The organism is Ruminococcus sp. (assembly GCF_019417665.1).
Lineage (GTDB): Bacteria > Bacillota > Clostridia > Oscillospirales > Ruminococcaceae > Ruminococcus_C.
On sequence record NZ_DXUU01000016.1, the window covers coordinates 1 to 53,554 of the forward strand.

Below are 53,554 nucleotides of genomic sequence, written 5' to 3' on the forward strand. Positions count from 1 at the left end.
ACACACGATAAAGTGAACCGGGGTGACGTGAATACGCTTTTTCTTCTCTCAATTTTCCATAAAGTTCACATATTGAGATATTAGGATTTCTACGGTGATAGTCTTTTATCCACTTGATTTCTTGTTCAGTATGGCTGTTCGGATGTGGTGTATGAGGTTTATGTGATTTTGGCATCAGAGACTCTTTTGTACCGTCATATCGCTTATTCCAACGCATCAGTGAGGCTTTTGAAACATGATATTTACGACAGATGTATCTTACATCGCCTGTCTGACGGTATGTTTCGACTGCATGAATCTTCGTGCTTAGTTCATGCGGCAAATATCTCTTGCTTTTTTTGCATTCTGTGCTATACTTTCCATAAAGTGATTGAGTTCCTTTCTGTTGGGTTTAGTGTGGTAACTTTATTTTAACAGATCTCAATCGCTTTTTCTATACCCTTGAGGTCTCACTTCTATTGTAACACTACAGATATAATTGTAAATTTTTTAAAAACACGTTGACACGGTGGGCGCTTTGTGCTACAATAAGAAAGCATGCGGCGGTCATGTGCTGCCGCTGTCAATTTATTTTTTTGTAAAGGAGGAAAATTATGCCTACGTTTAATCAGTTGGTTCGGAAAGGAAGAAAGGTACAGCAGTACAAGTCTACCGCTCCGGCACTGCAGAAGGGCTATAATGCCAAGAAGAAAGTGACCACAAATCAGAGTTCTCCGCAGAAGAGAGGCGTCTGCACCGCAGTTCGTACTGCGACCCCGAAGAAGCCGAACTCCGCTATGAGAAAGATCGCCAGAGTCAAGCTGACAAACGGCTATGAGGTTACTTCGTACATTCCGGGTATCGGCCACAATCTGCAGGAACACAGCGTTGTTCTGATTCGCGGCGGCCGTGTAAAGGACCTGCCTGGTGTGCGTTATCACATCATCCGCGGTACTCTCGATGCACAGGGCGTTGCAAACAGAATGCAGGCTCGCTCGAAGTACGGCGCTAAGAAGCCGAAGGCTGGCAAGAAGTAATTTCTGAAGGCAGATACTTCGGTCAAACTATTGAAACAGGAAGCTTTATAGATCACCACGGGAACTGTGGAGATATGAATATAGATGGCGTATATATGCGCCGCGCGTATTCCTCTCCATTGGCCCTGACGGTCGGCGGCTCAGACCGCCCGAACGAGTACCTGTGAATTCATGAATTTTGTGAAGGAGGGAAGCGAAAATGCCAAGAAGAGGTAAGATCGCAAAACGTGACGTGCTGGAGGATCCGATTTATAACTCCAAACTCGTAACCCGTCTCATCAACAATGTGATGGTTGACGGTAAAAAGGGCGTTGCCCAGAAGATTGTTTACGGTGCATTTGATATTGTCGCTGAAAAGACCGGCAAGGATGCACTTGAAATGTTCCAGCAGGCAATGGAAAACGTAATGCCGGTTCTGGAAGTAAAGGCTCGCCGTATGGGCGGTGCCACATACCAGGTTCCGATGGAAGTTCGCCCGGAACGCCGCCAGACTCTCGGCCTGCGCTGGATCACTAAGTATTCCAGACTGCGCAACGAGAAGACAATGAAGGAGCGTCTTGCAGGAGAGATCCTCGACGCACTGAACAACACCGGCGGTGCCTGCAAGAAGCGTGACGATACACACAAGATGGCAGAGGCAAACAAGGCGTTTGCACACTACCGCTGGTAAGCGCACTGCGCTTCGGGAAAAGGAGGATCATCTATGGCTAGAGATTGTTCCCTGGAAAAAACCAGAAATATCGGTATCATGGCGCACATCGATGCCGGTAAGACTACTACAACAGAGCGTATTCTGTTCTACACCGGTATCAACCATAAGATCGGCGAGACCCATGAGGGTGCTGCTACGATGGACTGGATGGCACAGGAGCAGGAGCGTGGTATCACAATCACCTCTGCTGCAACCACCGCATACTGGGCAGGTCACAGAATCAACATCATTGATACCCCGGGTCACGTGGACTTTACCGTTGAGGTAGAGCGTTCCCTGCGTGTACTGGACGGCTCTGTTACCGTATTTTGCGCAAAGGGCGGCGTAGAACCCCAGTCTGAGACCGTATGGCGTCAGGCAGATAAGTATCAGGTTCCCCGCATGGCATATGTCAATAAGATGGACATCATGGGTGCTGATTTCTACTGCGTTGTAGACATGATGCACGACAGACTGAAGTGTAATGCTGTTCCGATTCAGCTTCCTATCGGTGCTGAGGACGAGTTCAAGGGCATCATTGACCTGGTTGAAATGAAGGCGTATGTATACTATGATGACCTGGGCAAGGATATCCGCGTGGAAGAAATTCCGGAGGATATGAAGGAAAAGGCTGAGGAATATCGTCAGAACCTGATGGAGCACGTTGCTGAACAGGATGATGATCTCATGGAGAAGTTCTTCGCTGACGAAGAGATCACCATCGACGAGATCAAGGCATGTATCCGTAAGTCTACGATTGCAAATACCATGGTACCGGTTGTCTGCGGTACCTCTTACCGCAACAAGGGCGTACAGAAGCTCCTGGACGCTGTTGTGGATTATATGCCGTCTCCGCTGGACGTTCCCGCAATCAAGGGCGTTGACGCTGAGACAGGCGAAGAGTGCGAGCGCCACTCGTCCGATGACGAGCCGTTCTCCGCTCTGGCATTCAAGATCGCAACTGACCCGTTCGTAGGTAAGCTGTGCTTCTTCCGTGTGTATTCCGGTAGCGTAAATGCCGGCGATACCGTTCTGAACGCTACCAAGGACAACAAGGAGCGTATGGGTCGTATCGTACAGATGCACGCAAACCACAGAAAGGATATCGAAACTGTTTACGCAGGCGATATCGCAGCCGTTGTTGGTCTGAAGAATACCACCACCGGTGATACACTCTGTGATGACAAGCACCCGGTTATTCTGGAATCCATGGAATTCCCGGAGCCGGTTATCCAGCTGGCAATTGAGCCGAAGACCAAGGCTGGTCAGGATAAGATGGGTATTGCGCTGGCAAAGCTGGCAGAAGAAGACCCGACCTTCCGTACCTGGACAGACGAGGAAACCGGTCAGACCATTATCGCCGGCATGGGCGAGCTGCACCTGGATATCATCGTAGACCGTCTGCTCCGTGAGTTCAAGGTAGAAGCAAACGTTGGTGCGCCCCAGGTATCCTACAAGGAAACCATCAAGGGCAATGCCGATGTGGACTACAAGTACAAGAAGCAGTCTGGTGGTTCCGGTCAGTACGGTCACGTTAAGATCCGTGTTGCTCCGAACGAGTCCGGTAAGGGCTATGAATTCACCAACAAGGTTGTCGGCGGTGCCATCCCGAAGGAATATATTCCGGCTGTCGATGCAGGTATCCGCGGCGCAATGCAGGCAGGTATCCTGGCAGGCTACGAGGTCGTTGACGTAAAGGTTGAGCTGTACGATGGATCCTATCACGAAGTTGACTCTTCGGAAATGGCATTCAAGATCGCTGGTTCTATTGCATTCAAGGAAGCAATGAAGCAGGCACAGCCCATCCTCATGGAACCGATCATGAAGGTTTCCGTTATCGTACCGGATGATTATACAGGTACCGTTATCGGCGACCTGAGTTCTCGCCGTGGACAGATCCAGGGTCAGGAATCTCGTACAGGTACTGTACAGGTTGACGCTCTGGTGCCGCTGTCCGAAATGTTCGGCTATACCAGCGACCTGCGTTCCAACACACAGGGCCGTGGTCAGTATGCAATGGAACCCCACAGCTATCAGGAAGTTCCGAAGAATATTGCCGAAAAAATCATGTCTTCCAGAAAGAAATAAAGATTTTTTGAAAAATCCAATGATTTTTTCAAAAAAACACTTGCAATTTCTCTTGGAATCTGCTACAATATACGTAACACTTCTCGTTAAGTGCCTTACGCTGAAATTTTTTCATTAAGGAGGATTATTCCAATGGCAAAGGCTAAATTTGAAAGAAACAAACCGCATGTAAACATTGGTACCATTGGTCACGTTGACCATGGTAAGACCACTCTGACTGCTGCGATCACAAAGACTCTGGCTCTGAAGGGTCAGGCGCAGTTTGAGGCCTACGATATGATCGATAAGGCTCCGGAGGAGAGAGAGCGTGGTATCACAATCAATACTGCTCACGTAGAGTATGAGACCGATGCACGTCACTATGCACACGTTGACTGCCCGGGTCACGCTGACTACGTTAAGAACATGATCACTGGTGCAGCTCAGATGGACGGCGCTATCCTGGTAGTTGCTGCTTCTGATGGCCCGATGGCTCAGACCAAGGAGCACATCCTGCTGGCTCGTCAGGTAGGCGTACCGGCAATCGTTGTATTCATGAACAAAGCTGACCAGGTTGACGATCCGGAACTGCTGGAATTGGTTGAGATGGATATCCGTGACACCCTGAGCGAGTATGACTTCCCGGGCGATGACACTCCGATCATCACTGGTTCTGCTCTGGCTGCTCTGGAAGCTCCGGACGATCTGAGCAATCCGGCATATCAGCCGATCATCGACTTGATGAACGCTGTTGACGAGTATATCCCGACTCCGGAACGTGACGATGCAAAGCCGTTCCTGATGCCGATCGAGGATACTATGACCATCTCTGGCCGTGGTACCGTTGTTACCGGTCGTGTAGAGCGCGGAAAGCTGAACGTAAATGAGCCGGTTGAAATCGTTGGTCTGTCTGATGAAAAGCTGAACACCGTTGTTACTGGTCTGGAAATGTTCCGTAAGTCCCTGGACTTCGCAGAAGCAGGCGATAATGTTGGCGCACTGCTCCGTGGTATTACTCGTGATCAGGTTGAGCGTGGTCAGGTTCTCTGCAAGCCGGGCTCCATTCACCCGCACACCAAGTTCAAGGGTCAGGTTTACGTTCTGAAGAAGGAAGAAGGCGGCCGTCACACACCGTTCTTCAACAACTACAGACCGCAGTTCTATTTCAGAACAACTGATGTTACCGGTATCATCACTCTGCCGGCTGATGTTGAAATGTGCACACCGGGCGATAACGTTGAGATGAACGTTGAGCTGATCGCTCCGATCGCTATCGAAGAAGGTCTGCGTTTTGCTATCCGTGAGGGCGGCAGAACTGTAGGTTCCGGCGTTGTAACTGCAATCAACGAATAATTTAATTTGCGTTTTTTGTAAATTCCATGAGGGACGGGCTTCGGCTCGTCCCTTTTGTGTTATGGAAATATTTGCTTTTGTGCAATTTATATAAAAAATGGACAATTTTTCAGACATATTTTTTTGGCAATTATGCCGTCTCATTCTTGCATTTTTGTGGGAGATACGGTATAATAATAATATAGCGGTGAAAAGTGGGTTAGATTCCCTCAAAGTGGGGTATTCTGTCCAATTCTTTGTGGAAAGGCGGCGGCGGATGTGGCTTCCCTTATGGGCACATATTACCACAATATTGATGCAAAGGGACGCCTGAATTTTCCGACGAAGCTTCGTGAAATTTTAGGTGTGTCATTCTATGTCACAAAAGGATTGGATCAGCCATGTCTGACGGTGTATTCTGAAGAGGAGTGGGAACGTCTTTCCGCTAAGGTGGCAGCCATTCCCGAAGCCAAGGGCGGTCAGATCAAACGCTGGCTTTTTTCTGGCGCCGGTATCCTTATTCCCGATAAACAGGGACGGGTGCTGATTCCTCAGGATCTGCGGATGTTTGCCGGATTGGAAAAGGATGTGGTGGTGATCGGCGCCAATAATAAGGCGGAGATCTGGGATAAAACCAAATGGGATGTCCTTAATGCCGCCTTTGATACAAAGCAGATGCTGGAAACGCTGGAGGAACTGGGATTCTAAAAGGAGGCGCCCATGGAATTTGTTCATATTCCTGTTCTGTTACAGGAAGTGTTGGATGGTCTGGCGATTCGCCCCAACGGCACATATGTGGACGGCACAGTGGGCGGCGCCGGTCATGCAGTGGAAATTGCAAAACGCCTGACAGCAGGCGGTCGTCTCATTGGATTTGATTGCGATCCGAACGCAGTTGCAGTTGCCACGGAACGTCTTGCACCACACCCGGCGACGGTGGTGCATCATAATTATGATGAAATGCAGACTGTATTGACGGAGATGGGTGCAGTACCGGTGGATGGTGTCTTGCTGGATTTGGGTGTTTCTTCCCATCAGCTGGACGAAGAATCCCGTGGATTTTCTTATCATGGCGATGCACCTCTGGATATGCGAATGAGTCAGGCTGGAATGACGGCAGAGGAATTGGTAAATACTGCCACAGAAGCAGAGTTGTCCCGGATTCTCTACACTTACGGGGAAGAATCTTTTGCCCGCAGTATTGCGAAAAATATCGTGCGTGCCAGAGCGGAAAAGCCGATTCATACCACGTCGGAACTAGCGGAGCTGATCAAAAGCAGTGTACCGCCGAAGGTGCGTCGGGTGAAAAATCCGTGCAAAAAGTCCTTTCAGGCAATTCGTATCGCTGTGAATGGAGAATTTGAACATCTGGAGGCAGGTCTCCAGGCTGCATTTTCCGTGTTGAAACCTGGCGGTCGACTTGCAGTGATCACATTTCACTCGCTGGAAGATCGTATGGTAAAACGGCAGTTTGCTGCCTGGTGTCAGGGTTGTGTCTGTCCGCCGGATTTTCCGCAGTGTGTCTGCGGCAGAGTGCCAGATGCAAAGCTGGTCACAAGAAAGCCTATAGTGCCTAGTGAAGAGGAATTGTCCCGGAACAGCCGGAGCCGGAGTGCAAAGCTGCGTGTTTTGGAAAGGAGCCGCTGATCGCTTATGTCGAAGCAGAAATCATCTGTGCCGCAGCCGGCGGAACCGGAGGAAACCAAAGCACCATCCAACGGTATTTTTGTCTTTCGGTTCGACCCCAGCAAACGGGGCGCAGCCTTGAAAGTATTTATTGCTGGTGTACTTGCACTGTCGCTGTTTAGCGTGGTAATCAACAGCTATGTACAATTAAATGAAGTCTATTCTGAGATTTCTTCTGCCAATGCGGAACTGAATATCCTGCGCAGTGAAAATGTGCGGATGCAGACCGAACTGGAAGGGAAGGCGTCCATCAGCAATATCAAGGAGTATGCAGAGCAGCATCTGGGACTCCAAAAGCTGGACAAATCTCAGATTCAATATATTGAGATCCAAACCGAAGATGAGGTTGTGCTTGAAGAGGAAGAACAAAACATTTTTGTTCAGATCAAGCATAAGTTTGAGGACATCGTGGCATACCTGCGCGGTTAAGCTGCATAGAATAAGATTGTGTGAGATGTTCTCTGGATTTTATTTTGTTATCTATCGGCACCACTGTTAAAGTGGAATTCATATAGAAAATATGCCTTTAGGATAAACATACAGAGGAAAGAGATAATATTCGGGTGTCGGATCTGGAATCGGATCCGCTGGACGCACAAAAAAGGTCATCGGACAGATGGCATTGTACGGCTGATCTGGATTCCGGCATACGTTTTGCGGCAAGGTAATCGATTGCCGCAAAATTGGAAATTCCCGTCTTATGAGGTGTAAAAGCACTGCCGCACTTCTGGCGGCGGGCAGATCTCAGAAAATGACGGTTGAAACAGGCGGGGTAATGACTATGATTCCCTGCCTGATTCTATTATAAAGCAACTTTTGAAAAAAGCATAGTTCATATGGAAACCGGAGGTGTGGCTGATGATGCACATTCGTGAAAAAGATAAGAAAAAACAAACAGAAAATAGGAAAGAAAAACCATCACGCTCGGCATCCATGCGGATGCGGCGGCGTTCAAAGGTGAGTATGGCTGTGCTCATGGCAATGTGTCTCGCTGTTGCTGGAAAATTGTTCAAAGTTTCTGTGATGGACAACGCCAAGTATGAGACGCTTGCTAACAACTATCATTTTGGCACTATGACTCTGGATGCCAGCCGCGGTGCCATTTATGATACAAACGGAACTGCTCTTGCCTGGAGTGCAACGGTATATAATGTGTACATAGATCCGAAGCTCTATCAGGAGGAAATGGATTCCATTGAAAAATCCAATGCAAAAAAACAGGCGGCTGCCAAAGAGAATGGAGAAGAAGCGGCAAATCTGGTGGATACTGACCAGCTTCAGGACTCTATCGTGACCTTTTTGTCGGAAAAGTTGGAGATCACGCCTCAGAAGGTGGAGGAATCCTTTGCAAAATCCGGAAGGTACTACGTTTTGCAGACCCAGGTAGAAAAAGATATTGCAGACGAGATCGTAGCTTATTTTGATACGCTGAATCTTGCCTTTATCGGCACAGAGGCAACCACACGCCGCTATTATCCTCAGAATGAACTTGCAGCAGCAGTCATTGGCTTCACCAACGGTGACGGCGATGGGCAGTATGGCCTGGAATATCAGTATGACGAATATCTCGCCGGCGTAGACGGCCGTGTTATTTCAGCACAGGCTGCCAACGGTGAGGAAATGCCCTATCGCTATTCCACGACTTATGAAGCGGAGGACGGCGCATCTCTTTATCTGACTCTGGATACCACCATGCAGTATTATCTGGAAAAGGCACTTTCGGAAATGGTGCAGGAATTTGAGGTGCAGGATCGTGCCACCGGTATTATTATGAATCCGAAAACCGGTGCAATTTATGCTATGGCGACCTATCCGTCCTTTGATCTGAACAATCCATCGGAAATTTACGATACCAAAACAGCAAATGCTCTGGCGGAACTGCCAGAGGAGGAATATCAGGATGCCTATCTGGAAGCCCGGGAGACCCAGTGGCGAAACAAGGCGATCAGTGAGATCAATCCTCCTGGTTCTACTTTCAAAATTGTGACCACTGCGTCGGCGCTGGAAGAAAACCTGATCGACCTGGAAAATGACAGCTTCTTCTGTCAGGGTTATTTGCAGGTGCAGGATGCAAAAATCGGCTGCTCACTGCGTTCTGGTCATGGCGCCCAGAACTTTACAAAGGCACTGACCAATTCCTGTAACCCGGCGTTTATGGAGATCGGTCTGCGGCTTGGTGTGGATAAATTCAGCTATTATTTTCATGGTTTCGGGCTGTCGGAAAAAACAGGCATCGACCTTCCCGGTGAAGTATCTGGTGCTTATGTGGAAAAGGAAGATATGTCTCAGGTAGACCTGGCATCCAGCGCATTCGGTCAGACCAACGAACTGACGGCACTGGAACTGGTCACGGCATATTCTGCTGCCATCAACGGCGGTTATGTGGTGACGCCCTATGTGGTAGATCATATTGTAGACAGCAACGGCAATACGGTGCTGCAAAACAGTACGACTGTAAAACGGCAAATCATTTCAGAGGAGACTTCTCAGACGGTACGGGAACAGCTTCAGGCAGTTGTGGACAATAATCCGTCTCATAACGCTTACATTCAGGGCTATCGCATCGGCGGCAAGTCCGGCACAGCAGAAATCCGTAATACAACAGACATTGAGGACGACTATGTGGCATCGTACTGCTGCTTTGCGCCGGCAGATGACCCGGAGATGATCCTGTTGATTCAGGCAGATTATCCGACCCCAGAAATCGGCTATTACGGTTCTAAGGTTGTGACGCCCTATGCACGGGAAGTGATGCAGGAGATCCTGCCCTACATGGGGTATTATCCAGAATACACGGACGAGGAAGCCCAGGAAATGAATGTCAATGTGCCGCTGCTCCAGGACGCATCTCTGGAAAGCGCAAAGGCATCTCTGGAACAGCTGGGGCTGACCTATGAGATTGTTGGTGAAGGCAGCACAGTCGTGTCTCAATCTCCCACCACTGGCACAAGTATTGCCAAGGGCGGAAAGGTGCTGCTCTATACAGAAAGTGATATCACGAGAGATCTTGTCACTGTACCCAATCTGAAAAATATGACGATCTCACAGGCGAATGAAACATTGTCGTATTATGGCTTGAATTATGCTGTTGTGGGTGCTTCGGCAAGCAGTGAGGGTGCATTGGTACAGTTCCAGTCGGAAGCTGAGGGCACCCAGGTACAGCGAGGCACCTCCATCACGCTGACGCTGGTTGCCGGCGAGGTGAACGATTAACGGCGTATGTGCCGTCAGAAAGGATGAGGAACATGCAATTATATGAGCTGCTGGAGAACAATGCAGTGACCACTCTGCCCGATCAGGAGATCACCGGTCTGACAGACGATTCCCGGAAGGTACAGCCAGGTATGGTTTTTGCCTGTATTCGGGGAGAGCACTTCGATGGACACAGCGCTGCGGCAGAAATGCTGGAGCATGGTGCAGCTGCGGTACTGGTGGATCATGATCTGGGACTGGGCAACCGCCAGATCCTGACGGAGGATACCCGTGCCCTGTACGGAAAGCTTTGCGCCGCATGGTTCGGGCATCCGGAACGGAAGATGCACTTTGTAGGCGTCACCGGCACGAATGGAAAGACCACCATCACAAATCTCATCAAGCATATTCTGACGAAAAACGGCCATACTGTGGGACTCATCGGGACCATCCAGAATGAGATCGGCAGTCAGGTAGTGCATACGGACAATACCACGCCTTTTGTTTATGATTTAATGGCACTCTATCGGAAAATGGCAGATGCCGGCTGCGACTATGTGGTCATGGAGGTTTCTTCCTTCGGGCTGGTGCAGCAGCGCATCGGTGATACTCACTTTGATGCGGCAGTATTTACGAATCTGACTCAGGATCACCTGGACTATCACGGCACTATGGAACAGTATTATCAGGCGAAAAAGCTTCTGTTCTCCCGCTGTGATCAGGCAGTCATTGATACAGACGACAGCTATGGCGAGCGGCTTTTCGGCGAGATCGCATGTCCCGGAATCTCCTACGGCAGCAGCAATCAGGCAGATTTCTATGCCGATGCCATTAAGCTCCGTGCCGACGGCACTAGCTTTTGGCTGTGCTGCGGTGGGAAGTCCTATCCGGTGCATCTGCACTTGACTGGTATGTTTAACGTATCCAATGCCCTGGCGGCAGTTGCGGCATGTCATGCCCTGGGAATGCCTCTGGGACGGATTCTGGCGGCATTGGAGACCTGCACGGGTGTCCGGGGCAGATGTGAGGTGATCCCAATCGACCGGGATTTCACAGTGATCTGCGACTATGCACATACGCCGGACGCTGTGGAAAATATTCTGCGGAGCGTGAAAGAATACACCAAGGACAGACTGATCTGTCTCTTTGGCTGCGGCGGTAACCGGGATGCCACAAAGCGTCCGAAAATGGCACAGGCTGCGGCGAAATATGCAGATTTCCTCATGGTCACATCGGATAATCCCAGAGATGAAGCTCCTGAGGCGATCATTGCAGATATCCTCACTGGACTGGAGGGCAGCGAAGTGCCCTATGAAGTCGTGGTTGATCGGAAGGAGGCCATTCTGCGGAGTATGCAGCTGGCACAGCCTGGCGATGTGATCGTGCTTGCCGGAAAGGGTCATGAGGACTATCAGGTGCTGCCGGATGGCGTGCACATTCATATGGACGAACGGGAAATTGTGCGTGAATGCCTGCCGCTCGTACCGAAACGCTGAAATAAAAATGCTGGGGGATTGACAGATGAAGCCTTGGATGTTGTCAGAATTAAAAGAAATATTGCAGTGCCCGATCCCATGCGAAGCGGAGATCACCTGCGTGAGCACTGATACCCGTGACCTGCCGGAGGGATGTCTCTTTGTGGCACTGCGCGGTGCACGCTTTGACGGGCACAATTTTGTGAAGCAGGCCATTGAAGCTGGTGCTGCTGCCGCTGTGACGGAGTATCCCATTGAGGGATGTCCCTGTCTGGTAGTAAAGGATACGGGCAGAGCACTGCTGCGTATTGCCGGCTTTTATCGGCATAAATTCTCCCCGATACTGGTAGGTATCACCGGCAGTGTGGGAAAGACGACCACCAAGGAAATGATCGCCTGTGTATTGGAATCCCAGTTCTGCACCTTGAAAACCCAGGGCAACCTGAACAACGAAATTGGTCTTCCCAAGACCTTACTCCAACTGGAGGATTCCCACGAGGCTGCTGTCATTGAAATGGGCATGTCTCATTTCGGTGAGATCAGCCGCCTTTCCCGGACAGCACAGCCGTCTATGGGCGTCATTACGAATATCGGTTATTCCCATATCGAAAATCTCAAGACCCAGGAAGGCATTTTGCAGGCAAAGCTGGAGATCCAGGATGGCATGGCATCCGATGCACCCCTTGTGGTGAACGGAGATGATCCGCTGTTGGCACCGTTGAAGCGGAATCTATCCCGTCCGGTTGTGACCTATGGGATGCGGTCTGCAAAGGCAGATGTCTGTGCGGTGGATATTGTGCGTAAGGCACAGTCCACGGAATTTTTTATTCTCGACCAGGACGGCGAGAAATATCCGGTCGTATTGCCCTGTGCCGGAGATCATAATGTCATGAATGCATTGGCAGCCTTCTGCGTAGGCAGACTTGCTGGCATTGCACCGGAACAGATCTGCCGTGCTCTGGGACAATACCAGACTGTGGGATTGCGGCAGAATATTTACCGTCGGGGCGCATATACCATTATTGCAGACTGTTATAATGCCAGTCCGGATTCCATGAAGGCAGCATTGACTGTGCTCCGTGATCTGCCATGTAAGGGCAGACGGGTGGCTGTGTTGGGCGATATGCTGGAACTAGGCGAAATGTCCCGTCAACTGCACACATTGGTGGGCGAAATGGCGGCGGCAAGCGAAGCGGATGCATTGTTCTGCTTCGGCAAGGAATCCTTCTACTTGGCACAGCGAGCCGCTATGCAGGAGGTCTCGGTATATCACACCGAGGATCGCCGGGAGCTTTGCCGTGTGATCCGCCAGTATCTGCGGCCGGATGATGTGATTTTGTTCAAGGCGAGCCGAGAAATGCACTTGGAGGATTGCATTGACGTGATATTTGAGCAGGAGGAGGATGCAGAAGATGCCGTTTTGGATTAATATTGCAGTGGGACTGCTGGCGTTTGTTGTGGCAGCACTGGGCGGGAAAGCCTTGATCCCGTGGCTGCATAAACTGAAATTCGGGCAGCCCATTAAGGTAGATTTCGGGCCCAAGTGGCATGCTGGAAAGCAGGGAACGCCCACCATGGGTGGTATTCTGTTCATTGTAGGCAGCGTTGTGGGCACGGCAGTGGGCTATGCCTTGTACCGGTTTTTCGGTACTATGGATGTAGCTTCCATCGGCGGTGACCGGGAGGCACTCCGGGTGCTGAGCTGTGTGCTGTTCTGCATTCTGTTCGGTGTCATCGGTTTTATTGACGACTTCGCAAAGGTGGCGAAGAAACAGAACGAGGGTCTGACGCCCATACAGAAGATTATTTTGCAAGTGGTGGCGGCAGTACTGTGGCTGGTTGCAATGTATTTCCTGGGTGACCGTAATACCGTCATTGACCTGGCGTTTGTGCAGTTCGATATCAAGTGGTTCTACTATCCCCTTATGGTATTGGTGATCCTGTATCTGACCAATGCGGTGAACCTGACAGACGGCGTAGACGGACTCTGCGGCACTGTGACACTGGTGGCAATGCTGATCTTCACACTCATTTGCAGCAAGCTCCAGATGAATACGTACACGCTGTTTACTATGGCACTTGCCGGAGGATGCCTGGGCTTTTTGGTGTGGAATCTTCATCCGGCCAAATGCTTTATGGGTGATACCGGCTCGATGTTCCTGGGTGCGGCAGTTGCCGCAGTGGGGCTTGCCACCCATCAGCATCTGGTGCTGGTGCTGGTAGCGCTGGTATACATTCTGGAAGCCCTTTCTGTTATGATCCAGGTGACCTATTTCAAATATACGAAAAAGAAATACGGTGAGGGACGCCGTATCTTCAAAATGACGCCGATCCACCATCATTTTGAAATGAGTGGGTTCAGCGAATATAAGATTGTCATTACATTTTCTCTGTTCGGTCTCATCATCGGACTGTGCGGACTGCTGCTTGTGATATTCTAAGAGCCTGTTCAGCATCTTTTCACACGCACCTTGCTTGCATCTTTTCTGGAAGATTTTGCGAAAATACTCGGAAATCCACAAAGGATTTCCTCCGTTTTTCACTTCATCTCCCAAAAAATCTGACTGCGCAATCTGCGCACGCCCAGATACTGAACAGACTCTAAGCAGATATCATTGTCCGAAACCCCAAGGAGGTTGCATATGGCGGAACAAATTGCTGCTGGAAAGCGAAAAAAAAGTCACTTCAATATTCCCTTGTGGCAGCGCAATGTACGGTACGGTGAGGTGGATCTTGCTTTTTTCCTGATTGTCATTGCACTGCTGGTAATTGGCATTATTATGATGTTCTCAGCCAGCTATGCCTGGGCCATTGCCGAAGGTGAGGATGGCACGTTCTATGCGGTAAATCAGATCAAAAATGCCATCGTGGGACTCGTGTTCATGTGTGTACTCTGTATGCTGGATTACCATGTGTTTCAGAAGCCTACGTTTGCAGTGTGCGCTTATATTGTCCCCTTGGTGCTTTTGGTTCTGGTGTTTGTGCCGGGAATCGGCGTTACAGATGGCGGCGCAACACGGTGGATCGCCATCGGCAGCTTCAACTTTCAGCCATCAGAATTGATGAAGATCGGCATTGTTATTTTCATGTCCTATGTCATTGAAAAAAATTATGACAATATGCGGTCGTTCCGTAAGGGAATGCTGCCGCTGCTGTTGATTATGGCACTTCCCGCGGCGCTGCTGATCAAGGAACCCCACCTTTCTGCCACAGTGCTCATTGTGCTCATGTGTATTATCCTGATCTTCGTGGGCGGTGCGGATCTGAAACAGTTTCTGATGATCGGCATTGTAGTAGTAGCGGCTGCGCTGGTCGTCGGTTTTCTCATGTCCGACAGTTATGAGTATATCGGAAAGCGTATCAATTCCTGGCTGGATCCCTTTTCTGACAGCCTGGGTGATACCTGGCAGACCTGCCAGTCTTTGATCGCCATCGGTTCCGGCGGATTGTTCGGACTGGGTCTGGGTGAATCCCGGCAGAAATATCTGTACCTGCCGGAAACCAAAAATGACTTTGTCTTTTCCATTGTCTGTGAAGAACTGGGCTTTGTGGGCGCAGTGACAGTGCTGCTGCTGTTCGCAATGTTGGTGATCCGTGGATTTCACATTGCCATGCACGCCAGAGATAAATTCGGGATGTTGGTGGCGATCGGGCTGACTTCTCACATTGGATTACAGGCTTTTTTCAATATTGCAGTAGTCAGCAATCTGATCCCCAATACGGGTATCAGTCTGCCTTTCTTCAGCTATGGCGGCACGGCGCTGATTTTGCAGCTGGCGGAAATGGGAATCGTCCTGAACATTTCCCGTGTGCGCTATCATGTGGACGAACGAAAACCGGCGGATACTGCGGTCATGGAACGGACACAGCCCCGGCAGGGAGGTAACCTATGAAAGTATTACTGGCAGGAGGCGGCACGGGCGGCCATATCAATCCGGCACTTGCCATTGCTTCTATCATCAAACAGCATGATCCCTCGGCGGAGTTTCTCTTTGTGGGAACACCAAACGGCATGGAGGCACGCCTTGTACCCCAGGCAGGCTATCGTATGGAGACCATGCACGTGGCAGGGTTTCAGCGGAAACTGACTTTGAAAAACATCAAGCGTAATGCAAAAGCGGTGTATTATCTCGCCACCTCCCAGCCTCGTGCCCGGAAGATCGTGAAGCAGTTTCAGCCGGATGTTGCCATCGGCACCGGTGGGTATGTGGCTGGACCGATACTCCATGCAGCAGCTCATCTGGGTGTGCCCTGCGCCATTCATGAGCAGAATGCCTTTCCCGGCGTAACCAATAAAATGCTGGCAAAAGAAGTAGATCACGTCATGCTGACGGTGGAAAAGGCATTGGAATATCTCCATCCCGACTGTGCTTATACGGTGACGGGACTTCCGGTGCGGGGCGGTATTTCCCATCCGGACAAAGCCGCTGCACGGAAAAAGCTGGGCTTTGATGACGGACTGTGCATTCTCTCTTTCGGTGGCAGTCTGGGTGCAGGATGTATCAATGAAGCCATGGCAGAGTTGATCCCGTGGCATGTGAAAAAAGGGTTGGCGATCAACCACATTCACGGCTATGGCGGTATGGGAAAGGAAACTTTTCCGGCGGCGATGCAGCAGGCAGGCATCCCTATGAAGAGTAACCGTCTGCGGATCACGGAGTATATCAATGATATGGATGTATGCTTGGCGGCGGCAGATCTGGTCATTTGCCGTTCCGGTGCGTCTACGCTGGCGGAGCTGGAGGCAGTGGGGAGAGGCTCGATTCTCATTCCATCTCCTATTGTGACAGGCAATCACCAGCTGCACAACGCCAATGTTCTGGGAGATGCCGGAGCCGCCATTGTCATTGAGCAGAAAGACGCTTCGCCTCAGCGGATCATCCAGGAAGTGGAGCGATTGTATCATGACCGTGACCGCCTGACCCAGATGGGACAGAAGGCAAAGGGACTGGAGATCCCGGATACAGAGGAACGTATCTGGAAGGTAATTGAGGGTCTGGTGCAAAAGAAATGAGGCGGCAAAGTAAAAGAACGAGATGTCTTTTTCACGTTTTGAAAAAGGCAGCCTGGCAATGAAGTTTTTTGGTCCAGCAATTTTTCAAAAATGCTGGCGAGATCCAGGGCGAGAAGCCCTGGTCGCCGCCCGCAGGCGGCGAAACACCTTGGCGCATTCTTCTGCGCCGCGGAGAGGGTGGTGAGAAAAAGCAACAGCTTTTTCGAGGAGGGGCGAACAAGACCGCCCCTCCTTGTAAAGCCATTTTCTCCTGTGAAGCCTTGCAAACATCCCGGTGGGACGTTTGCAACGAGGTGAACTTTCGATATCTCAGCACAATTCGACTTAGAATCTGTATGATTCTCACCAATTTGCTCGATTTCGCATACACTGAAAATAAAAAGAGGTGATGCGGATTGCAAAAACTGGTGATCGAGGGCGGTGCTCCGCTGGAGGGGGATATTTTCTTACATGGCGCAAAAAACAGCGCACTTCCGATTCTTGCCGGCGTACTGCTGTGTGACGGTGAGACCGTTCTGGAGAATTGTCCCCGGCTGACAGATGTCTTTGCTGCCTGCCGGATCCTGACCCATTTGGGGTGCCGCTGTATGATACAGGAACATACGGTGACTGTGCGTGTGTGTGACCTGCGGTCGGATACGATTCCGGAAGCACTCATGCAGGAAATGCGCTCGTCCATTATATTTCTGGGGGCTGTGTTGGGACGTACCGGGGCGTGTCATGTGTCCTATCCCGGCGGCTGTGAGCTTGGCCCCAGACCCATTGATATGCACTTGGACGCACTCCGTCAGATGGGTGTGCATTTTTCCATTTACGGCGGTCAGCTGGACTGTACTGCACCAGAGGGACTGCATGGTGCGAAGATTCATCTTCCTTTTCCATCGGTGGGGGCGACAGAAAATGTCATGCTGGCGGCAGTGCTGGCGCAGGGGCAGACAGTGCTGCATAATGCAGCAAGAGAACCGGAGATCTGTGACCTGGCTTCGTTTCTGCGTACCTGCGGTGCAAAAATTTCCGGCGACGGCGAGAGCACCATTGTCATTGACGGCGTGGAAAAGCTCCGGGGCGGCATTTATTCCATTTTGCCCGATCGGATCGCCGGAGTGACTTATCTGGGTGCAGCGGCAATTACCGGCGGCACGGTCTGTCTTCGTGGAATTGGTGCTCGTCCCATGGAAAATATGCTCCCGGTTCTGGAACAGACCGGCTGCCGGGTGTATCCGGAACCGGATCGGCTGCACCTTCTGGCACCCAGGCGGCTGCGTGCTGTGCCCCTGATCCGGACAATGCCCCATCCGGGCTTTCCGACAGATGCCCAAGCAATCTTTATGGCAATGCTCAGCCTTGCAGACGGCGTCAGCGTGCTGGAGGAGAATATTTTTGAAAATCGTTACCGCCATGTAGACGCTCTGGTGAAAATGGGCGCAAAGATCCATGTTTCTGGAAGGATCGCTGTTGTCACTGGGGTGCGATCCCTTAGCGGTGCAGCGGTTGCTGCCACGGATCTCCGGGGCGGTGCAGCAATGGTGCTCGCCGGATTGGCAGCACAGGGACGGACGGAGATCCGGCAGATTTCCCATATTGACCGTGGATATGAGTCCATTGAGACCGTGCTTTGCGGTGTAGGCGGCCGTGTCACACGAGTGGATGATGATAATTAAGAAAACGGACACAGAGAAATGCCCCATGGCTTCTGGGTTCCGGGCAGGGAGGATTCAACGATGCAGGATGTGGAAAAAACAGAAATCCAGCGTCATAATAATGCCCGGCGGATACGCCGCCGGAACCGGATGCGCCCTTTGTATGGTCTGGTCGTTGCGGTTCTGGTGGTGTTCGTCGGCGTTGCGCTTTCCAGGACTGTGTTTTTTAATATTCAGACAATTGTGGTCGACGGCAGTGCATCCCAGTATTCGAAGGATGATATTGCCCATGCATCTGGTGTGCACACAGGTGATAATCTGATGCGAGTGGATGCAGATGAAGTGAAGCAGAATGTACTCAGTGAATGTTATTTTGTGGAAAGCGTCACTGTGAAAAAGGAATTTCCTGATGAATTGGTGATTACTGTTACACCCAGCGAACCGGCATACAATGTGGTAGATGACAGTGGGACACTTCAGGTGGATGTTTCTGGAAAGATCTTAAAAAACAGTCCGGAGACGGATGCTTCTTTGCCTACGATCACAGGATTTGAGGCAGAGGTGCGGGAACCCGGACAAATGCTTGCTTCAAAGGACAGCCAGAAGGATGCGATCTTTCAAGCCTTGACAGAGCTCACTGCAAAAGGACTGGATTGCCCCATTACTGCCATTGACCTGACGGATAAATATGACATTGCGCTGACCTTTGACAACCGGGTGGAATTTTCTCTGGGGAACTGGAGTGATTTGGAATATAAGGTAACTCTGGCAGAAACGGTTCTCACAAAGCTTTCATCAGACAAGATCGGCTATCTTTCTATGGTGGGCGATCACCAGTGTTCCTACCGGGATAAGGAGGCCGTGGAGCAGCAAACCACAGCACCCATGACTACCCTGGCAACGGATGAAAATGGTGATCCTGTGGTGGAAACTGACGAAAACGGTGACCCGATCTCCACGACCACTGAAACAACAACGGCGGAAAATGACTGGCAATAACGATTTTTTCTGCACATACCCCAATGGCTTTTTCAAAAATCTGTATAAAATTGTGAAAATCTGACTTCATTCCCGGTAAAATCTTGTGGGAAAAGGAAAAACACAATTTATTTCGAAAAAAGGCTTGCAATGTTTGCAGAAATGTGTTAAGATAATAAGTGTATTTCCAGAGAAAGAAATCCGTGTTTGCGGAATGACAATACGGGTAATATACAGCTTGTGATAGAAGTTCTTGTAGGAGGAAATGTTGAGATGACTGATTTTATCTATGAAGATGCGTTTGATCCCGATGTGAATATTAAGGTGATCGGTGTCGGCGGCGGCGGCGGAAATGCGCTCAATTGCATGGCATCTTCCGATGTAAATGATATTGAGTATATTGCAGTCAATACCGATGCAAAGGCATTGAACAATTCAAAGGCAACCACTAAGATCCAGATCGGTGCAAAGCTGACAAAGGGGCGTGGTGCAGGCAACAAGCCGGAAGTTGGCAAAAATAGCGCAGAAGAGAACAAGGATGAGATCGAGGCTGCACTCAAGGGTGCTGATATGGTATTCATCACTGCCGGCATGGGCGGCGGCACTGGTACTGGTGCAGCTCCTGTCGTAGCTCGTCTGGCACAGGAGGCTGGTATCCTGACAGTGGCTGTTGTCACTAAGCCTTTTGCTTTTGAACGGGAACAGAAGATGATCCAGGCAGAAAACGGCATTGCAGAACTTCGCAAGTATGTGGATTCCCTGATCGTGATCCCGAATGAAAAGCTGCTGGAAGGTCTGGACAAGCCCTTGACCATGCGGGAATCTTTCGCACTGGCTGACGATGTGCTCAAAACCGGCGTCAAGAGCATTTCCGATCTGATCGTAGAAGAAGGCTATATCAACCTGGACTTCGCAGACGTTTCCACGATTATGAAGGGTGCTGGCTATGCGCATATGGCGATCGGTCACGGTTCCGGCAAGGACAAGGCAAAGGAAGCAGCAAACGCAGTTATCGCAAGTCCGCTGCTGGAGACTTCGATTGCCGGCGCAAGACGACTGCTTATCAATATCGCTATGAGCGAGGATATCCTCTCTTCCGATGTGGATGTTGCAACCAAGATGATCACCGACAAGGCAGCCGACGATGTAGAGTTTATCTTCGGTACTGCTTTCAAGGAAGATATGCAGGATGAGATGACCATTACCGTGATCGCTGCCGGCTTCGACATAGAAGACCCGGATGCACCGGTGCAGGAAGAACCCATTCCGGTGGACAATCCTCTGGTCAAAGACGTGAAAGTCAGCGGTGCACAGAATGCCGCTCCGGCACAGCCTCAGACACCGCCGGTAGATGATGATCTTATGGCGATCTTCAATATTCTGGATCGCAAATAAGCCTTTTTATAAAAAGGATCTTGAAAAAATTCAGCCCTGGTGCTTTTATGTGCTGGGGCTTTTTTGGCGCAAACGCATAAATCTGTGCATATTGCTGGAAAAACCGACTGCAAAACTGGGAGAAATGCCGGTTTTGCAGACAGGTCAGAGAATTCGCAGGAATGTTATTGACAATTTTCTGTTTTTCCGATATAATATAAAAAGTGCGGATGTGCTGTGTGATGCAGTACATGCTGCATTTCCTGAGCAATAGCAAACTGAACAATTTCACGGATTGATAGGGGAATGAGTGTTGAAGCCGGTACCTTTTGAACAATTACCGGATGAGGAGCTTGTGCTTCTGGCGAGACAGAACCGTCAGGCAATGGAAGTCCTGATCACACGATACACTGGTCTCGTGTGGCGTCAGGTACGGCAATATCAGGGAAATTCCGATGCCGAGGATCTCGCACAGGAGGGCTTTTTGGGTCTGATCTCTGCGGCATGCCGGTATGAGCGCATACGCGGCGTGCCGTTTTCTGCCTATGCGGGGAAATGCGTGACAAACAGCATTGTATCTGCCTTGCGGCGATGCCGCAATCTGCCGCTTCCTGTGGGGGCGTCGGATGTGCCGCCGCTCTCTCAGGTACAAGATCCGTCACGTTCGCCGGACTCTGTGGTACAGAGCCGAGCCCAGACTGCGGCAATGATTTGTGCCATGGTGAACCGCTTATCCCGGCGGGAATATCAGGTTTGCATGCTGATCTATGGCGGTGCTTCTTATGCGCAAGCTGCGCAGAAATTGCACATGTCTGTCAAATCAGTGGATAATGCGTTGCAGCGTGCACGCCGGAAGCTTCGTGCGGCGGCGGAAGACACGGTGTGATGGGATTGCACCGGGAATATTTTTTTAATTGAATTGCCGGAGCGTTCCGGCACGAGGAACCGCAAAAGGGATGCCTCGGGAAAGGTAAGGTTACACTATGTACGAAGACAAGACTTTGGTATGCAAGGACTGCGGAGCAGAATTCGTTTTCACTGCCGGCGAGCAGGAATTTTACGCAGAAAGAGGCTTTGTAAATGAGCCGAAGCGCTGCAAGGCGTGCCGTGATGCAAAGCGTGGCAATGCGCCGAGACCGGAGCGTGAAATGTTCACTGCTGTCTGTGATTCCTGTGGCGGTGAGGCAAGAGTTCCGTTCCAGCCTCGTGAAGGCCGTCCGATTTATTGCAGTGCATGCTATGCCAAAATGAAGGAAGAGGCATAAATCCCACTCCAATGATGCGGTATTGTGACTGTATAACAGTTACGCTGTTCTTTTTGTCTGCATAGCAGCACCTGGTTTCGGGTACGCTATTTTTGCAGGTGCAGCAAATTGCTGTATGATGCACAGACAGGAGGTGTTAGAATATGGCAATGATTACTAAGGAAACCATCATCGGTGATATTCTGGACATTGCGCCCCAGACGGCTCCGCTGTTTATGGCAATCGGTATGCACTGTCTTGGCTGCCCGGCTTCTCGTGGAGAAACTGTGGAAGAGGCCTGCATGGTGCACGGCATTGATCCGGATGAACTGCTGGAAGAGTTAAACAAGCAGATCGCAGCCGGTGATGTCAAGTAAAATCGTTTTTTCAGATTGCTCCCCGTGTGAATTCTGCCCTTTTGGATGGTAGATTTTGACGGCGGAGCAATTTTTGTTCGCCGGTAGTGCGAAAATGCGGTATGCACTCCCTACGATTGCACGAATTCGGTGCAAATGTAAGGGCGGCCATTGGTCGTCTCGCAGGTGAAACGTTTCAATAAATTGAAAGCACGGCCGAACAATGTTCGCCCCTACATTATATGTTATGCGAATTCTCTTATAGAAAGGAGACAAATCACATGCTGACCAAACGTCTCGCCGCCTGTGCGGCACTGGTGACAAAGGGCGGTGTTGTCTGTGATGTGGGAACAGATCACGCCTATCTTACCGCAGAACTGCTGCAAAAGGGCATCTGCACCCGTGCCGTTGCCACAGATATCCACCAGGGACCGTTGGATGCTGCACGCCATACCCTCAGCGAAGCCGATGTGCTGGCACAGACGGAATTGATCCTCTGTGATGGATTGGAACAGGTACAGCCGGAGGGTATCACCGATGTGGTCATTGCCGGCATGGGCGGCGAGACTATTGTGCATATTCTGGAGCAATGTTCATGGAAAAATGAGGTGCACCTGATCTTGCAGCCCATGACAAAAATTCCCACACTCCGGCAGTGGCTGGTGGCACAGGGCTTCGGCTGGAGGGAGCGTGTGATCGCAGAGGGGGAGAAATTCTACATGATCCTGGATGCACGGTATGACGGCATATCACGTACTTTGAGCGTTCTGGAACAGGAAGTGGGTTGTCCGGACTGGACGGAGAAAACGGCACAGCGTTATGCCAGCTGGAAACGAGTACGTTTTCAGAAACTGGCACAGCAGCTGGAGACGGCAGGGCAGCCCGATGCACAGAAATGGAAAGCAGCTGCGGCACAGCTGGAACAAATGGAACATACATGGGAGGAATCCAAATGCTGACAGTCGGAAACATCTATGAAGCCATTGATACATTTGCACCCTTTGCGTCCCAGGAATCCTGGGACAATTCTGGTCTCCTTGTGGGCAGCATGTGCCAGCCGGCACAGCGGATTCTGACCACCCTGGATATTTCGGTAGAGCTGATCTCAGAGGCAGTGCAGCGGGAAGTACAGCTCATTGTGGCACACCATCCGGTGATCTTTTCGCCCCTGAAAACACTGCCGGTTTCCAACCCTGTATATCAGATGGCAGCTCATGGTATTGCTGCCATCTGCGTTCATACGCCTCTGGACGTTGCACCGGAGGGCTTGAATATGTATGCTCATACGCAGCTGAAGGATGCCTTGCTGCTGGAGGGAAATCTGGCAGTACTGGAACCCACCTGGAAAGACGGACGGGGTTTCGGCTGGGTTGATATGAGCCGGAGGGAATGGATGCCGGAGGAGCTGGCAAAGCAGTTGCAGACGGCGTTCAGCTGTCCGGCAGTGCGTTTTTCCAATGGAAACAAGCCTATCCGAAAAGTCGCATTCAGTTCCGGTTCCAGTGCGTCCCTGTTGGAACTGGCAGCAGCGCAGGGCTGTGATGCTCTGATTACCGGAGATATCAAGCACGACCGCTGGTATGCGGCGGAATTCCTGGGGCTGTCGCTGTTCGACTGCGGTCACTATGGTACAGAGCGGATGGCTGCGCAGATCTTACACGACACTATCTGCGCAGTGTATCCGGAGGCAGAGGTATTCTGTATGCCTGGTGCTGATCCGGCGGCAGTTCTGGCAGGAGGTGCGTTGCAATGAGTGTTTGGAAATGCCCGGTCTGCGGTACTTTTATGCAGCATCGGGGGCGGTGCTGGAGCTGTACCAAGGGACATACCTTTGATATGGCACGGAGCGGCTATGTGAATCTGCTTCCGGCGAACCGTAAGCACGCAAAGAATTCCGGAGACAATGCGGTGATGATGCGTGCCCGGCGGAAGTTTCTGGATGCCGGACACTATGCGCCGCTGCGCAATGCCCTGGAACAGGCAGCGCTGCGCTACGGCAGAGCCGGAGGGGTACTGCTGGATGCCGGCTGCGGCGAGGGGTATTATACAGAGGGTGTGGCGAAGGCACTGGAACAGGGGAATATGCCTATGCAGATCTACGGTGTGGATATTTCCAAAAGTGCTGCGGATGCGGCATCCAAACGCTGCCCGGATGGGCATTTTGCCGTGGGGAGTGTCTACCATCTGCCGGTAACTGACCACTGCTGTGATCTGCTCATGACCATTTTTGCACCCTATTGCGGCGAGGAATACCGCCGGGTACTGCGGAAAAACGGGGTGATGATGATGGTGATCCCCGGTCAGCAGCACCTGTGGGGGCTGAAAGAGGCAATTTACGATGTGCCCTATCCCAATGCCGTCCGGGATTATGCCCTGGAGGGCTTCGAGCTGATACAGGCGGAGTATGTGGACAGCTGGCTGAAGCTGGACAACCCGGAGGATATCCAGAATCTGTTCCAGATGACGCCCTATTATTACAAGACCGGACGGGAAGAACATGCTCGGCTGGAACAACTGCAAAGCTTGTCCACACAGATTTCTTTTGAGGTTTTGCAGTATCGGGTGGTGGATGCCGGAGAATGAGGAACAGGAATGTTGAAAAAATAAAACACGAACTTGCGGACAAATGGATTTGAATCGTATCGCTGGATTCCACCAAAAGAAAGGATGAAAACACATGGCATTAGACGGTGCATATTTACACGCAGTACGGCAGGAACTTCTGCCGCTCATTGATTCCCGTATTGAAAAGATTCACCAGCCGGCACGGGAAGAGCTGATCCTGGCACTTCGCAGCCGTACCGGCGGAGCAAAGATCCTTATTTCCTGCGCCGCAGACCGGGCACGGGTACACCTGACCCAGGTGACAGTGGAAAATCCGAAAACGCCGCCTATGTTCTGTATGCTCCTGCGGAAACGCCTTGGGAACGGCAAGCTGCTGGATATCCGCCAGGACGGTTTGGAGCGTGTGCTGTACTTCGACTTTTCCTGCGTCAACGAACTGGGAGATGTGGTACAGCTGACGCTTGCCTGTGAGATCATGGGGCGGTACTCCAACCTGATCCTCATTGATGAAAAAGGCATTGTCATCGACAGCATGAAGCGTGTGGATGCCACCATGTCCAGCAAGCGTCTGGTACTGCCGGGCGTTACCTATAAAATGCCGCCCCGGGACGACCGCCTGAATTTCCTGACCGCTTCTGACGAGGAGATATGTACTGTAGTTGCTTCGAAAAATGCAGAGCTGTCTAAGGCGCTCCTACAGACCTTTGAGGGTGTTTCTCCGGTGCTTGTCCGGGAATGGGCATATTACGCCGGACAGGGCGCAGCGTGCCGTGCAGAAGCGCTTACAGACGATCAGAGAGATCGTTTGTGCTATACCATCCACCGCTCCAAGGAAATGCTGGAGCAGGGCACGGAAGTCTACACCATGGTCAGCACCCGGGAAGGACAGCTCAAGGACTTCTCCTTCCTGCCTCTGCATCAGTATGGTACGCTTATGGTGACGAAAACCATGCCGTCGGCGTGCGAACTGTTGGATGAATTTTTCGCCAGCCGTGACCATGCAGCAAGACTGAAACAGCGTGCCAATGACCTGTTCCATCTGCTGCTCCACGCCACAGAGCGTATCCAGCGGCGTATTGTTTCCCAGTCGGAGGAACTGGACGCTTGTGAGGAAAAGGACGCCTTGAGGCATAAGGCTGACCTCATTTCGGCGAATCTCTACCGGCTGCACAAGGGTGATACCACGGCAGAACTGGAAGATTTCTACGACCCAGAGTGCCCCACGGTTACCATTGAACTGGATGCCCGTCTGACGCCGCCGCAGAATGCGCAGAAATATTATCAGGCTTACAAAAAGGCGTGTACGGCGGAAAAGATCCTGACCGAGCAGATTGCAAAGGGCAGGGAAGAACTGGCATATCTGGACAGCGTACTGGATGTGCTGAGCCGTGCGGAGACGGAAAATGATCTGGAACAGCTGCGCACAGAGCTTGCAGAACAGGGGTATCTGCGGCTTCTGCGGCGCAAGGGCAAGCCGCCGAAATCCCTGCCGCCTATGGAGTTTACAGCTTCGGACGGCACACGGATTCTCGTGGGACGCAACAACCGCCAGAATGATCAGCTAACCCTGAAAACGGCAAATAAAAACGACATCTGGCTGCATACCCAGAATATTCCCGGCTCTCATGTGATTCTGGAGACCGGGGGCAAAGAGCCGTCTCAGCAGGTATTGGAGGAAGCGGCGCAGCTGGCGGCATATCACAGTAAGGCACGGGATTCCGCACAAGTTCCGGTAGATTATTGCCCGGTTAGGTTTGTGAAAAAACCAGCAGGTGCAAAGCCGGGGATGGTGATCTTCTCCAACCAGCATACGCTATATGTGACGCCGAAAGGAGATTTGTTATAGTATGACAATAGAAAAATTTGTGGAAAAGTTAAGCATGGAAATGCCGGAGAGCGATTTAGTGGAAAATCAATACCTAAATTCAATTTGTTGTAAAAACTTAGGGATATATTTATCTAAGCTTTTTGAAATTAATCCTACAATTCTATTAGTTGGTGAAGCACCCGGTTATAGAGGGTGTGCATTGACAGGGGTTCCATTTACAGCAGAATATAATATGATGGAAATAGATAATTTGGTGTTGGGAAAGAGAAAAGGCTATGCAATAACTGATGAAAAGAAGACAAGCTATCAGAAAGAAGGATCCGCTACAATTATTTGGGACGTTCTGGAACAAGTGGAATTTATGCCTCTAATGTGGAATATTTACCCCCTTCATCCTCATAAAGCAGGGAATTTAAAGACAAATCGAACTCCAACAGAAATCGAAATGAAAAAAGGAATTCAATATATTGATGATCTTTTGGATATATTCAAAACAATTGAAAAGATTTATGCTCTTGGAAGAAAGTCTGAAACGCATTTAAGGTCACACTATACTGACAGAGAGATTATGTACATACGACATCCTGCGAATGGTGGAGGAAAAATGTGTAGGTCTGGTATAAAAAATATCTGCCCATAAAACCGGCAGGTGCAAAGCCGGGGATGGTGATTTTTTCTAATCAACATACGTTGTATGTGATGCCAAAACAGATGGAACAAGAATAATGGTATAAATAAGTGTAAATCATATGAGAAAAAGGGGGAGATACCATGCAGCCTATACGACTGAACGAAGCCTTTTTCCACCGGGACTGCCTGGAAGTTGCTCCAGATCTGGTGGGGAAACTGCTCCTGCGCCGGCTGCCTGACGGGACGATCTTGCAGGAGCGTATTGCCGAGACAGAGGCATACCGGGGCGAGGAAGATCTGGCTTGTCATGCCTCCAAAGGCAGAACGCCCCGGACAGAATTGCTCTATCGGGAAAGCGGCGTGATCTATATTTATCTCTGTTACGGGATGCACTGGCTGATGAATGTCATTACAGGCGAGCCGGAACAACCCCAGGGTGTGCTCTTTCGTGCAGGAGAGATCCACAATGGTCCGGCAAAACTGACAAAATACCTGCAAATCGACAAGGCATTGAATGGGGACAGTTTTGTCACCTGCCCGGATCTGTGGATCGCAGACGATGGATTTCGTCCGGAACTGCGCACCGATGTGCGTGTGGGCATTGATTATGCTGGGGAACATTGGAAAAATATGCCCTGGCGGTGGATCGCCGATGTGAGAAAATAAAAAGAATAACTGTTTGGGCTGGAAACGCAAGACAGTTATTCTTTTATAATTATCCTTATAAATAAAAAAGCGACAGTGCAGCCAAAAGCCACACTGCCGCTTTTTATTTTACCTTGTCAAAAAAGAATCTCTGGACTGGGATTATTCCTCGTCCTCAGCAACGTCCTCATCCTCCAGCAGAGCACGCATGGAGATGGAGATGCGCTTGTTCTCGATGTCGATGTCAATGATCTTAACATCAACAGTATCGCCAACAGAAACGATATCCTTGACATTTTCAACACGCTTGTCAGCCAGCTGAGAAATGTGGATCAGACCGTCTACGCCGTCAATGATCTGTGCAAATGCGCCAAAAGGTGTGATGGAAACGATGGTAACCGGGATCACATCGCCAACGCTGTAGTTTGCCTTGAACTTCTCCCACGGGTTGTCCTCCGGCTTCTTGTAGCCCAGAGAAATGCGGTTGTTTTCACGATCCAGATCCTTGATGAATACTTCAATGTAGTCTCCCACGTTGACAACTTCGCTGGGGTGCTTGATGCGCTTCCAGGACAGCTCGGAGATATGAACCATGCCATCGATGCCGCCCAGATCTACGAATGCGCCGTAGCTGGTCAGGGACTTGACTTCGCCCTTGTATACCTTGCCCACTTCAGCAGTTTCCCAGAATGCTTCCTTTGCGGCATCCTTTTCAGCCTTCAGAACAGCCTTGATAGAGCCGACAGCTCTTCTGCGGTGTTCGTTGACTTCCAGGATGGTGAAACGCTGGGTGGTCTTTACCAGAGAATCCATCTCTGCACCTCTCGGCAGACCGCTCTGGGATGCCGGGATAAATACGCGAACGCCGGCATAAGTGATGATCACGCCGCCCTTGACAGCTGCGTTTACGGTGCCTTCCAGAATTGCACCCTCATCCTTCGCCTTGATGATCTCTTCGAAACCCTTCATCTCATCGACCTTTTTCTTGGACAGGGTCACAATACCCTCCTGGTCGTTGATCTTGGTTACGATCAGATCCAGCTCGTCGCCGATAGCAACAACATCAGCAGGCTTCTTGGAAGGATCGTCTGTCAGTTCGCTCAGCGGTACATAACCAGTGTGCTTTGTGCCGACATCTACGATAGCTTCCGTATTGTTCAGCGAGCAGACGGTACCCTTTACCTTTTCCCCTGTATGTATTTTTTTGAAGGACTGATCCAGTGCTTCGGCGAAGTTGATGTCCTCCTCCATGGTGTTGTTATCCATAATTTCAGTCATAGTTTGTTGAACCTCCTTAATGATATGTGCCGGTGTGGACGCGCCGGCTGTAATCCCGATCTTCTCGGCATTACATAGGTCTAAAGTGTAAAGCTCATCCGAATTCTCAATATGATAAGACCTACAGTTTCTGTTGCAGACATGATACAGCTTTACGGTGTTAGAGCTGTGTCTGCCGCCCACAATGATCATTAAATCTGACTTGCGAGAGAGTTTGTCTGCGTCGGACTGCCGCACTTGAGTTGCGTGGCAGATTGTATCGTAAACCATAATATTCGGGTTGTCCTTGGGAAGAGCTTCTAAACACTTTTCCCATACTAATATATTATACGTTGTTTGCGCAACAATTGCAAGCTTTTTATACGAATTCGATAATTTTTTTTGAAAAAAATTGTTTAGGGCTTCTTCACTTTCAAAAACAAAGCAATTTCCTTTGCAATGTCCAACGATCGCAGCGACTTCCGGATGATTTGCATCTCCGGCAATGAGGACAAAATCTCCGTCTGCAGTATGCTTTTCCACAATGCGGTGGATCTTGGCAACAAAGGGGCAGGTGGCATCCACATAGGGATTTCCGGCACGTTCCAGTTCTGCATAGACATCGGCGCTGACACCGTGGGAGCGAATGACCACACATTCGCCGGGTTGAAGTTCTGAAATGGAATGAACGATACGGGCACCTTTCTGAGTCAGGTCGTCGACCACATTCTGGTTATGGATAATGGGTCCCAGAGTGGCCACGGATTTATAGTGTTCCAGTGCCTGGTAGCAGAGCTTTACGGCACGGTCTACGCCGAAGCAGAATCCGGCAGAGTCGGCAACGGTGATCTGAGCCATGGTTTAGTCCTCCGTTTTTTCAGGGGCAGATGTATCTGCCTGTCTTTTCTGTTTCAATTCGGCACGGCGCTGCTTTTGCGCAATTTCAATGGACGTGCGTTTTTTTGGTTCGTCGTGGAGAATGGGAAAGGGCGGATCTTCCTCCACCATTTCCCGGATAGCATCCATAATATCCTTGCGCATGGCGTGCATATCGTGGGGCGTGGCGTTTTCGTCCAGTCCGTAGTCAGCGGCATAGATGGGTTTTCCCACCCGGACGCAGATACGGCTGCGGAAGTGAAGATTGTTGGAATCGAAGATCAATCCCACAGGAACGACCGGCTTGCCGCTGCGTGCTGCCAGGACGCAAACACCGCTTTTACCTCTGCCCACTTTGCCGTCTGTGTGACGAGTGCCTTCCGGGAAAATGGTTAGATGGCGGCGCTTTTCCAGACGGCGTGTTGCCTCAGAGAGCATGTCATAGGACGGATCCTTGCTGTTGGATGTAGGGAATGCACCCATGAACCGGATAAAGCCGCCGAATACGGGATTTTTGAACAGCGGTTCTTTTGCGATATAGTTGAACGGATGGGGTGCTGCCATTGCCACGAGTACCGGGTCGAGGTAGCTGCGGTGGTTGGAAGCGAAAATGACAGCAGTTTTTTTCGGTACATTTTCCCGTCCCTCGAATTGGATGCGATAGTAGAACAGGAACAGAAACCGTACGATGTAATAGGCGATGCGATAGAAAAATACGACAATGGGATAAGGCAAGTGATGACCTCCTTTTCAAGTGAAATTGTAAAATCTAAAAATGTTTCTTAACCGTTTTCACGAAGGGTGCTCATCATGCTGATCCAGTTTGCCCCTTCTTTCAGCAGATTCAGAACAACTTACTCCAGATCCAACCGTTCCTCAATGAGATCCAGGATTTCCTCGCACACCTCATGAAATCCCATCGTTGTGCTGTCAATGAGCACAGCATCCTTTGCCTGCTTCAAGGGTGCAACTTCACGGTGCATGTCATTATAATCCCGCTGTTTGATCTCCTCCAGAAGCTGCTCATAGGACGGCGCATCAGGCTTGTCCTCCAGTTCCAGATACCGGCGGCTGGCACGTTCCTCCGCAGAAGCCGTCAGATAAATTTTCAGATCGGCGTCCGGCAGTACCACAGTGCCGATATCTCTGCCATCCATAATGACATTATACTCTCGTGCAATATCTTTCTGGGTCTCCAGCAGGAATTCCCGCACTTCCGGCAGGGCAGAAACCTCTGATGCCTTCATGGAGATCTCCGGCGTACGGATCTTGTCGGTGATATTGTCACCGTTTAGAAAAATGCACTGAGTGCCGCCGAAATACTTCATTTCCAGATGGCAGTCGTCCTCCAGTGCGTTCAGAAATTCCCGACGGGAAGAATATTCTGTGGAGAACAGGGCAATGGCACGATACAGCGCACCAGTGTCCACATAGACAAATCCCAGCTCAGATGCCACCTCTCTGGCAATACTGCTTTTCCCGGCGCCCGCAGGGCCGTCGATGGCAATGTTAATCGTTTTCATAAGGTAACTCCTTTATGTATAATTTCAATATTGAACAAAAACTATGGTAGCAGGCGCTTATCCTGCCATATTAAAATAATACCTGATCGGCTTCGCTCATGGCAAGTCCGGCGCTGTATGCCGTGGCAAAAGCAATTTGCAGATTAAAACCGCCTGTATAGCCGTCCACATCCAGAATCTCTCCGGCGAAATACAATCCCGGACAGCACTTGGATTCCATGGTCTTGGCGTTGACCTCCCGCACAGAAACGCCGCCTCTTGTGACAATGGCCTCCTCAATGGGGCGGAACGTTTTGACCTGAAGCGGTACAGCCTTCACCAGCTTTCCCAGTGTCAGCCGCTGTTCCCGTGTCATACTGTTGGCCTTGGTATCCGGTGGAATCCGGCATAGTTTCAGTACCGGAAGGATCAGCTTTGCCGGCAGCAGCGCGTGGAGAATATTCCCCAGATCACGATTTGGACTGTCCGTCAAATCACGCTGGATACGCTTGTCCAGCTGTTCCGGTGTCAGTCCTGGCTTCAGGTCGATTTCCATGCGGTAGTCCTGCGGTTGCCCCTTGCGCATAACAGCACTGGCGCTGAGTACCAAAGGACCTGATATACCGAAGTGGGTGAAGAGCATTTCCCCCAGTTCCTCAAAGACGCATTTGTCTCCCCGATACAGCCGGAGCGTGACATTCCGCAGGGACAATCCCATGGCATCCCGGCACCATGTCTCTTCTGTTACCAAAGGTACTAGAGACGGCATGGGCGGCACAATGCTGTGTCCGGCTTTTTCCGCTAGTTGATACCCTATTCCTGTGGAACCAGTCTTGGGATAAGACACGCCGCCAGTAGCGAGAAGTGTCGTCCCTGCCCGGAATTCTCTGCCGTCCGCAGTGCGTACACCGCAGCAGCGGTTATTCTCCAGAATGAGATGTTTTGCCCTGCATCGTATTACCGGGATTCCGGCACGGCGGATGGCTTTCTGGAGTGCCTGTACAACATCCTCCGCACGGTCGCTGACAGGGAACACACGGTTTCCCCGTTCCGTTTTCAGGGGTACGCCCAATTCCTCGAAATATGCCATGACATCCTGGGGCATACACCGGGAAAAGGCACTGTACAAAAATTTCCCGTTGCCGGGAATATTGGCGAGCAGTGTCTCTCTGTCGCAGTTGTTGGTCAGATTACAGCGTCCCTTTCCGGTAATGCGCAGCTTTCGTCCCAGCTGTTCGTTTTGTTCCAGAATGATGCAGCGTTTTCCGCTGCCGGCGGCAGTCAGGGCTGCAAACATGCCCCCAGGACCGCCGCCGATACATAAGTGGTCTGTTTCCATATTACCTCACTGTTTCTTTAATTTTTTGGTACGTGCCAGGAGCTTTTCCCGCCGTATCCGTGTGGCTTCTGCATCCACTGCATAGCCGTTTGCTGTCTGGGTGAGAATGTCTCCCTCCCGTGCATTTTCCGGCAGCAGACTGCGTGCTGCCTGTATTATGCCGCTGTCTGTTTCCAGTACGGCAAGATCGCCTTCGAATCGGTCAATGATGATCATAATGTCCCTCACTTTTCTGTTGTCACAGTCAGCTGCTGTCCGTTGGACTGAATGCAGACTGTGCCATTTTCGTCTGTCCGCCAGATCTGTTCGCCGCAGAATTTGGTGAGCCGTGCTATGGCTTCGCTGTGGGGATGCCCATAGGAATTGTCATAGCCGCAGGAGATCACCCCATAGCTGGGATTGATGGCATAGAGAAAATCATCGGTGGAGGACTCCCGGCTGCCGTGGTGTCCCACCTTCAGGACATCCGCCTGCACATGATCCAGTGCACCGGATTCCAGCAGGTCTGTTTCCTCCGGCTTGGAGGCGTCACCGGTAAAGAAAAATCCGGTTTCGCCGCAGGTTAAGTAGGCGCAGATGGAGTAGTCATTGAGGGAACTGTAATCCTCTCCCGGCGAGGGGATGATCTCCAGCGAAGCACTTCCCAGATCAATGGTCATGGAGACGGCTTCCGTCAGTTCCAGTCCGTTTGCCTCCACGCCGTCCAGAAAGCTTTCATAGATTCTGGTGGTGGGGATCTGGCTGTCCGGCAGTGCCGGGGTCATGACATTTGCAACAGTCAGATCGTCATATGCTGCGGCATATTCCAGAATTTTCGGAAGTCCGCCAATATGGTCTGCATGGGGATGGGTGCCGATGATCCAGTCCAGCGTGGTGACGCCGTATTTCTGTAAATCGGCAAGGATATCGTCTCCGGCGCTCTGTTCTCCGGCGTCAATGAGGACAGCGGCAGTATCCGTCACAATGAGTGTACTGTCGCCCTGTCCCACGTCCAGAAAATAGACGGAGCAGCTGCCTTCTCCGACGGTCTCTTCGCCGCCGAATGCCTGGTCGATGGTATCGGTCATATAGATCTCGATATCCTCCAGCGTACAGCCGGGCAGGAGAAGTGCTGCAAATGCGGTCAGGAGCGCCGTGATTTTTTTCGGGGTGATGGTTTTGAATTTCGTGGGGATGCACCTCCTTTGTGTTGTTTTGGATGGGATGCAGAACGGGGCTTGGCATCCGGTGCTACAAGGCAGCCCGGCTTTGTGCCGATGAGATCCTGCCGTCCTGCCTGCCGCAGTGCAGTCAGCACAAGCTGCTTGTTCTGCGGCAGATAATATTGCAGCAGTGCACGCTGCATGGCTTTTTCCTGGGGTGTTTTCGGAACATAAACCGGTTCCATGGTATAGGGGTCTAATTCCGTGTAATACATACAGGTAGAGATGGTTCCTGGCGTAGGGTAGAAGTCCTGAACCTGTTCCGGATGCAGTCCGTGATCTCGGAGGAAGAGAGAAAGCTTCACGGCTTCCTGCAAGGTGCTCCCCGGATGGGAGGACATGAGATAGGGCACAAGATACTGCTTTTTTCCAATGCTCTTCGTGATCTCATAAAATCGTTTCTGGAATGCCTCGTAGCATTCGATGTGAGGCTTGCCCATTTTGTCCAGCACTGCATTGCTGACATGTTCTGGTGCAACTTTCAGCTGACCACTGACGTGTTCTGCCACTAGTTCCTTGAAAAAAGTATCATCCGGGTCTGCCATGACATAGTCAAAGCGGATGCCTGAACGGATGAACACACGTTTCACACCGGGCAGGGCACGGAGTTTCCGCAGGATATGGAGATATTCCGAGTGATCTACCTGCAATGCCTTACAGGGCTTTGGCGCAAGACATTTCTTTCCTGCACACATGCCGGCTTTCTCCTGCTTCTTGCAGGATGGCAGCCGGAAATTTGCCGTAGGGCCGCCTACATCATGGATATAGCCCTTGAAATTGGGCATGGCAATGATCTTTTTTGCTTCATCCAGGATGGATTCCTCACTGCGGCAGGTAATGCGCCGTCCCTGATGGAGGGCAATGGAACAGAAATTGCAGTAACCAAAGCAGCCCCGGTTATGGGCAATGGAAAACTGTACCTCCTCGATCCCCGGCACGCCGCCTTGCGCATCATACATGGGATGGGGACGCCGCTGGTAGGGCAGGGCATAAACGGCATCCAGTTCCTCCTGCGTCAGACTCAGTGCCGGAGGATTCTGCACCAGCATTTTATCTCTGTGGCGCTGGATCACCGTCTTGCCGGTGATTTCGTCCTGCTGGTCATACTGCTGTCGAGTCGCCTTAGCATAGGCTTTCTTATCCTGGCAGACCTGGGCATAATCCGGACACTGCACTGCACCCCATGGGGTGTTCACCGGATTGGTAAGATAGCATGTCCCCCGGATGCCGGTGATTTCTCTAATCGGCACACCGTCTGCCAGCTGCTGCGCCAGTTCTGTGATCTGGTGTTCTCCCATGCCGTACATGAGCAGGTCGGCACCGCTGTCCACGAGAATGGACGGGCGAACGGCATCGTCCCAGTAGTCATAGTGGGCGAACCGCCGGAGGGATGCCTCCAGACCGCCGATGGCAATTGCCGCATGGGGATATGCTTTCCGGAGCTGCTGACAATAGGTGATCACGGCACGATCCGGGCGAAGTCCTGCCTTGCCGCCAGGAGAGTACATGTCATTGCTGCGGCGGCGCTTAGCAGAAGTGTAGTGCGCCACCATGGAGTCAATATTGCCGCCGGTCACAAGAAAGGCAAGCCTCGGCTCGCCGAAGCGTTGGAAATCCTGTGTACTGTGCCAGTTCGGCTGGGCAATGACAGCCACGCTGTAGCCCTGGGACTGGAGTAGTCGGGTGATGATCGCCGCACCGAAGCTGGGATGATCCACATAGGCATCGCCGGTGATGTAGACGAAATCCGGCTGGGATACGCCGGTTTCCAGGAGTTCCTGTTTTGTGATAGGGAGAAAGTTGGTCATGGGGTGCACCTCCTTTTTGGGGCTATAGGATTATATCTGTTTGCTGGCGAATTATATCCGCCTACGTGATTGATGTATCATCACAGTGCTGTGCGATCCATTTGATTGGATTATCCTGAATGTACTGCCATGCGTTTCGGTATTCCTTTTCATTTCGCAGGATTCTGTCATAAAAGGATTTCTGCCAGATGGAAAACCCGATTTGTTTGGTGATTGCACCTTTGAATTGCTTAACGACCCGTGATAATGTAGGGGCGAACTGTGTTCGCCCGTTTTCATCGGGAAGAATCAACAAGATCATGTGAATGTGGTCTGGCATGATACAATATTTATTGACTATCACGTTGGGATATATGGTATCTAATTTTTTTATTTCCTGCGAAACAACTTTGCCAATATTGGATAGTTTCGGGTGAACGCAGTTCGCCCCTACAGTTTCCCACAAACAGATGTCGGAAAGGGCAACGCAGATCGTGACAAAATAGGCACCGCAGGAGGCATAATCATAGTTCTCCAGACGATTTTTCTTTCTCGCAGGATGTTCCGTATTCACTGTAATCTCCGCATTTTCCGTTCCGCCAGCTGTTCCTTGGTCATGAGTACCTTTCTGGGTTTTGCACCCTCATAAGGACCAATGATGCCCATTTGTTCCAGTTCATCCATCATCCGTGCGGCACGGGCATAGCCCAGCTTCAGCCGCCGCTGGAGTGCAGAGGTGGATGCCTGTCCGGCTTCGACAACTACTTCAATGGCACGCTCCAGGACATCCTCGTCGCTGCCGGGCTCTGGTGCACCATTTGTTTCGGCGGCGGCTTTCATCTCCTTCTGCTCTGCCTTGGTGACCGGAATATTCTGTTCTACTTGTTCCATAATTTCATCGCTGTAATTGCTCTGTGTCTGTGCCTTGATGAATTCCACCACTTTTTCAATCTCCTTGGTGGAAGTGAAACAGCCCTGAACACGAACCGGCTTGATCTTGCCGTTGGGCAGATAGAGCATGTCACCGTGTCCCAGCAGTTTTTCCGCACCGCCGGTATCCAGGATGGTTCTGGAGTCGACCTGTGACATGACGGAAAGGGCGATACGGCTCGGAATATTTGCTTTGATCAGACCGGTGATGATATCCGTCGTCGGTCGCTGAGTGGCAATGATCAGATGCATTCCTGCCGCACGTGCTTTCTGTGCCAGGCGGCAGATGGCATCTTCTACTTCTTTGGAAGTGGTCATCATCAGGTCTGCCAACTCGTCAATAATTACTACGATCTGGGGCATGGGCTCTAGTTCACTGCCCGGCTGTGCCGCTGCGGCGTTGTAATCTCCCAGGTCACGGACGCTGTGTTCCGCAAAGAGATTGTACCGCCGCTGCATTTCCTGCACTGCCCAGTTCAGGGCACCGGCAGCCTTTTTCGGGTCGGTGACTACCGGGATCAGCAGGTGGGGAATGCCCTCGTATACCGTGAATTCGACGATCTTCGGGTCAATGAGGATGAGCTTTACCTCGTCCGGTGTGGCGTGGTACAGAATGCTCATGATAATGGAATTGGTGCAGACGGATTTACCGGAACCGGTAGCGCCGGCAATGATCATATGGGGCAGACGTGCAATGTCTCCCACAATGGCATTTCCGGCAATGTCCCGTCCTACGGCAAAGGTCAGCTTGCTCTTGGAATTTTTGAAATTGTCACTCTCCAGGATTTCCCGGAGGGAAACGGTGTCTTTGTGATTGTTGGGCACCTCGATGCCGATGGCAGGCTTTCCCGGTATGGGGGCTTCCATGCGGACACCCTGTGCCGCCAGGGAAAGGGCAATGTCATCTGCCAGACCGGTGATCTTGGAGACCTTGATGCCGGCGGCAGGCTGGATCTCATAGCGTGTGACAGAAGGACCCCGTGAAATGCCTGTGATCCGCACGGTCACACCGAAGCTTTTCAGGGTGTCTGCCAGAATGCCGGCATTTTCTTTCAGTTCCTGTTCCGCAGCCGGGTCCCCTGCACGGCTGATGCCTGTCTGCAAAAAGTCCAGAGGCGGTATCTGATAGGGACGCACCGGCGGTACCGGTGGCGCTGCCTGCGCCGGGGATTCGTCTTCCGGCTGAAACAGCTCCGGCGGGTCTGTCAGCAGCTCTTCCGGGGATACAATGGCAGCATTTCCGCCGCCGTCCGGGGGCAGGGGAATGTCTACATCCATGTCATATGCCGGTGTATATGGCTCTGCCGGGTCAGGCTGACCATAGCTGTCATGTATCATTGCCTCCAGATCCGGCGGCAGGGGAGAGCTGTCCTGTATAAAGTCCGGTACTTCCGGTACAGCTGGTTCTGCTGACGGGATGGGTTCCGGCTGGGGTTCTGCTTTTTCTCTGCGGCGGCGTTTTCTGGGAGATTCCTCCGGCGGGAGGAAAAACTCCGGCTCTTCCGGGGGAATGTCATTTTCATCGATATCATCTGCCCAGTCCGGTTCACGCCGCCAGAGTTCCCGCAGCTTGCGGAAGGGCAGAAGAATGTATTGAAACAGCTGGCGCATACTCAGATCCAGCATCCACATGATTGCGACAAAGAGGAGAACCACAATGAGAATGCGTGCTCCCGTTGTGCCGAGGATCCGGATGAGGGGATAGGCGAGGACTGCACTGATGACGCCGCCGCTCTGAAAAGCGTCCTCGGCGCCGGTTTCGTATAAGTAGCCGACAGCACGGAAAAAGGATTTTTTCTCGATCTCGCCGACAAAGAGGATCTGTACAAAGCTGCTGGTCAGAATGGTCAGTCCCAGGCTGAAGATCAGCCGTTTTGGGAGAGACATGCCCGTGCGCTTTTCCGTATAATAGGCGGACACCAGCAGGATAATGGGTACCAGGATAATGGAAAAGCCGAACAGCCCCCGGACAAACCGGTGGAGGACATACCAGCCGGCGCTGCCCTGAATGAATGCAATGAGGAAAAACAGCACTGCGCTTGCAAATAAGATCACAGACTGAAATTTGGTGTTGCCGTTTTGCTGTCGGTTCAGTTTTTCCAGAGCCTCTTCTTTTGCAGTGCGTGCTGTATTATCATTTGTCTTTTTTGCGGCAGGCTTTTTTTTCGCCGCCGGTTTTTTCTTTTTGGTGGAAGCGGATTTCTGTGCCAATTCGTTTGCCTTTCTGTGCAGAAGCCGATCATGCCGGCGGCAGTGCGTCGGGATATCTCGGCTCCCGGGTTTCGATCAGATGATAGAGCGCTTCTATGGCATCGTGGAGTGTGCCAAGCCGGTCGATGAGACCGCAGGCGACAGCTTCTTCCCCGGAGATCACAGTGCCGATATCGGTGGCAAGCTCCTGGGTGTTCATCATCATTTGTTCCAGGGTCTTGGGGTCAATGGAACTGTTCCGGGTGATAAAGCCGGTGATGCGCTCCTGGATTTTTTCAAAATAGACCACGGTCTGGGGTACTCCCAGTACCAGTCCATTGGTGCGGACAGGATGCACGGTCATGGAAGCGGACGGGACGATCATGGAAATGTCTGCGCTCACTGCCATGGGGATGCCAATGGAGTGACCGCCGCCGATGACCAGAGAGACCGTAGGCGTTTTCATGCCGGAGATCATCTCTGCAATGGCAAGACCAGCCTCTACATCGCCGCCCATGGTGTTCAGGACGACCAATAGTCCCTCCACATTGCGATCCTGTTCAATGGCGACCAGTGCCGGGAGAATATGCTCATATTTGGTGGTTTTGGTGTCGTCCGGCAGGATATTGTGCCCTTCCACCTGTCCGATCACGGTCAGACAGTGGATGAGATGCTTTGCGTTCTGGGTGCGGACGGCACCGGTCTCTTCGATGAGCTGTGCCTGATCCAGCTGCTCATCAGTGTTGGTTTTGGGATCAGAAGTATTGTGCTTATGATTTTCTGACATAGGGATTCGCTCCTTTGCAAACGGTTTTAGGCAATACCGCACAAAGCTGCCGGCGTTCTTTGTACAGTGTTTCCTTTGATTTCAGTTTGCCCGTCAGAGTAGAAGTTATGCGAAACAAAAGACAATACTTCCAGCATACTTCTAATTATAACACAACTGCTGAAAAAGTCAAGGGAGCGAGAAAATCGGATTGAAAGTGAACATTAAAACGTTCCAATTGTTTTAGAACATAAAAAACCACCAACAGCGCACTGTCGGTGGTTTTTATAAAGTAAGCTATAGGAAGTTTATTTGGTTACATCAGAGTCAAAATAGTATTTTCCATTGCAAAAGAATATTTCTTCAACATCCTTATTGACAGACCAATTTGCATAAAAACAGAGAAAGCTATATGCATCATCAATGGTAATTAAACCATCTGCATTAAGATCTAATAAGTTAAACTCTAGTGGTGTGAGATAGAGCTCTTCATAGGGCGTATACGAATCAAACAGCATGATTCGGCATACTTCCTCATACAGCTTAGCGTCTTCTATTGGGTCAAGTCGTTGCTCTGTACCAATGGCTTCACAGGCATAGATTTCGGGTTCTCTCGTATCCCATCCTGAAATACTGAAACTAACTCCTTGGGGGAATTCATAAACAGGCTCATCCGTGATATTTAAAGAATTGCCAACACTGGTATGGGCATATATGCGCAGCATCAGCCAAGCTGCTGTAAGATCAGTAGAACCGGTTTTCATAATATCGCCTAGGGCATATTTCTGATTCTCATGAATCCAGTCTGCATCAGCCTGATCTACCGTGCCGTCTTCATTTACATCAGCCAGCGTCAGTTGTTTTTCGGTAAAAGAGACGTCACCAGCATGAAGATGGCGAGAGAGCAGAGCAGCATCGTGACCGCTGACATAACCGTCCATGTCCACATCACCGAGCGGATAAACAGTCTCTTCACTGCTTGCGGACAGGATGGGAAGTGCGGAGACAGTCATCACAGCGGCTGTCAGAGCTGAGATTACTTTTCTTTTTTTCATAAAAGCCTCCTTAAAAATATACAAATTTGATTAGCACACTATCTTGACAGACGGAACTTTTCCAAGATAATCACTTGCATAAGACGAGCCTACAGATGCGTGTGTGTAATACAATAAAATCTCATTTGAATCGTCATAATCTATGATATCATCACCATTTGTATCTGCTATAGCAGCGCTTATATAAGCGTTATTTACCAAACCTAAATATTTACCACCGCTAATTAAATCTGCACGGTTATCTTTTAAGTGTGCATTTAATTTGGCAGTAGTTGTGCTTACCGCCTGAACTTCACTTAAAATGGTTTTTACTAAATAAGCATCATTCAATCCAATTCCATCATCACCATCCAGGTCACCGACCATGCCTTCTTTGATGCCAAATGCAGCATCAACTGCTACACCTTTATAGCTTTCATCGCCTTTATTTAAGTTTTCAGAATCTGACTTATAGCGATAAACACCAACTTCAAATTCATGATCTGCTGCAGCATCACCGTTGATCGTAAAATTTAATTCAACGGTGAAATCATAATGATTATCGCTCCCAGCAGCCATGAATATAGTGGATATTTCATCTCCCATCCCAACATTAAGCCAAGGGGACTTAGTATAGCTTAGTGGCACGCAATTACTATCATACGTTACGGACATTCCTAAGATGCAAAAGCCAGGATTATTTATAGAATTAATGCTCAATTTATAGCGGTTTGTATATCCGCTGACTTTCTCTACAGATACTTCGTAATCGAATTCTGATCCTGGAACAATTGAAGGCGTGATTGCACTTGCTGATATCGTACCAACACTCACTGCAAGCATTGAACTTGCAATGATACTTGCCATAAACTTTGAAATAATCTTCTTCATCACTTTATATCTTTCTTTCAAAAATGTAGAAAAGGTTTTGCGTAAATTTACCCTTTGATTTTATTATAGTTTTATTACATTAATGAATCGACGGTTTTTTTATGAATAAATATTTTTTATTTGCAAACTTATTATGATATGATAAATTGAATTGCCTTCGATGGTGAAATGGGCTTGTCGATATCACGGATTAACTATTGAGATCTATCAAAAATCTATAAAATGCGTAACGATTTTCGGATGGCTAATAGATCTAATTTTTATTTACATGTCAACTTCAGACAATACTATATAAGGATGAAATATGCCATCTAAAAATTTTATTTTAATGCATTGTTTATTAGACGTTTTTTTTATGCTTTTTCTTCTTTTTCCGTACCGAGTCCCCGAAATTCCCCAGCTTGCGTCCCAGGGAAAAATATTCCCCATGGGCATACGCCATGAGACCGCATTGCTGGAGGTTTAGTTTCCCCTTGCTGTCCAGATACTTTTCGTCCACATTGACCCCGGTGATCTCCGCTTCAAAAACTGTATGGGTGCCCATTTCCTTCGTGTCTGTCACACGGCATTCCAGATTCACGGGGCATTCTGCGATCAGCGGTGCCTGAACCGTTTGTGCCGGCTCTGGTGTCAGGTGACAGACCGCAAATTTATCCACATCTTTGCCGCTGCGCACACCGCAGAAGTCCGTTGCCTGCATCATGGCGGAGGTGGGGAGGTTGATAACGAATTCACGGTGTTCCATGATGATGCCGTAGGAATACCGTGTGGGACGAACGGAAATATATGTCATAGGCGGATGCGTTGCCAGAACGCCTGTCCATGCCACAGTCAGAACGTTGTGAGATTCCATCGTGCCGCAGGTGACCAGGGTGGGCGGTACGGGTGCCAGCAGAACGCTGCCTTTCCAGTGCTGTTTTGCCATTATTTTTCGACCTTTCTCCGGAATGTATCGGATTTTTGTGTGGTGTTGTCTTTGATCTTTTGGTATTGTATCATGTGCGAGAGGGAATGTCAACCGCTGCATTGACATCTTTCAGAAAACCTTGTATAATAAACCTATCTGATTCTGAACATAGAAAGGCGGATCTGAAAATGATTCATTGTTCTCCTATTTTTTCTGACCATATGATCCTGCAGCGTGACAAAAATATCGCCGTGTTCGGCACGGGAAAGCCGGGCGAGACTGTGACTGTTTCTGTACCGGAACGAAACCGCTTTGCAGCCGAAACAGTTGCTCCCGATGGAACATGGCGTGTGACTTTGCCGCCCATGAGCGCAGGCACAGACTGCACCCTGACTGTCAATGATCGTATTTTTACAGACGTGGCATTCGGCGAGGTCTGGCTTGCCGGCGGACAGTCCAACATGGAATTTATGCTGAAGGACGCTAAGGGCGGCGCTGAGGAACTGAAACACTGTGCAGATTCCGGCGTGCGCTGTTTCCAAGTGCCCCGGAATACCTTTGTGGATGCAGCTTATGAGAAAGAATTTCAGAACAGCTGCTGGCAGAAGGCTTCGCCGGAAGCCTGTGGCACTTGGTCGGCTGTGGCATACCTGGCGGCAAAGGAACTGGTGCGGAAGCTGGGCGTTCCCGTGGGTATTATTGGCTGTAACTTCGGCGGATCTTCCGTGAGCTGCTGGATGCCGGAGACGGATTTACAGGCACATGCCGCAGGTCATGCCTATCTGGATGATTATCGTGAAGCGGTTCAAGGTAAGACAGATGCCGAGATGATCGCTGCCTATGACGAATATGTGGAATATCATACCGCCTGGACAAAGCGCATGGAACAGTGCTACCAGGAGGACGGCAATATGAAGTGGGACGAAGTGATCCGCCGCTGTGGTGAAAATCGCTGGCCAGGGCCTATGGGCGTGAAAAGTCCCTATCGTCCGGCTGGCATGTATCATACCATGCTCAAGCGTGTAGCACCCTATACCCTCCGCGGCTTTTTCTACTATCAGGGCGAAAATGATGATCATCGTCCCGATACCTACGCCACCCTGCTGACTGTCATGATCTCTCGCTGGCGGCATGATTTTGAAGACGATTCCCTGCCCTTCCTGCTGGTGCAGCTGCCTATGTTTGCCTATGAGGACGCTCCGGAAAACGGCACCTGGAGCAAACTACGTGAAGCACAGATGCGTGTTTACCGCACAGTGAAAAATACTGGTATCGCAGTGACCCTGGACTGCGGCGAATTGGGGAATATCCATCCCACGGACAAGCATCCGGTGGGACATCGTCTGGCATTGTTGGCACGACATCTGGTATACGGCGAACGGGATCTGGCAGCATTCGGACCTATGTACCGCAGCAGCGCAGTCTCCGGGGATACCATGACCGTCTGGTTTGATCATGCACAGCAGGGCATGGAATGGCATGGCGAGCCCACAGGCTTTGAGCTTGCCGGTGCGGATGGGGTATATTATCCGGCGCAGGCAGTACTGGACGGCAATGCAGTGCACTTGACCAGCGATACAGTTCCGACACCTTGCTTCGTGCGTTATAACTGGGTAAATTATGGTGCAGTGACCCTTTACGGCACAAATGGTATCCCGGCAGCACCGTTCCGGACAGATACGCTGACCATGCCTTTGACAGCACCGGAATGTGAATAAAATATAACCTCCCGAAGGGATAGTTCCACAGGATTCCACAAAGGGGAAAGAAACTGGAAAACACAATGGATTTTCCACTGTTTCCACAGAGTTTTCCACAAATATTGCCGTCGAAAAACCGCTTTTTGTGGAAAATCAGATTTTTCTTGTTTGAAGCTTTCATAAAGTGCACATACTCCTACTGAAATCTAAGGTAATACCGCATAAAGATTGCATGTCAGATGAAACAAAAAGCGGAGTGAATACCCACGGGCACAAGTACTTTGTGTATTCACGAGCATTTTTGTGAAATATGACGGAAAATATGCAAGCATATGACATGCAAAGCCGTCAGGCGGTCTTTGTGCGGTGTTGCCTTAGGGAAAATAGGAGGAAGTGCATATGGTAAAGGGCGTGCAGAAGAAGATCATTGAAGTGAATCATCCGGACAGCCTGTACTTTGAACGGGCGGTCTTTTATCTCAAGCCGGGTATCACTCAACTGCCCCAGCAGCTATCTCAGGCGGATGCAGATGCACTGCTGATGGAGGCAGCCCCGGCAAGATCCGGCAGGCGTGCCTGGCTGCGCTCTTTGCTGCTGGTGCTGCTCAGCTGTGTGGGAACGGCAGTGGTCTGCTTTTTGGTGCGGTAATGGAAATTAGGAATGGTGGTATCGCCTGCAGCGATGAATTATAAATTGCAAAATTTGAACTAATTTTAGATTCGTGAGCGCAGCGAACACCGCCATTCTTCATTCCTAACGCCTAATTCCTAATTCAAGAACAAAAATTCGCAGCTTGCTTTGAAGATGCGTCAAATTACGCTTGTTTTTTTGCGAAAGTCATGCTATAATGGAAAAGAACGTCCGGGAAAGCAGATATTTTGCAGAACCGGACAGCATGAATGAATCCAGGAGGAACGCAATGAGTCAGAAAAAATCACAGAAACACCGGACACCCCGTCCTCAGGATGTATCCGAAAACGAACGGATCGCCGGACGGAATCCGGTATTGGAGGCATTGCGCAGCGGTGCAGCAGTGGATACCATATATGTCAGCCAGGAAAGCGGCGGTTTGCAGGAGATCATTTCTCTTGCGAAAGATCGGGGGATTCCTGTGAAGATGGTCACAGATGCAAAACTGTCTCAGCTGACCGGCGGTGCGGTGCACCAGGGCGTTGCGGCAGAAGGTGCCTGCGGGCAGTATGTCTCCCTGGAGGAACTGCTCCAGAATGCCGCAGACCGGGGCGAGCCGCCTCTGCTGGTACTCTGCGATGGTATTCAGGATCCCCACAATCTGGGGGCAATTATCCGTACCGCAGAAGCGGCAGGCGCACACGGTGTCATTATCCCGAAACGCCGCAGTGCCTCACTGACTCTGACTGTGGGAAAGACCTCTGCCGGAGCAGCGAGCTGGCTTCCGGTGGCACGCGTTTCCAATCTGGTGGCAGCAATGGAGACACTCAAGGAACACGGCGTCTGGATCTACGGGACAGACGCCGCCGGCACGTCCTATACAGAGACTGATTTCACCGGCGGTACAGCCTTTGTCATCGGCTCGGAGGGCTTTGGTATGAGCCGGCTGGTCAGTGAGACCTGCGATGGGATGCTGAGCTTGCCTATGCGTGGAAAGGTCAATTCCTTGAATGCTTCTGTGGCGGCAGGAATCTTTTTGTATGAAGCAGTGCGCCAGCGGATGGCGCCGGGTACATAAGAGCCTATCCCTGTTTTCAGGAAACAGGCTCAACAGGAGAAACTATGGCAGATCATAAATTTACATTAGAAGAGATCCTCAATGAATACAGCGCTGATGGGAAACGTTCCGGTATTCGTCGGACGGAGGAACAGCCCCTTTCCCATGGTACGCTGGAGACAGAGAAGCTGGTGGAAGTGGCAACTTCAAACCGTCCGCTGCATCAGGTAAATTCTAGCTATCGTGCAGTGGTTCCGGAGGAATCTCAGGAGGGACAGGAGGATCTGGTGGATATCAAGTCCACTATTTCTCATATTAAGGCGAACAAAGCTGCGCAGGCGGCACGGTATGAATCGGCAGCACCGGTACTCCGGGAACGCTTTCCCACACAGCAGCTGCGCCGGGAAAATGTATCCTTTGTCAATGCCGCCGGAGCGAAAAACTATAATGCTGCTTATCTGGAAAGCAGCGACGAAGCCTATGACGGTGCTGTGAAGCTCCTGGAACCGGAAGGGGAGATGCCTTTTGATGGGGAAAAGCATCGTCCCAGCATCCGGCAGATGCAGGATTCCACTCGTGCGAAGGAAAAAAGCCGAAAAAGACGACGCAGAACGGCAGATGTATCTTACGCCAAGGAATCTGTGACCGGCGAGTTTCAGCGTGTCAGCGGATTTGACACCGGCGAACAAGCGCCTTCTTCCCGGCGGCGCTGGGAAGAAGATCAGGGGTATTATTATCAGGAAAATCAGGAAACTGGAAAATTTCGTGCCATTCGTCAGCGTGTGCGCAGTCACTCTTTCGGCGAGGATGTCCAGAAACAGAAACCGGACGATCTGGAAGCCATTCGGAAAAATCTGAACAGTCTGCGAAATGTGGTATTTTTCCGTTTCCTCGCCCTGTTGCTCCTGACGCTCTTGGGCGGTATTATGGCGCTGAGCGAGACGGTAGGCGGCGGTGCACTAACTCAGTTGCTGACGCCACGTGGTTATGCCATTGCACAGCTGCTTCTGGCTGCAATTGGTCTGGGTGTGGCTTTTCCCACAGTCAAAAACGGATTGTGGAATTTTCTGCGTTTTCATGCGGATAGCGACAGCATGGCAGTGCTGCCCCTTCTGCCGGCAATGGCAGGGGCGGTCTGTGCAGTCATTTCCCCGTCAGTGCTGGCAGCGGAAACGGTGCATCTCTATGTGCCCTGCGCTCTGATGGCACTGTTCTGCAATGCCGTCGGACGGCTTCTGGTGGTGCGGCGTGCTTTGCGCAACTGCAATGTGATCTCCCGTACCGGGCAGAAACGTGTACTCTCCTATGTTTCCCAGGAGGAAACGGCAGAGTTGTTGACACGGGGCGTGCTCAACGATTTTCCTATTGTGACGTCGGTGCGCAAGGCAGATTCTCTCTGTGATATCCTGCGTTATACGTATTCCACAGATATAGCAGATGCCCTATGCCGTCCCATGACGCCGGTCTGCGCCGGGATCGCACTGGTAGTGGCAGTGGGTATGACGCTGATCCGCATGGGCACATCTTTCAACATGCTCTGGCTGAGTTTTCTTCTCTCGGTATTGACGATGCTCATGACAGCCGGCTGTTGTGTTGCCAGCGCATTGGTGGTCAATCTCCCTTTGGAACGAGAATCCAAAAAGGCGGCAGCTTCTGACAGTGCTATGCTGGGCTATCAAAGTGTGGATGATTTCTTTGATACCAACGCCCTGCTGGTGGAGGCAACCGATCTGTTTCCTAATGGCTCGGTGCAGATCCAGGGAATGAAAGTGTTCTCTGGTGCAAAAATGGATGAGGTACTGCTGGATGCCGCCAGTCTGGTGCACCATGCAGAAAGTATGCTGAAAAGTGCATTTTCGGAGATGATCCCGGATCATGAGGCACTGCGTGAAGTGGAAGAATTCGTCTGTGAGGACGGTTTGGGACTGTGCGGCTGGATCGCCAACCGCCGGGTACTCTTCGGCGGCAGGGAAATGATGGCGAATCACAATATTGAAGGACTTCCCACGAAGACAAGGGAGGCAGAGCTTGCAGAGGGTAACGGCGATGTGCTGTATCTCTCTGTCAGCGGTGTGCTTTCCGCTATGTTTTCTATTCGCATCACTGCTGACCCTATGGTGCGCCGGCAGATGCAGGCGCTGCGGCAGGAACGCATTGCTTTGGTGATCCGCAGCGTGGATAGTTCTGTATCCCTGCGCCGTCTGGCATCCCTGTTCGATTTTTCGGAGCATCTTATGAAGATCATTCCCACGTCTATGCACAATCTTTTTCAGCGGGAGACAGCCGATTTGGGCTGTGCCAGCGCTTCTATGACGGTGGGCGGCAAGGGTTTTGGTGCAGCCAGACTGTTGCTGGGCGCACGCCGGGTGAGACGTGCGGCAGTGATCGGTGTGATTTTGCAGATCGTATCAGCGCTTTTGGGTTTGTCTCTGGCGATGATACATATTGTTACCGGAGCCTATGAAGAGGTGACAGCGCAGTTTTTCTTTGTGTATCACCTGATTCTTACAGCGATCACAGCGCTTGCGGTGCGGATACGATGAGATGAAAAAGGCAAAAAAAGAAAATTTACTGTAAGTTTCTAAGAAAGGGTGCATATCATGCTGGTCCAGCTGAGCACAGCTGGCGCAGGTTCAGGGCTGCGTAAGCCCTGGCAGAGTCTAGGGACAGCGTCCCTAGTCGCCGTCCGCAGACGGCGAAACACCCTGGCGCATTCTCTTGCGCCGCGGGGAATAGGGGTGAGAAAAGCGATAGCTTTTCGAGGGGAAAGCGGTCTTGTCCGCTTTCCCCTCGTGAACCATTTTAGTAAGTTAAGCTTTGCAAACATCCCAGTGGGATGTTTGCAACGAAATATTTTTCGAATTTGTCTAAGAAAAAACTGACCCACGGAAAGGAGTCTGAATATGGACAAATATCATAAAAACGGGGACAATACAGACGGGGAAGAGACCATGTTTTTCCGTGTGGCAGAATCTGAGAAGCCTACGGATCAGTATGATACACAGCAGCTGAACGCTGGACAGGTACGGCGACAGGCAGGACAGAATGGGTATCCTCAAAACGGTTATCCTCAGAACGGATATCCCCAGAATGGTTATCCGCAAAATGGCTACCCTCAGCAGTCATATCCTCAGAACGGCTACGGGCAAAATAGTTATGGACAGGGCGGTTATCCTCAGGGACAGCGTCCTCGACAGAGTGCTCCCGGCGGCTATGGACAGCAGAACCGTCCGGCACAGGGAAATTATTCACGCTCCGGCAGTGCCCCTGCAAATTCCCAGTATCGTCAGCCGGCATCGGGACAGAGACCGCCTCAGCAAAATCGGTCTGCCTCCGGGCAGCGACCGCCGCAGTGGGGACAGTCCGCACCGTCCAGTTATCACCAGCCTCAGAGACAGAGTCAGCCTGGGCGGTCTATTTCTCAGAGGCAGAGCCCACCGCCGAGACAGTCCCGGCAAAGTGCTCCGGAACCTGTATCCCGGCAGAGAAGCGCACCTCGCCGTCGGCAGAAAAAATCACTGCTGGGGCGTATCGTGAAGCTGGTGATCACCCTGATCGTGGCGCTGTTTCTGTTGTATTCAGCAATCGCCATGGTGGGTATTCTGGGGATGAACCGTGTCTCCACCGGAGAACGCAGCGTCACAAGCGGCAGCCTGGATGCCTCTTATGTAAAAAATGTGTTGGTCATCGGCACGGATACAAGAGATCCGGAACAGGAACGGGGACGGTCGGACTCCATGATCCTGGTCTCCATGAATTCCAGAACCAAGGAGATCTACATGACGTCTTTTATGCGTGATGCCTACGTGGAAATTCCCGGAAACGGCAGCGGAAAACTGAATGCGGCATATTCTTACGGTGGTCCGGAGCTGCTGATGGATACACTGGAATCCAACTATGATGTACATATTGACGATTATGTTATGATCACCTTTGCCGCTTGTGCGGAAATGATAGATGCCGTGGGCGGCGTGGAACTGACCATTTCTGATGAAGAAGCCCAGGCAGTCAATGAGATCCTTATTAGCGAGGTCAACGAGATCATGGGTGACGACCGGGAGGACGATCTGCTGGACAGCGGCGGTACACTGACGCTGGACGGTAAACAGGCGCTGTCTTATAGCCGTATTCGCTATGTGGGAAATGCGGACTTTGAGCGTACCGAGCGGCAGCGGACAGTCATGCAGCAGGTCATGGAAAAGGCGAAAAAGAACCCCTTGCGGTTGGCATCTATCTGTATGTCGGCTCTGCCGAAGATGACTACCAATCTCTCTGTGGGTGCACTGTATGGATATGCGGTGACAACGCCTTTTAAGCTGATCAGCCATGATATGGCGCAGCAGCGGATCCCTGCAGACGGCACCTTCAGCGGTGCGGATATTGGCGGCGAATCAGTGTTGCAGGTGGATTTTGCAGCAGCGCAGCAGCAGCTTGCAGATACAGTGTATGCGGACAAGCCGTAAGAGCCTGTTCAGCATCTTTTCGCACGCATCTTGCTTGCATCTTTTCTGGGAGATTTTGCGAAAATACTCGGAAATCCACAAAGGATTTCCTCCGTTTTTCACTTCATCTCCCAAAAAATCTGACTGCGCAATCTGCGCACGCCCAGATACTGAACAGACTCTAAGATAAATGAAAACGCATCTGAATTTTCGGTTCAGATGCGTTTTTGGTATCATCTTAAAAATTCTTCCGCCAGACAGACGGTGCAAATAGGATCAGCAGGGGCAAACATTCCAGACGTCCCAAGAGCATATCCGCCGTCAGCACGATCTTGGAAAAGTCCGATAAAAAGGAGAAATTTTCCATGGGTCCTACTTGGTTCATGCCAGGACCAATGTTGTTCACACAGGTGGAAACTGCCGAGATCGTTGTCCCGAAATCCAGATCATTCAGGGACAGCAGGAGCATGGATGCCAGAACGATGCCTAGATAGAGGATCAGATAATGCATCACGCCGTATACCGTCTCTTCATTCATGGTTTTGTCGTCGGATTTGATAGAATTAATAGAATTGGGGTGCAGCATTTTCCGCATGGACAGCGCACCGCTTTTGCAGAGAATCACAAACCGCTGTACCTTGAATCCACCGCCAGTAGAACCGCCGCAGGCACCGATGTACATCAGAATCAGCAGCAGCATCTGGGAGAACATGGGCCATTGGTTATAATCCGCTGTGGCAAAGCCGGTGGAGGTCATAATGGATGCTACTTGAAATACCGCATATCGGAATGCTTTTCCCACAGTGTGATAGATGGACTGGGTGTTTATCATAATGAATACGGTGAATATGGCAAAGATGCTCAGGTACACCTTGAGTTCCGTGTTTTTGCGTACTTCCCGGAACCGTCGGATCAGCATGAAATAATACAGGCTGAAATTGATACCGAAGAGCAGCATGGTCACTGTCACAACACCCTCCAGATAGGGGGAATTGTAATAGGCAATGCCGGCGTTTTTGATACTGAAACCGCCTGTCCCGGCAATCCCCATGGCGTGGCAGATGCTGTCAAAAAGAGGCATTCCGCCGGCAGCCAGCAGTATTATGGTTACAATGGTCAGTCCGGTATAGATTGCGTATAGATATAGTGCCGAAAATTTCCCTTTGGGTACCAGTTTGCTCACCTGGGGGCCGGGACATTCCGCACGCATGAGATACAAGGCGTGGCTGGAGGACGGCATAATGGCGACAGCGAGTACGAGTACGCCCATGCCGCCAACCCAATGGGTAAAGCTACGCCAGAACAGCATGCCCTTTGGCAGTGTTTCGATATCTGTCAGAATGGTGGAACCGGTTGTAGTGAAGCCGGAAACGCTTTCAAATACAGCATCACAGAAATTGGGGATACAGCCGCTCAGATAGAAGGGCATTCCTCCGGCAATAGAGAACAGTACCCACAGCAGCGCTGCGATGACCATGCCCTCCCGGGCGAACATATTCTTATTTTTGGGGTGTATCAGCGAAAAGGGCAGGGATATCGCTGCCACGCAAATGCCCACAAGCAGAAATATTCCGGCACAGAAATATTCCCGGAAATACAGACTCACTGCCGATGGAATCAAAAACAGTACCGAACCGATCAGCATTGCCCTGGATAAATAATGAAATACAATTCCTTTGTTCATCTCGTACCGCCTAATTCAAAATATCTTTAAGACTGGAGATCCGATGTTCTTTGGAGACAATGACAACAGAATCTCCCATTTCAATGACAGCGTTGCCGTCTGGTATGACAATTTCACGTTTGCGGATAATGGCACAGATGAGAATATTTTTCTTTAGCTGCATCGCATGAAGCGGTATGCCCACCAGACCAGGAATCCGGTCTTTGACACGGAACTCAATGGCCTCCACCTGATTTCCCACCAGATGGTAAAGGGATTCGATTTCGCTGCCGGCGGCATTTGCCAGAGAACGCACATAACTCACCACATTACTGGTCGTCAGATATTTTGGGGAGATCACACAATCTAGCCCCAGCTCTGATGCAAGTGCAACATAATTATCTCGGTTGATTTTCGTCACCACTTTGGCGTTTGTGCTGTCTTTTGCGAACAGGGAAATGATTATGTTTTCCTCGTCGATACCTGTGAGTGCTACAAAAGCATCCACATCCAACACGCCTTCTTCCACCAGCAGATCCTGGTCTGTACCGTCGCCGCAGATAACAATGGCTTTGGGCAGTAGCTCTGCTAGCTTCATGCTGCGTTGGCGGTCTTTTTCCACGATTTTGACCTTCATCCCCATATTTAGCAGCTGTTTCGAAAGATAATAGCATACACTGCCGCCGCCCACGATCATAACGGTTTTGACCTTGTTTTTCATAAAGCCGCTGGCACGGAAAAAGCGTTCAATATTTTTATGGGAAGCAGCTACATGAATCCTGTCACCGGGGCACAGGGTGAAGTCGCCGCCTGGGATAAAGACCTCATCTTCGCGCTGTACGGCGCAGATCAGGAACTTTGTCTTGACTTTTTTATACAGTTCCTGGAAACTCAGCCCGTCCAGCCACTGAAATTGGGGCAGACGGTATTCTACAAGTTCTAGCTTGCCCTTTCCAAAGACTTCTACCTTTGCAGCGGATGGAAATACCAGTACACGCATGATCTCATCCGCTGTGGCAAATTCCGGATTGATGACCATAGACAAGCCCAGATCCTCCCGAATGAGGTGCATCTGCCGGTAATATTCCGGCATCCGCACACGGGAGATCGTTTTTTTTGCCCCCAGCCGTTTTCCGATGAGACAGCAGAGGATATTCAGCTCATCATAAGGCGTTGCTGCGATCAGAAGTCCTGCCTTGTTGACGCCTGCCTCCAGTTGGGTCTCCGAAGTCGCACCGTTTCCCTCAATGCACATGACGTCCAGCATGTTCTGAGACTTGCGCAGGTGCGTTTCCTCGTTGTCCACCACGGTGATATCATGTCCTTCCCGCACCAGGGCAGAGGACAAGTTGCTGCCGACCTTTCCATTACCAATAATTACGATTTTCATGTTTGTTTCACCCTACATCATTGCAAAGTCATTTTTCTGACAAATTTCAAAGCCTATTATAGCATGCCAGGCAGAAAAAGTCAATGATGTGTATCAGAATTTCATTTTTTAGTCTTTAACCAAGTTAACGAGAACAAAATAAGAGAATGCGTCGGTGTGTTTCGCCGTCTGCGGACGGCGACCAGGGCTTGCGCAGTCCTAGCGTACTGACATATTGACTTTTGAATTGATTTATGGTATAATTCTCATATCAACTAT

The 53,554-nt window shown here is 50.7% G+C and carries 45 protein-coding genes and 1 pseudogene; 30 read left to right on the forward strand and 16 right to left on the reverse strand.

Features of this window, described 5'->3' with window-relative positions; translation table 11 throughout:
• Positions 1–322 (reverse strand): annotated as a pseudogene (locus tag QZ375_RS05905) (IS481 family transposase); the annotation flags it as partial.
• Positions 323–593: 271 nt separating this feature from the next.
• Here QZ375_RS05905 and rpsL point away from each other — a divergent pair.
• The 25 genes from rpsL to QZ375_RS06030 all read left to right on the forward strand — a co-directional run bounded on the left by rpsL (position 594) and on the right by QZ375_RS06030 (position 27,754).
• Positions 594–1,016, forward strand: a complete 423-nt coding sequence (rpsL, locus tag QZ375_RS05910; protein WP_295216697.1) for a 30S ribosomal protein S12 — start codon at positions 594–596, stop codon at positions 1,014–1,016.
• A gap of 199 nt (positions 1,017–1,215) precedes the next feature.
• Positions 1,216–1,686, forward strand: coding sequence for a 30S ribosomal protein S7 (rpsG, locus tag QZ375_RS05915; protein WP_295216699.1), 471 nt, complete (start codon positions 1,216–1,218; stop codon positions 1,684–1,686).
• Between the two features lie 33 nt (positions 1,687–1,719).
• Positions 1,720–3,795, forward strand: coding sequence for an elongation factor G (gene fusA / locus QZ375_RS05920; RefSeq protein WP_295216702.1), 2,076 nt, complete (start codon positions 1,720–1,722; stop codon positions 3,793–3,795).
• Between the two features lie 132 nt (positions 3,796–3,927).
• A complete protein-coding gene (gene tuf, locus QZ375_RS05925; RefSeq protein WP_295216705.1) occupies positions 3,928–5,127 on the forward strand; it encodes an elongation factor Tu in 1,200 nt (399 codons plus the stop codon).
• A 270-nt stretch (positions 5,128–5,397) separates the two neighbouring features.
• On the forward strand, positions 5,398–5,814 hold the full coding sequence (mraZ, locus tag QZ375_RS05930; protein ID WP_295216708.1) for a division/cell wall cluster transcriptional repressor MraZ: 417 nt from the start codon (positions 5,398–5,400) through the stop codon (positions 5,812–5,814).
• A 12-nt stretch (positions 5,815–5,826) separates the two neighbouring features.
• Positions 5,827–6,753 carry a 16S rRNA (cytosine(1402)-N(4))-methyltransferase RsmH gene (gene rsmH / locus QZ375_RS05935; RefSeq protein WP_295216711.1) on the forward strand — a complete coding sequence of 309 codons (927 nt, stop codon included), beginning with the start codon at positions 5,827–5,829 and terminating at the stop codon, positions 6,751–6,753.
• Positions 6,754–6,759: 6 nt separating this feature from the next.
• Complete coding sequence (locus tag QZ375_RS05940; RefSeq protein ID WP_295216719.1) at positions 6,760–7,221, forward strand: hypothetical protein; 462 nt, start codon at positions 6,760–6,762, stop codon at positions 7,219–7,221.
• Positions 7,222–7,650: 429 nt separating this feature from the next.
• Entirely contained in the window at positions 7,651–10,005 is a 2,355-nt protein-coding gene (locus tag QZ375_RS05945) for a penicillin-binding transpeptidase domain-containing protein (RefSeq protein ID WP_295216725.1), read from the forward strand.
• Between the two features lie 32 nt (positions 10,006–10,037).
• Positions 10,038–11,480 carry a UDP-N-acetylmuramoyl-L-alanyl-D-glutamate--2,6-diaminopimelate ligase gene (locus QZ375_RS05950; protein ID WP_295216731.1) on the forward strand — a complete coding sequence of 481 codons (1,443 nt, stop codon included), beginning with the start codon at positions 10,038–10,040 and terminating at the stop codon, positions 11,478–11,480.
• A gap of 25 nt (positions 11,481–11,505) precedes the next feature.
• A complete protein-coding gene (gene murF / locus QZ375_RS05955) occupies positions 11,506–12,888 on the forward strand; it encodes a UDP-N-acetylmuramoyl-tripeptide--D-alanyl-D-alanine ligase (protein WP_295216735.1) in 1,383 nt (460 codons plus the stop codon).
• Positions 12,872–13,900, forward strand: a complete 1,029-nt coding sequence (gene mraY, locus QZ375_RS05960) for a phospho-N-acetylmuramoyl-pentapeptide-transferase (protein WP_295216738.1) — start codon at positions 12,872–12,874, stop codon at positions 13,898–13,900. Before murF ends, mraY begins: the two co-directional genes overlap by 17 nt.
• 201 nt (positions 13,901–14,101) lie before the next feature.
• Positions 14,102–15,352 (forward strand): putative lipid II flippase FtsW, encoded by a 1,251-nt coding sequence (gene ftsW / locus QZ375_RS05965; RefSeq protein WP_295216740.1) that lies wholly within the window; start codon positions 14,102–14,104, stop codon positions 15,350–15,352.
• Positions 15,349–16,473, forward strand: coding sequence for an undecaprenyldiphospho-muramoylpentapeptide beta-N-acetylglucosaminyltransferase (gene murG / locus QZ375_RS05970; RefSeq protein ID WP_295216743.1), 1,125 nt, complete (start codon positions 15,349–15,351; stop codon positions 16,471–16,473). The genes ftsW and murG overlap by 4 nt, the downstream gene beginning before the upstream one ends.
• A 395-nt stretch (positions 16,474–16,868) precedes the next feature.
• A complete protein-coding gene (gene murA / locus QZ375_RS05975) occupies positions 16,869–18,134 on the forward strand; it encodes a UDP-N-acetylglucosamine 1-carboxyvinyltransferase (RefSeq protein WP_295216745.1) in 1,266 nt (421 codons plus the stop codon).
• Between the two features lie 60 nt (positions 18,135–18,194).
• Positions 18,195–19,112: an FtsQ-type POTRA domain-containing protein gene (locus tag QZ375_RS05980; RefSeq protein WP_295216746.1), complete on the forward strand. Its 918-nt coding sequence runs from the start codon at positions 18,195–18,197 to the stop codon at positions 19,110–19,112.
• A gap of 252 nt (positions 19,113–19,364) precedes the next feature.
• Positions 19,365–20,486, forward strand: a complete 1,122-nt coding sequence (gene ftsZ / locus QZ375_RS05985; RefSeq protein ID WP_295216749.1) for a cell division protein FtsZ — start codon at positions 19,365–19,367, stop codon at positions 20,484–20,486.
• Between the two features lie 292 nt (positions 20,487–20,778).
• On the forward strand, positions 20,779–21,351 hold the full coding sequence (locus tag QZ375_RS05990) for a sigma-70 family RNA polymerase sigma factor (protein WP_295216751.1): 573 nt from the start codon (positions 20,779–20,781) through the stop codon (positions 21,349–21,351).
• 97 nt (positions 21,352–21,448) lie between these two features.
• Complete coding sequence (locus QZ375_RS05995; protein ID WP_295216754.1) at positions 21,449–21,730, forward strand: zinc-ribbon domain containing protein; 282 nt, start codon at positions 21,449–21,451, stop codon at positions 21,728–21,730.
• A gap of 143 nt (positions 21,731–21,873) precedes the next feature.
• A complete protein-coding gene (locus QZ375_RS06000) occupies positions 21,874–22,086 on the forward strand; it encodes a DUF1858 domain-containing protein (RefSeq protein ID WP_295216757.1) in 213 nt (70 codons plus the stop codon).
• A gap of 260 nt (positions 22,087–22,346) precedes the next feature.
• The gene (locus QZ375_RS06005; RefSeq protein ID WP_295216760.1) at positions 22,347–23,024 is read left to right on the forward strand and encodes a class I SAM-dependent methyltransferase; all 678 of its coding nucleotides are present in this window, start codon (positions 22,347–22,349) and stop codon (positions 23,022–23,024) included.
• Entirely contained in the window at positions 23,018–23,818 is an 801-nt protein-coding gene (locus tag QZ375_RS06010) for a Nif3-like dinuclear metal center hexameric protein (RefSeq protein ID WP_295216763.1), read from the forward strand. Before QZ375_RS06005 ends, QZ375_RS06010 begins: the two co-directional genes overlap by 7 nt.
• The gene (locus QZ375_RS06015; protein ID WP_295216766.1) at positions 23,815–24,648 is read left to right on the forward strand and encodes a putative RNA methyltransferase; all 834 of its coding nucleotides are present in this window, start codon (positions 23,815–23,817) and stop codon (positions 24,646–24,648) included. Before QZ375_RS06010 ends, QZ375_RS06015 begins: the two co-directional genes overlap by 4 nt.
• Before the next feature lie 94 nt (positions 24,649–24,742).
• Positions 24,743–26,476, forward strand: coding sequence for an NFACT RNA binding domain-containing protein (locus tag QZ375_RS06020; RefSeq protein ID WP_295216769.1), 1,734 nt, complete (start codon positions 24,743–24,745; stop codon positions 26,474–26,476).
• A gap of 1 nt (position 26,477) precedes the next feature.
• The gene (locus QZ375_RS06025) at positions 26,478–27,098 is read left to right on the forward strand and encodes a uracil-DNA glycosylase (protein WP_295216771.1); all 621 of its coding nucleotides are present in this window, start codon (positions 26,478–26,480) and stop codon (positions 27,096–27,098) included.
• Between the two features lie 131 nt (positions 27,099–27,229).
• Positions 27,230–27,754: a DNA-3-methyladenine glycosylase gene (locus QZ375_RS06030; RefSeq protein ID WP_295216774.1), complete on the forward strand. Its 525-nt coding sequence runs from the start codon at positions 27,230–27,232 to the stop codon at positions 27,752–27,754.
• A gap of 141 nt (positions 27,755–27,895) precedes the next feature.
• Here QZ375_RS06030 and QZ375_RS06035 read toward each other — a convergent pair whose 3' ends face one another.
• From QZ375_RS06035 to QZ375_RS06095, 13 genes are all read right to left on the reverse strand, one after another.
• Positions 27,896–29,848, reverse strand: coding sequence for a bifunctional 4-hydroxy-3-methylbut-2-enyl diphosphate reductase/30S ribosomal protein S1 (locus tag QZ375_RS06035; protein ID WP_295216776.1), 1,953 nt, complete (start codon positions 29,846–29,848; stop codon positions 27,896–27,898).
• A gap of 3 nt (positions 29,849–29,851) precedes the next feature.
• A complete protein-coding gene (locus tag QZ375_RS06040) occupies positions 29,852–30,601 on the reverse strand; it encodes a lysophospholipid acyltransferase family protein (protein WP_295216779.1) in 750 nt (249 codons plus the stop codon).
• A gap of 119 nt (positions 30,602–30,720) precedes the next feature.
• Positions 30,721–31,389 carry a (d)CMP kinase gene (gene cmk / locus QZ375_RS06045; RefSeq protein WP_295216781.1) on the reverse strand — a complete coding sequence of 223 codons (669 nt, stop codon included), beginning with the start codon at positions 31,387–31,389 and terminating at the stop codon, positions 30,721–30,723.
• Between the two features lie 70 nt (positions 31,390–31,459).
• Positions 31,460–32,707, reverse strand: coding sequence for an NAD(P)/FAD-dependent oxidoreductase (locus QZ375_RS06050; RefSeq protein ID WP_295216783.1), 1,248 nt, complete (start codon positions 32,705–32,707; stop codon positions 31,460–31,462).
• Between the two features lie 6 nt (positions 32,708–32,713).
• Positions 32,714–32,923 (reverse strand): DUF3006 domain-containing protein, encoded by a 210-nt coding sequence (locus tag QZ375_RS06055; RefSeq protein WP_295216786.1) that lies wholly within the window; start codon positions 32,921–32,923, stop codon positions 32,714–32,716.
• Between the two features lie 8 nt (positions 32,924–32,931).
• Complete coding sequence (locus QZ375_RS06060) at positions 32,932–33,774, reverse strand: ComEC/Rec2 family competence protein (RefSeq protein ID WP_295216789.1); 843 nt, start codon at positions 33,772–33,774, stop codon at positions 32,932–32,934.
• A 56-nt stretch (positions 33,775–33,830) separates the two neighbouring features.
• The gene (locus QZ375_RS06065) at positions 33,831–35,717 is read right to left on the reverse strand and encodes a YgiQ family radical SAM protein (protein WP_295216791.1); all 1,887 of its coding nucleotides are present in this window, start codon (positions 35,715–35,717) and stop codon (positions 33,831–33,833) included.
• 61 nt (positions 35,718–35,778) lie between these two features.
• Positions 35,779–36,270, reverse strand: a complete 492-nt coding sequence (locus QZ375_RS06070) for a transposase (RefSeq protein WP_295216794.1) — start codon at positions 36,268–36,270, stop codon at positions 35,779–35,781.
• Positions 36,267–38,837, reverse strand: a complete 2,571-nt coding sequence (locus QZ375_RS06075) for a DNA translocase FtsK (RefSeq protein WP_295216796.1) — start codon at positions 38,835–38,837, stop codon at positions 36,267–36,269. The genes QZ375_RS06070 and QZ375_RS06075 overlap by 4 nt, the downstream gene beginning before the upstream one ends.
• A gap of 28 nt (positions 38,838–38,865) precedes the next feature.
• Complete coding sequence (locus QZ375_RS06080) at positions 38,866–39,603, reverse strand: ATP-dependent Clp protease proteolytic subunit (RefSeq protein ID WP_295216799.1); 738 nt, start codon at positions 39,601–39,603, stop codon at positions 38,866–38,868.
• A gap of 287 nt (positions 39,604–39,890) precedes the next feature.
• Positions 39,891–40,637, reverse strand: coding sequence for a dockerin type I domain-containing protein (locus QZ375_RS06085; RefSeq protein WP_295216801.1), 747 nt, complete (start codon positions 40,635–40,637; stop codon positions 39,891–39,893).
• Between the two features lie 30 nt (positions 40,638–40,667).
• On the reverse strand, positions 40,668–41,507 hold the full coding sequence (locus QZ375_RS06090; protein WP_295216804.1) for a hypothetical protein: 840 nt from the start codon (positions 41,505–41,507) through the stop codon (positions 40,668–40,670).
• Positions 41,508–41,847: 340 nt separating this feature from the next.
• On the reverse strand, positions 41,848–42,432 hold the full coding sequence (locus tag QZ375_RS06095) for a flavin reductase family protein (protein WP_295216807.1): 585 nt from the start codon (positions 42,430–42,432) through the stop codon (positions 41,848–41,850).
• 170 nt (positions 42,433–42,602) lie between these two features.
• Between QZ375_RS06095 and QZ375_RS06100 the strand changes: the two genes are divergently transcribed.
• From QZ375_RS06100 to QZ375_RS06120, 5 genes are all read left to right on the forward strand, one after another.
• Positions 42,603–44,132, forward strand: coding sequence for a sialate O-acetylesterase (locus tag QZ375_RS06100; RefSeq protein ID WP_295216810.1), 1,530 nt, complete (start codon positions 42,603–42,605; stop codon positions 44,130–44,132).
• Between the two features lie 381 nt (positions 44,133–44,513).
• Positions 44,514–44,762: a hypothetical protein gene (locus QZ375_RS06105; RefSeq protein ID WP_295216813.1), complete on the forward strand. Its 249-nt coding sequence runs from the start codon at positions 44,514–44,516 to the stop codon at positions 44,760–44,762.
• Positions 44,763–45,033: 271 nt separating this feature from the next.
• Positions 45,034–45,822, forward strand: a complete 789-nt coding sequence (rlmB, locus tag QZ375_RS06110; RefSeq protein ID WP_295216816.1) for a 23S rRNA (guanosine(2251)-2'-O)-methyltransferase RlmB — start codon at positions 45,034–45,036, stop codon at positions 45,820–45,822.
• Positions 45,823–45,866: 44 nt separating this feature from the next.
• Positions 45,867–48,344, forward strand: coding sequence for a hypothetical protein (locus QZ375_RS06115; protein ID WP_295216819.1), 2,478 nt, complete (start codon positions 45,867–45,869; stop codon positions 48,342–48,344).
• A 360-nt stretch (positions 48,345–48,704) separates the two neighbouring features.
• Positions 48,705–50,264: an LCP family protein gene (locus tag QZ375_RS06120; protein ID WP_295216825.1), complete on the forward strand. Its 1,560-nt coding sequence runs from the start codon at positions 48,705–48,707 to the stop codon at positions 50,262–50,264.
• Between the two features lie 217 nt (positions 50,265–50,481).
• Here QZ375_RS06120 and QZ375_RS06125 read toward each other — a convergent pair whose 3' ends face one another.
• Together QZ375_RS06125 and trkA are read right to left on the reverse strand one after the other, a co-directional pair.
• Positions 50,482–51,927, reverse strand: coding sequence for a TrkH family potassium uptake protein (locus QZ375_RS06125; RefSeq protein ID WP_295216829.1), 1,446 nt, complete (start codon positions 51,925–51,927; stop codon positions 50,482–50,484).
• A gap of 10 nt (positions 51,928–51,937) precedes the next feature.
• The gene (trkA, locus tag QZ375_RS06130) at positions 51,938–53,296 is read right to left on the reverse strand and encodes a Trk system potassium transporter TrkA (RefSeq protein WP_295216834.1); all 1,359 of its coding nucleotides are present in this window, start codon (positions 53,294–53,296) and stop codon (positions 51,938–51,940) included.
• Positions 53,297–53,554 lie beyond the last annotated feature (258 nt).

Bases quoted from the DNA above. Each gene is read 5' to 3' on its own strand.
- rpsL (WP_295216697.1), top strand. From the start codon at position 594: ATGCCTACGTTTAATCAGTTGGTTCGGAAAGGAAGAAAGGTACAGCAG.
- rpsG (WP_295216699.1), top strand. From the start codon at position 1,216: ATGCCAAGAAGAGGTAAGATCGCAAAACGTGACGTGCTGGAGGATCCG.
- fusA (WP_295216702.1), top strand. From the start codon at position 1,720: ATGGCTAGAGATTGTTCCCTGGAAAAAACCAGAAATATCGGTATCATG.
- tuf (WP_295216705.1), top strand. From the start codon at position 3,928: ATGGCAAAGGCTAAATTTGAAAGAAACAAACCGCATGTAAACATTGGT.
- mraZ (WP_295216708.1), top strand. From the start codon at position 5,398: ATGGGCACATATTACCACAATATTGATGCAAAGGGACGCCTGAATTTT.
- rsmH (WP_295216711.1), top strand. From the start codon at position 5,827: ATGGAATTTGTTCATATTCCTGTTCTGTTACAGGAAGTGTTGGATGGT.
- QZ375_RS05940 (WP_295216719.1), top strand. From the start codon at position 6,760: ATGTCGAAGCAGAAATCATCTGTGCCGCAGCCGGCGGAACCGGAGGAA.
- QZ375_RS05945 (WP_295216725.1), top strand. From the start codon at position 7,651: ATGATGCACATTCGTGAAAAAGATAAGAAAAAACAAACAGAAAATAGG.
- QZ375_RS05950 (WP_295216731.1), top strand. From the start codon at position 10,038: ATGCAATTATATGAGCTGCTGGAGAACAATGCAGTGACCACTCTGCCC.
- murF (WP_295216735.1), top strand. From the start codon at position 11,506: ATGAAGCCTTGGATGTTGTCAGAATTAAAAGAAATATTGCAGTGCCCG.
- mraY (WP_295216738.1), top strand. From the start codon at position 12,872: ATGCCGTTTTGGATTAATATTGCAGTGGGACTGCTGGCGTTTGTTGTG.
- ftsW (WP_295216740.1), top strand. From the start codon at position 14,102: ATGGCGGAACAAATTGCTGCTGGAAAGCGAAAAAAAAGTCACTTCAAT.
- murG (WP_295216743.1), top strand. From the start codon at position 15,349: ATGAAAGTATTACTGGCAGGAGGCGGCACGGGCGGCCATATCAATCCG.
- QZ375_RS05980 (WP_295216746.1), top strand. From the start codon at position 18,195: ATGCAGGATGTGGAAAAAACAGAAATCCAGCGTCATAATAATGCCCGG.
- ftsZ (WP_295216749.1), top strand. From the start codon at position 19,365: ATGACTGATTTTATCTATGAAGATGCGTTTGATCCCGATGTGAATATT.
- QZ375_RS05995 (WP_295216754.1), top strand. From the start codon at position 21,449: ATGTACGAAGACAAGACTTTGGTATGCAAGGACTGCGGAGCAGAATTC.
- QZ375_RS06000 (WP_295216757.1), top strand. From the start codon at position 21,874: ATGGCAATGATTACTAAGGAAACCATCATCGGTGATATTCTGGACATT.
- QZ375_RS06005 (WP_295216760.1), top strand. From the start codon at position 22,347: ATGCTGACCAAACGTCTCGCCGCCTGTGCGGCACTGGTGACAAAGGGC.
- QZ375_RS06010 (WP_295216763.1), top strand. From the start codon at position 23,018: ATGCTGACAGTCGGAAACATCTATGAAGCCATTGATACATTTGCACCC.
- QZ375_RS06015 (WP_295216766.1), top strand. From the start codon at position 23,815: ATGAGTGTTTGGAAATGCCCGGTCTGCGGTACTTTTATGCAGCATCGG.
- QZ375_RS06020 (WP_295216769.1), top strand. From the start codon at position 24,743: ATGGCATTAGACGGTGCATATTTACACGCAGTACGGCAGGAACTTCTG.
- QZ375_RS06025 (WP_295216771.1), top strand. From the start codon at position 26,478: ATGACAATAGAAAAATTTGTGGAAAAGTTAAGCATGGAAATGCCGGAG.
- QZ375_RS06030 (WP_295216774.1), top strand. From the start codon at position 27,230: ATGCAGCCTATACGACTGAACGAAGCCTTTTTCCACCGGGACTGCCTG.
- QZ375_RS06035 (WP_295216776.1), bottom strand. From the start codon at position 29,848: ATGGCTCAGATCACCGTTGCCGACTCTGCCGGATTCTGCTTCGGCGTA.
- cmk (WP_295216781.1), bottom strand. From the start codon at position 31,389: ATGAAAACGATTAACATTGCCATCGACGGCCCTGCGGGCGCCGGGAAA.
- QZ375_RS06050 (WP_295216783.1), bottom strand. From the start codon at position 32,707: ATGGAAACAGACCACTTATGTATCGGCGGCGGTCCTGGGGGCATGTTT.
- QZ375_RS06055 (WP_295216786.1), bottom strand. From the start codon at position 32,923: ATGATCATCATTGACCGATTCGAAGGCGATCTTGCCGTACTGGAAACA.
- QZ375_RS06060 (WP_295216789.1), bottom strand. From the start codon at position 33,774: ATGACCGATACCATCGACCAGGCATTCGGCGGCGAAGAGACCGTCGGA.
- QZ375_RS06065 (WP_295216791.1), bottom strand. From the start codon at position 35,717: ATGACCAACTTTCTCCCTATCACAAAACAGGAACTCCTGGAAACCGGC.
- QZ375_RS06080 (WP_295216799.1), bottom strand. From the start codon at position 39,603: ATGTCAGAAAATCATAAGCACAATACTTCTGATCCCAAAACCAACACT.
- QZ375_RS06085 (WP_295216801.1), bottom strand. From the start codon at position 40,637: ATGAAAAAAAGAAAAGTAATCTCAGCTCTGACAGCCGCTGTGATGACT.
- QZ375_RS06090 (WP_295216804.1), bottom strand. From the start codon at position 41,507: ATGAAGAAGATTATTTCAAAGTTTATGGCAAGTATCATTGCAAGTTCA.
- QZ375_RS06095 (WP_295216807.1), bottom strand. From the start codon at position 42,432: ATGGCAAAACAGCACTGGAAAGGCAGCGTTCTGCTGGCACCCGTACCG.
- QZ375_RS06100 (WP_295216810.1), top strand. From the start codon at position 42,603: ATGATTCATTGTTCTCCTATTTTTTCTGACCATATGATCCTGCAGCGT.
- QZ375_RS06105 (WP_295216813.1), top strand. From the start codon at position 44,514: ATGGTAAAGGGCGTGCAGAAGAAGATCATTGAAGTGAATCATCCGGAC.
- rlmB (WP_295216816.1), top strand. From the start codon at position 45,034: ATGAGTCAGAAAAAATCACAGAAACACCGGACACCCCGTCCTCAGGAT.
- QZ375_RS06115 (WP_295216819.1), top strand. From the start codon at position 45,867: ATGGCAGATCATAAATTTACATTAGAAGAGATCCTCAATGAATACAGC.
- QZ375_RS06120 (WP_295216825.1), top strand. From the start codon at position 48,705: ATGGACAAATATCATAAAAACGGGGACAATACAGACGGGGAAGAGACC.
- QZ375_RS06125 (WP_295216829.1), bottom strand. From the start codon at position 51,927: ATGAACAAAGGAATTGTATTTCATTATTTATCCAGGGCAATGCTGATC.
- trkA (WP_295216834.1), bottom strand. From the start codon at position 53,296: ATGAAAATCGTAATTATTGGTAATGGAAAGGTCGGCAGCAACTTGTCC.